The organism is Kitasatospora sp. NPDC049258 (assembly GCF_040678895.1).
In the GTDB taxonomy this organism is placed as follows: domain Bacteria; phylum Actinomycetota; class Actinomycetes; order Streptomycetales; family Streptomycetaceae; genus Kitasatospora.
On the sequence record NZ_JBFAQT010000006.1, the window covers coordinates 113,804 to 170,081 of the forward strand.

General features: G+C 74.9%; 49 protein-coding genes (1 of these 49 only partly in view). 15 read left to right on the top strand and 34 right to left on the bottom strand.

Annotation, left to right across the window (positions count from 1 at the left end; all coding sequences use genetic code 11):
* On the top strand, window positions 1–128 hold the 3' end of the coding sequence (locus AB0K43_RS07825; RefSeq protein ID WP_363636922.1) for a PadR family transcriptional regulator. It extends 382 nt beyond the left edge of the window; 128 of the gene's 510 nt are visible here — the last part of the coding sequence; its start codon lies off the left edge, out of view; it ends in the stop codon at window positions 126–128.
* Window positions 129–291: 163 nt separating this feature from the next.
* On the opposite strand, the gene AB0K43_RS07830 is transcribed toward AB0K43_RS07825, so the two are convergent.
* Entirely contained in the window at window positions 292–975 is a 684-nt protein-coding gene (locus AB0K43_RS07830) for a Tat pathway signal sequence domain protein (protein WP_363636924.1), read from the bottom strand.
* Between the two features lie 355 nt (window positions 976–1,330).
* Between AB0K43_RS07830 and AB0K43_RS07835 the strand changes: the two genes are divergently transcribed.
* The gene (locus AB0K43_RS07835; RefSeq protein ID WP_363636925.1) at window positions 1,331–1,819 is read left to right on the top strand and encodes a glutathione peroxidase; all 489 of its coding nucleotides are present in this window, start codon (window positions 1,331–1,333) and stop codon (window positions 1,817–1,819) included.
* A 68-nt stretch (window positions 1,820–1,887) separates the two neighbouring features.
* Here the strand turns inward: AB0K43_RS07835 and AB0K43_RS07840 are convergent, their stop codons facing one another.
* On the bottom strand, window positions 1,888–2,532 hold the full coding sequence (locus tag AB0K43_RS07840; RefSeq protein ID WP_363636927.1) for an HNH endonuclease family protein: 645 nt from the start codon (window positions 2,530–2,532) through the stop codon (window positions 1,888–1,890).
* 309 nt (window positions 2,533–2,841) lie between these two features.
* On the opposite strand from AB0K43_RS07840, the gene AB0K43_RS07845 reads away from it, so the two are divergent.
* Window positions 2,842–4,884 (top strand): amino acid adenylation domain-containing protein, encoded by a 2,043-nt coding sequence (locus tag AB0K43_RS07845; RefSeq protein WP_363636929.1) that lies wholly within the window; start codon window positions 2,842–2,844, stop codon window positions 4,882–4,884.
* 75 nt (window positions 4,885–4,959) lie between these two features.
* On the opposite strand, the gene AB0K43_RS07850 is transcribed toward AB0K43_RS07845, so the two are convergent.
* The 3 genes from AB0K43_RS07850 to AB0K43_RS07860 all read right to left on the bottom strand — a co-directional run bounded on the left by AB0K43_RS07850 (window position 4,960) and on the right by AB0K43_RS07860 (window position 8,702).
* A complete protein-coding gene (locus AB0K43_RS07850; protein WP_363636931.1) occupies window positions 4,960–6,417 on the bottom strand; it encodes a cytochrome P450 in 1,458 nt (485 codons plus the stop codon).
* Between the two features lie 554 nt (window positions 6,418–6,971).
* Window positions 6,972–8,351 carry a hypothetical protein gene (locus tag AB0K43_RS07855; RefSeq protein ID WP_363636933.1) on the bottom strand — a complete coding sequence of 460 codons (1,380 nt, stop codon included), beginning with the start codon at window positions 8,349–8,351 and terminating at the stop codon, window positions 6,972–6,974.
* A 120-nt stretch (window positions 8,352–8,471) separates the two neighbouring features.
* The gene (locus AB0K43_RS07860) at window positions 8,472–8,702 is read right to left on the bottom strand and encodes a hypothetical protein (RefSeq protein ID WP_363636935.1); all 231 of its coding nucleotides are present in this window, start codon (window positions 8,700–8,702) and stop codon (window positions 8,472–8,474) included.
* A gap of 192 nt (window positions 8,703–8,894) precedes the next feature.
* Here AB0K43_RS07860 and AB0K43_RS07865 point away from each other — a divergent pair, with 192 nt between their 5' ends.
* Window positions 8,895–9,485 (top strand): hypothetical protein, encoded by a 591-nt coding sequence (locus tag AB0K43_RS07865; RefSeq protein WP_363636937.1) that lies wholly within the window; start codon window positions 8,895–8,897, stop codon window positions 9,483–9,485.
* Between the two features lie 139 nt (window positions 9,486–9,624).
* On the top strand, window positions 9,625–10,014 hold the full coding sequence (locus AB0K43_RS07870) for a YkvA family protein (protein WP_363636939.1): 390 nt from the start codon (window positions 9,625–9,627) through the stop codon (window positions 10,012–10,014).
* A 34-nt stretch (window positions 10,015–10,048) separates the two neighbouring features.
* Here the strand turns inward: AB0K43_RS07870 and AB0K43_RS07875 are convergent, their stop codons facing one another.
* Window positions 10,049–10,576, bottom strand: coding sequence for a GNAT family N-acetyltransferase (locus AB0K43_RS07875; RefSeq protein ID WP_363636941.1), 528 nt, complete (start codon window positions 10,574–10,576; stop codon window positions 10,049–10,051).
* A gap of 269 nt (window positions 10,577–10,845) precedes the next feature.
* Between AB0K43_RS07875 and AB0K43_RS07880 the strand changes: the two genes are divergently transcribed.
* Window positions 10,846–11,934 carry a hypothetical protein gene (locus AB0K43_RS07880; protein ID WP_363636942.1) on the top strand — a complete coding sequence of 363 codons (1,089 nt, stop codon included), beginning with the start codon at window positions 10,846–10,848 and terminating at the stop codon, window positions 11,932–11,934.
* Between the two features lie 85 nt (window positions 11,935–12,019).
* The gene (locus AB0K43_RS07885) at window positions 12,020–13,195 is read left to right on the top strand and encodes an alpha-hydroxy-acid oxidizing protein (RefSeq protein ID WP_363636944.1); all 1,176 of its coding nucleotides are present in this window, start codon (window positions 12,020–12,022) and stop codon (window positions 13,193–13,195) included.
* Window positions 13,196–13,226: 31 nt separating this feature from the next.
* Here the strand turns inward: AB0K43_RS07885 and AB0K43_RS07890 are convergent, their stop codons facing one another.
* The 4 genes from AB0K43_RS07890 to AB0K43_RS07905 all read right to left on the bottom strand — a co-directional run bounded on the left by AB0K43_RS07890 (window position 13,227) and on the right by AB0K43_RS07905 (window position 16,537).
* The gene (locus tag AB0K43_RS07890; protein WP_363636946.1) at window positions 13,227–14,129 is read right to left on the bottom strand and encodes a Gfo/Idh/MocA family oxidoreductase; all 903 of its coding nucleotides are present in this window, start codon (window positions 14,127–14,129) and stop codon (window positions 13,227–13,229) included.
* Window positions 14,130–14,169: 40 nt separating this feature from the next.
* Window positions 14,170–14,838, bottom strand: coding sequence for an O-methyltransferase (locus AB0K43_RS07895; RefSeq protein WP_363636948.1), 669 nt, complete (start codon window positions 14,836–14,838; stop codon window positions 14,170–14,172).
* A 74-nt stretch (window positions 14,839–14,912) separates the two neighbouring features.
* Entirely contained in the window at window positions 14,913–15,575 is a 663-nt protein-coding gene (locus tag AB0K43_RS07900) for a DedA family protein (RefSeq protein ID WP_363636950.1), read from the bottom strand.
* Between the two features lie 161 nt (window positions 15,576–15,736).
* Window positions 15,737–16,537 carry an SMP-30/gluconolactonase/LRE family protein gene (locus tag AB0K43_RS07905; RefSeq protein WP_363636952.1) on the bottom strand — a complete coding sequence of 267 codons (801 nt, stop codon included), beginning with the start codon at window positions 16,535–16,537 and terminating at the stop codon, window positions 15,737–15,739.
* Window positions 16,538–16,990: 453 nt separating this feature from the next.
* Between AB0K43_RS07905 and AB0K43_RS07910 the strand changes: the two genes are divergently transcribed.
* On the top strand, window positions 16,991–18,364 hold the full coding sequence (locus AB0K43_RS07910; protein ID WP_363636954.1) for an MFS transporter: 1,374 nt from the start codon (window positions 16,991–16,993) through the stop codon (window positions 18,362–18,364).
* 74 nt (window positions 18,365–18,438) lie between these two features.
* Here the strand turns inward: AB0K43_RS07910 and AB0K43_RS07915 are convergent, their stop codons facing one another.
* The 10 genes from AB0K43_RS07915 to AB0K43_RS07960 form a co-directional block, all read right to left on the bottom strand.
* Entirely contained in the window at window positions 18,439–19,278 is an 840-nt protein-coding gene (locus tag AB0K43_RS07915; RefSeq protein WP_363636956.1) for a class I SAM-dependent methyltransferase, read from the bottom strand.
* Between the two features lie 70 nt (window positions 19,279–19,348).
* Window positions 19,349–20,134 carry a fused MFS/spermidine synthase gene (locus AB0K43_RS07920; RefSeq protein ID WP_363637152.1) on the bottom strand — a complete coding sequence of 262 codons (786 nt, stop codon included), beginning with the start codon at window positions 20,132–20,134 and terminating at the stop codon, window positions 19,349–19,351.
* Between the two features lie 62 nt (window positions 20,135–20,196).
* Window positions 20,197–21,153, bottom strand: a complete 957-nt coding sequence (locus tag AB0K43_RS07925; RefSeq protein ID WP_363636958.1) for an alpha/beta hydrolase — start codon at window positions 21,151–21,153, stop codon at window positions 20,197–20,199.
* 71 nt (window positions 21,154–21,224) lie between these two features.
* Window positions 21,225–21,785: a flavoprotein gene (locus tag AB0K43_RS07930; RefSeq protein WP_363636960.1), complete on the bottom strand. Its 561-nt coding sequence runs from the start codon at window positions 21,783–21,785 to the stop codon at window positions 21,225–21,227.
* Window positions 21,786–21,790: 5 nt separating this feature from the next.
* Window positions 21,791–22,327: a GNAT family protein gene (locus AB0K43_RS07935; protein WP_363636962.1), complete on the bottom strand. Its 537-nt coding sequence runs from the start codon at window positions 22,325–22,327 to the stop codon at window positions 21,791–21,793.
* A 56-nt stretch (window positions 22,328–22,383) separates the two neighbouring features.
* Window positions 22,384–23,502: an AI-2E family transporter gene (locus tag AB0K43_RS07940; protein ID WP_363636964.1), complete on the bottom strand. Its 1,119-nt coding sequence runs from the start codon at window positions 23,500–23,502 to the stop codon at window positions 22,384–22,386.
* Window positions 23,503–23,611: 109 nt separating this feature from the next.
* Complete coding sequence (locus AB0K43_RS07945) at window positions 23,612–24,703, bottom strand: winged helix DNA-binding domain-containing protein (RefSeq protein ID WP_363636966.1); 1,092 nt, start codon at window positions 24,701–24,703, stop codon at window positions 23,612–23,614.
* Window positions 24,700–25,404 carry a glycerophosphodiester phosphodiesterase gene (locus AB0K43_RS07950; RefSeq protein WP_363636968.1) on the bottom strand — a complete coding sequence of 235 codons (705 nt, stop codon included), beginning with the start codon at window positions 25,402–25,404 and terminating at the stop codon, window positions 24,700–24,702. The genes AB0K43_RS07945 and AB0K43_RS07950 overlap by 4 nt, the downstream gene beginning before the upstream one ends.
* A gap of 28 nt (window positions 25,405–25,432) precedes the next feature.
* The gene (locus AB0K43_RS07955; RefSeq protein WP_363636970.1) at window positions 25,433–25,849 is read right to left on the bottom strand and encodes a helix-turn-helix transcriptional regulator; all 417 of its coding nucleotides are present in this window, start codon (window positions 25,847–25,849) and stop codon (window positions 25,433–25,435) included.
* A 158-nt stretch (window positions 25,850–26,007) separates the two neighbouring features.
* On the bottom strand, window positions 26,008–27,204 hold the full coding sequence (locus tag AB0K43_RS07960) for an ROK family transcriptional regulator (RefSeq protein WP_363636972.1): 1,197 nt from the start codon (window positions 27,202–27,204) through the stop codon (window positions 26,008–26,010).
* Between the two features lie 88 nt (window positions 27,205–27,292).
* Here AB0K43_RS07960 and AB0K43_RS07965 point away from each other — a divergent pair, with 88 nt between their 5' ends.
* From AB0K43_RS07965 to AB0K43_RS07975, 3 genes are all read left to right on the top strand, one after another.
* On the top strand, window positions 27,293–28,501 hold the full coding sequence (locus AB0K43_RS07965; RefSeq protein WP_363636974.1) for an MFS transporter: 1,209 nt from the start codon (window positions 27,293–27,295) through the stop codon (window positions 28,499–28,501).
* 847 nt (window positions 28,502–29,348) lie between these two features.
* Window positions 29,349–30,293, top strand: a complete 945-nt coding sequence (locus tag AB0K43_RS07970; protein ID WP_363637154.1) for a deoxyribonuclease IV — start codon at window positions 29,349–29,351, stop codon at window positions 30,291–30,293.
* A gap of 9 nt (window positions 30,294–30,302) precedes the next feature.
* Window positions 30,303–31,013, top strand: a complete 711-nt coding sequence (locus AB0K43_RS07975) for a VTT domain-containing protein (RefSeq protein ID WP_363636976.1) — start codon at window positions 30,303–30,305, stop codon at window positions 31,011–31,013.
* Here the strand turns inward: AB0K43_RS07975 and AB0K43_RS07980 are convergent.
* Entirely contained in the window at window positions 31,003–31,362 is a 360-nt protein-coding gene (locus AB0K43_RS07980; RefSeq protein WP_363636978.1) for a YrdB family protein, read from the bottom strand. The genes AB0K43_RS07975 and AB0K43_RS07980 overlap by 11 nt on opposite strands.
* A 137-nt stretch (window positions 31,363–31,499) precedes the next feature.
* On the opposite strand from AB0K43_RS07980, the gene AB0K43_RS07985 reads away from it, so the two are divergent.
* The 4 genes from AB0K43_RS07985 to AB0K43_RS08000 all read left to right on the top strand — a co-directional run bounded on the left by AB0K43_RS07985 (window position 31,500) and on the right by AB0K43_RS08000 (window position 34,939).
* The gene (locus AB0K43_RS07985) at window positions 31,500–32,015 is read left to right on the top strand and encodes a DinB family protein (protein ID WP_363636980.1); all 516 of its coding nucleotides are present in this window, start codon (window positions 31,500–31,502) and stop codon (window positions 32,013–32,015) included.
* Between the two features lie 269 nt (window positions 32,016–32,284).
* Entirely contained in the window at window positions 32,285–32,680 is a 396-nt protein-coding gene (gene sepF, locus AB0K43_RS07990) for a cell division protein SepF (protein WP_363636982.1), read from the top strand.
* Window positions 32,681–32,816: 136 nt separating this feature from the next.
* Window positions 32,817–33,371: a helix-turn-helix domain-containing protein gene (locus AB0K43_RS07995; RefSeq protein WP_363636984.1), complete on the top strand. Its 555-nt coding sequence runs from the start codon at window positions 32,817–32,819 to the stop codon at window positions 33,369–33,371.
* On the top strand, window positions 33,368–34,939 hold the full coding sequence (locus AB0K43_RS08000) for an MFS transporter (protein ID WP_363636986.1): 1,572 nt from the start codon (window positions 33,368–33,370) through the stop codon (window positions 34,937–34,939). The genes AB0K43_RS07995 and AB0K43_RS08000 overlap by 4 nt, the downstream gene beginning before the upstream one ends.
* Window positions 34,940–34,989: 50 nt before the next feature.
* Here AB0K43_RS08000 and AB0K43_RS08005 read toward each other — a convergent pair whose 3' ends face one another.
* From AB0K43_RS08005 to AB0K43_RS08065, 13 genes are all read right to left on the bottom strand, one after another.
* Complete coding sequence (locus AB0K43_RS08005) at window positions 34,990–36,426, bottom strand: leucyl aminopeptidase (RefSeq protein ID WP_363636988.1); 1,437 nt, start codon at window positions 36,424–36,426, stop codon at window positions 34,990–34,992.
* A complete protein-coding gene (locus tag AB0K43_RS08010; RefSeq protein WP_363636990.1) occupies window positions 36,423–38,918 on the bottom strand; it encodes a hypothetical protein in 2,496 nt (831 codons plus the stop codon). Before AB0K43_RS08010 ends, AB0K43_RS08005 begins: the two co-directional genes overlap by 4 nt.
* A gap of 305 nt (window positions 38,919–39,223) precedes the next feature.
* Window positions 39,224–40,339 (bottom strand): aminotransferase class V-fold PLP-dependent enzyme, encoded by a 1,116-nt coding sequence (locus tag AB0K43_RS08015; protein WP_363636992.1) that lies wholly within the window; start codon window positions 40,337–40,339, stop codon window positions 39,224–39,226.
* Complete coding sequence (locus AB0K43_RS08020; RefSeq protein WP_363636994.1) at window positions 40,336–41,538, bottom strand: MFS transporter; 1,203 nt, start codon at window positions 41,536–41,538, stop codon at window positions 40,336–40,338. The genes AB0K43_RS08015 and AB0K43_RS08020 overlap by 4 nt, the downstream gene beginning before the upstream one ends.
* Window positions 41,539–41,694: 156 nt before the next feature.
* Window positions 41,695–43,227 carry an oxidoreductase gene (locus AB0K43_RS08025; protein WP_363636996.1) on the bottom strand — a complete coding sequence of 511 codons (1,533 nt, stop codon included), beginning with the start codon at window positions 43,225–43,227 and terminating at the stop codon, window positions 41,695–41,697.
* A 97-nt stretch (window positions 43,228–43,324) separates the two neighbouring features.
* Window positions 43,325–45,802, bottom strand: a complete 2,478-nt coding sequence (locus AB0K43_RS08030; RefSeq protein ID WP_363636998.1) for a SpoIIE family protein phosphatase — start codon at window positions 45,800–45,802, stop codon at window positions 43,325–43,327.
* Between the two features lie 275 nt (window positions 45,803–46,077).
* Window positions 46,078–46,695: a TetR/AcrR family transcriptional regulator gene (locus AB0K43_RS08035; RefSeq protein ID WP_363637000.1), complete on the bottom strand. Its 618-nt coding sequence runs from the start codon at window positions 46,693–46,695 to the stop codon at window positions 46,078–46,080.
* Between the two features lie 55 nt (window positions 46,696–46,750).
* Entirely contained in the window at window positions 46,751–48,337 is a 1,587-nt protein-coding gene (locus AB0K43_RS08040; protein WP_363637001.1) for a 4-coumarate--CoA ligase family protein, read from the bottom strand.
* A gap of 253 nt (window positions 48,338–48,590) precedes the next feature.
* Window positions 48,591–49,775: an acyl-CoA dehydrogenase gene (locus AB0K43_RS08045; protein ID WP_363637003.1), complete on the bottom strand. Its 1,185-nt coding sequence runs from the start codon at window positions 49,773–49,775 to the stop codon at window positions 48,591–48,593.
* Between the two features lie 23 nt (window positions 49,776–49,798).
* Window positions 49,799–51,796, bottom strand: a complete 1,998-nt coding sequence (locus tag AB0K43_RS08050; RefSeq protein ID WP_363637005.1) for a biotin carboxylase N-terminal domain-containing protein — start codon at window positions 51,794–51,796, stop codon at window positions 49,799–49,801.
* Between the two features lie 11 nt (window positions 51,797–51,807).
* Window positions 51,808–53,406, bottom strand: a complete 1,599-nt coding sequence (locus tag AB0K43_RS08055) for a carboxyl transferase domain-containing protein (protein ID WP_363637007.1) — start codon at window positions 53,404–53,406, stop codon at window positions 51,808–51,810.
* Window positions 53,403–55,085 (bottom strand): acyclic terpene utilization AtuA family protein, encoded by a 1,683-nt coding sequence (locus tag AB0K43_RS08060; protein WP_363637010.1) that lies wholly within the window; start codon window positions 55,083–55,085, stop codon window positions 53,403–53,405. The genes AB0K43_RS08055 and AB0K43_RS08060 overlap by 4 nt, the downstream gene beginning before the upstream one ends.
* 539 nt (window positions 55,086–55,624) lie before the next feature.
* Entirely contained in the window at window positions 55,625–55,921 is a 297-nt protein-coding gene (locus AB0K43_RS08065) for a hypothetical protein (protein WP_363637012.1), read from the bottom strand.
* Between the last annotated feature and the right edge of the window lie 357 nt (window positions 55,922–56,278).

Genomic DNA, 56,278 nt, shown 5'->3' on the forward strand with positions numbered 1-56,278 from the left:
CCGTCAAGGAGTCGGTCGCCTGGGACGAGGACGACCTGTCGGCGCACGGCAGGATCGCCCTGGAGTACGGGCTGCGCTTCAACGCCATGCGCCGCGAGTGGGCCGAGTGGGCGGCGGACCAGCTCTGAGCCCGCGTCCGAACTCTCGGCGGGGACGACGGCGCCGGCACGCCGCCGACCGAACCACCGGAGGAGCTGGCGAGCCTCACCCGGAAGGAGTCGAAGTGGCCGCTTCCGCCCGTCGGGACGCTGGCCGGTCCGGTCGAGCGACGGGCTCGGGGGCCGATACGGCTCAGTTCACGTACACCGCGGGGCCGCCGGGCTGGCTGGTGTCGGCGACCGGGCCGTAGGTGGCGGAGAAGTAGCCGTCGGCGGGGCAGAGCGCCGAGCCGGCGCTCTTGGCGAAGTGCTCGTTGCGGAAGGCCAGGCTGTGGGCGGCGTTGTCGGCGTTGCCGGTGAACGCGCCGCTGAGCTGGTACGTGCAGGTGATGGTGCCGAACCAGGTGTTGAGCACGGCGGTGGCCTGGATCGGCCCGGCGGCGCCGCCGGTGAGGGTGACCGGGAGCCCGGGGCCGTCGTCGACGGCGACGCCGTAGGGGAGGTTGCCGACCGTCAGGCTGCGGACCGAGGTGACCCCGGTGACGTTGCTGGTGCAGGAGCCGAAGTTCAGCCCGGTCAGGGACTCGGTCGCCGTGCCCGGCGCCGCCGGGTTGGCCAGCACCTTGGCCGAGAGCTGGGAGACCGCGCAGGTGACACCGGTCGCGCTGGTCGCGGTGGAGTAGAAGGTGGCCCGGGTGCTCGCGGCCAGCGGAGCGGCGAGCACATCGCCCGCCGCGACGGCGGGCCCGCCCGCGCCGCCGGTGGTCAGCACCGGGCCGGCAGCGAGGGGGCCCGGCAGCGCGGACGCGGCGGCCGCGCCCAGCACGAGTGCGGCGACGGTGGTGGCGGAGACGGCAAGGTGGCGGTGAAGGCGCATGGGAAAGCCTCTTCCTCGGCGAGGGGGATGGAGAGGACGACCTTTCGCGGGCTCCCGGGCGGTGGGGGATCGGGGAGCTGTCTTCGTTGTAGAGCCGTGTCCGTGCACCGTCAAGGCACTGCGCCGAACTTGCTGACATCCAGTCAACAAGACCCCGCTCGGCACCCGCACGATCTCACGTCGATCCGACGACCAGGATCGCGAGCCCCGTGACCTGGACGGTTCGGAGGGGCTGCTGCGGTCTCCTGCCGCGGCGCGGCCCGCGAGACCCGACAAGGCCCAGGTGGGAACACCTGCGGCCCGCCGTCGGTTGTCGGCTGGTGGAAGAGTCCCGCTCCCGACCGAAGGATCCCCGTTGAGCCTCTACGACATCCCGCTGCACACCCTCGCGGGCGCCCCCGCCTCGCTGGCCGACCACAAGGGCAAGGCCCTGCTGCTGGTGAACGTGGCCTCCAAGTGCGGCCTCACCCCGCAGTACGCCGGCCTGGAGCGGCTGCAGCAGCGCTACGCCGACCGCGGCTTCACCGTGCTCGGCTTCCCGTGCAACCAGTTCGCCGGCCAGGAGCCCGGCTCGGAGGAGGAGATCCAGACCTTCTGCTCCACCACCTACGGGGTCTCCTTCCCGCTGTTCGAGAAGCTGGACGTGAACGGCGACGACCGGCACCCGCTCTACGCCGAGCTGACCGAGGCGGCCGACGCCGAGGGCACCGCCGGCGACGTCCAGTGGAACTTCGAGAAGTTCCTCATCGCCCCGGACGGCACGGTGGCCGGTCGCTTCCGCCCCCGCACCGAGCCGGAGGCCGATGAGCTGATCACCGCGATCGAGGCACAGCTCCCCTCCTGATCCGTCGCACCACCCGCCCGGGTGGCGGGCCCGTACTCGCTATGGGCCCGCCACCCGGGCGGAACGTTTCAGCAGCCGTTGAGCAGCGAGGTGAGGGTGGACTTCTCGGCACTGTCCACGCTCAGGCCGTAGTAGTACTTCACCTGTACCCAGGCACGGGTGTAGGTGCAGCGGTAGGACGCCTGCGGCAGCCAGGTGGTCGGGTCCTGGTCGCCCTTGGAGCGGTTGGAGCTGGCCGAGACGGCGAGCAGCTGGGGCCGGGTGAGGTCGTTGGCGAAGGCCTGCCGCTGGGCGGTGCTCCAGGCCCAGGCACCGGAGCGCCAGGCCTCGGCGAGCGGCACCAGGTGGTCGATGTCGAAGCTGGAGGCGTTGGTGGTGGTCGCGCCGTCGTACACCGAGGACCAGCTGCCGCTGACGGCGGCGCACGCGGAGTCGACCGACACCCCACTGCCGTCCCGCTTGAGCACCGTCTCGCGGGTGTTGCAGGTGCCGGAGATGGTGATCCAGTGCGGGAAGAGCGCCCGGTCGTAGGTCGAGGCGTGGGACTCGGCGGCGACCGGCAGCGCGGCCAGGTAGGTCTTGGCGGTCGCGGTGGAGACCGGGGTGGGCAGCGCGGCCTCGGCCGGGCCGGTGCCGGCCAGCAGCGCGGTGGCGGTGAGCAGGGCGGTGGCGACGGCGGCGGCTGCGCGGCGCAGCGGGCGGTTCGCGGGCATGCGGGGCTCCTGGGGGCGCGGAGAGGGTGAGTCCGGACGATGGCCCGTACGGACGGTCAACCAGCTTGCCGCGCACCAGGTTTACGCGGGTAGACCCGGTAGGTTAACTCTTCCCCCCGGCGCTGCGGAGGCGGTGTGTGCCCCGCTCGGGAGGGGCTCGGCCACCGGCCGGCGCGAGGTCCCGAAGCGGTGACAGGTCTGCAACTACCGGACGACCTGCGGGCGTCACATAGAAGTACCGGCTGCACACTGTCGGTGGGGGCGGGCAGGATCGGCGTGGTCCTGTCGACGCAGGGAGGGGAATGTGCGATGACGACGACACAGGCGCGGACCGTGCACGGGCTGTTCGAGGAACAGGTGCGCCGGTCACCGGAGGCGGTGGCCGTGGTGTGCGGCCGCGAGCAGCTCTCGTACGGTGAACTCGACGCGCGGGCCAACCGGTTGGCGCACCGGCTGGTGGCGCTGGGGCTGGGCCCGGGCCGGCCGGCCGCGGTGGCGCTGGGGCGGGGGCCCGGGCTGCTGACGGCGGTGCTGGCGGTCCTCAAGGCGGGCGGGGCGTACGTGCCGCTGGAGCCGACCGGGCCGGACCGGACGATCCGCCACGTGCTGTCCGACGCGGACCCGGCGCTGGTGATCACCGAGGAGGTGCACCGGGTGCGGCTGGCCGACGCCGGCGCGTGCCCGGTGCTCTGTCCGGACACGATGGAGCCGGAGCTCGCCGAACTGCCCGCCACGGCACCGGAGGTCGAGGTCGCCGGGGCCGACCTGGCCTGCGTGTTCTACACCTCGGGCTCCACCGGCCTGCCCAAGGGGGCGCAGGTCGAGCACCGCAACCTGCTGCACGCGCAGCGGGGTTGGCAGGAGGTCTACCGGCTCACCGCGGCCGACCGGATCCTGCAGACCGCCACGCTGGAGTTCGACGTCTTCACCGCGGACTGGCTGCGCGCCCTGGGCACCGGCGCCACCCTGGTGATGGCCCGGCGCAACTTCACCCTGGACCGCACCGCCGAACTCGGCGAACTGCACGCGCTGGTGGTGCGCGAGCGGATCACCGTGATGGAGACCAACGTCCACCTGCTGCGCCGTCTCTTCGACCACATCCAGCCGCTCGGGCTGGAGTTGGGAGAGGTGCGGGTGCTGTCGGTGGGCGCCGAGAAGTGGCACCTGGACGAGCAGCTGCGGATCCAGCGCTACCTCGGCCCGGGCGTCCGGCACATCAACGTCTACGGGGTCGCCGAGGCCGCCGTGGACAGCACCTACTTCGACCCGGCCACCCTGCCCGACCCGCCCGAGCACGCCGAGCGGATCTCCCTGATCGGCGTGCCCTTCCCCGGCAACCGGGTGCACCTGCTGGACGCCTCGGGCGAGCCGGTGCCGCCCGGCGAGGTCGGCGAGATCTGCCTGTCCGGGCCCGGGGTCGGCCGGGGCTACCTCAACCAGCCGAAGCCGACCGCGGACCGCTTCTTCACCGACCCCCGGCGCCCGGACGTCCGGGTCTACCGCACGGGCGACCTCGGACGGCTGCGGCCGGACGGCATCCTGGAGTTCGTCGGCCGCGACCTCGGCCCCGCGGCGGTCACCGCCGCCGAGGTCGAGGGGGTGCTGCGCGGTCATCCGCAGGTCCGCGAGTGCGCGGTCGCGCTGGTCGACCGGGAGCCGGCGCAGCGGCCCGCCCTGGTGGCGTACGTGGTCCCGGTGGCGGGCGAGACCCTGGACGTCTGGGCGCTGCGCTCGCACCTCGCCGAGCGGCTGCCGGCCGGATCGGTGCCGGCGGCCGTGGTGCCGCTGCCCGAGCTGCCGCGCACCCGCGCGGGCAAGCTGGACCGGGCCGCGCTGCCCGCCCCCGCGCGGGCCGAGCCCGCCCGGTCCGGCAAGTCCGGGTGGGCGCACGGCGGGAAGGGCGCGGGCGTCTGGCCCGGGTCCGCTCCCGGCCCGGCCGCCTGGATCGTCACCACCGCGGTGGTCGCCCTGCTGTCCCGGATGTTCACCGATGTGTTCTGGCCCGGCTCGACGGACGTGACCCTGGTGCCCTCACCCTGGGCGCTGCTGTTCCAACTGCTGTACGTGTGCGAGTCGGTGGGCTTCGGCCTGGGGGTCGCCGTGCTGTTCCTGGGCCGGCGGGTGCTGGAGCGGCACGGCCGGCCGGCCGGGCTGACCACCCTCACCCAGCTGGCCCTGGTCTGGCTGCTGGCCTCCTGGTGGCCGCAGGACAACCTCTACCGCACCACCGGCCGGCACGACTGGCCGACCCAGGCGGCGTTGGGGTACGCCTTCAACGTGGCGCTGATCGTGGCGGCGGTGGTGGTGCTCCGCTTCCTCGCCTGGCAGGCCCGGAAGCCGGTCCGGGCCTGAGGCGAGGGGATCGGCCGGAGCCCCCGGCAGCGCAGGAGCCCCGTCAGCGCAGGAGCCCCGTCAGCGCACGGCCCGTCAGCGCCGGAACCTCCCGGTCAGCAGGCTCCACCAGCTGCGGCGCTGCCGGGGGATGGTGGCGGTGGCGGCCGGGTCGGCGGACGGCCGGGCGGCCCGGTGGCGGGGGGCCGCGGGCTGCGCGGCCGGGCGCGGTGCGGACGCGGGGCCCCCGGTGACGACCCCCTCCTCGGGCCCGGGCGTCGCCGGCCGCGTCGTCGCCCTCGGCGCGAAGCGCACCGGCAGCTCGACCAGGTGCCGGGAGATCCAGGCCGAGGTCCAGGTCAACTCATCCTCGGTCACGGCGAGTTGGAGGTCCGGAAGCCGGGTCAGCAGGATGTCGATACTGGTCTCCGCGATGGCCCGCCCGATGTCCTGGCCCGGGCATTCGTGCGGACCGCCGCCGAAGGCCAGGTGGGACCGGTTGCCGTAGAGCGGCTTGCTCAGGTCGGGGCGGACGGCCGGGTCGACGTTGCCGGCCGCGAGGCCGAGCAGCAGCATGTCGCCGGTCCTGATCTGCTGGCCGCCGAGTTCGGTGTCGCCGGTGGCCCAGCGGCCGGCGACCAGGGACATCGGCACCGAGTCCCAGAGGACCTGGTCCAGCGCGTCCGGCAGGGTCATGTGCCCGCCGGACAGGTCGGCGCGGAACCTCCGGTCGGTGAGCAGCAGCTTCAGGGTGTCCGCGATCAGGTTGACGGTGGTCTCGTTCGCGGCGAGCACCACCACCCGCAGGTGCTCCAGCACCTCGTCGTCGCTGAGCCCCGCGTGGTGCTGCATCAGCCAGGACACCAGGTCCGCGCCGGGCGCCACCCGCTTGCGGTCCATCATCCGGCGCAGCGTCGCCACCACGTAGTCGTTGCTGGCGATGGCCGTCTCGGTGCCCTTCATCAAGTCCCGGGCCGCCTCGACCAGTCGGGGCCCGTACTCCTCCGGCATCCCGACCAGCTGGGTCATCACCAGCATCGGCAGGTGCTCGGCGAACTGGGAGACCAGCTCGGCCTGCCCGGTCGGCCCGAAGTCCTCGATCAGCTGGTCGGCGAAGCGGGTGACGTAGCGGCGGATCCCGCGCCGGTCGAAGCGGTTCAGGCTGTCGGTGACCGCGCCGCGCAGGCGCTTGTGCTCCTCGCCGTCCGCGAACACGCACAGCGGCTGCCAGGCGATCACCGGCATCAGCGGGGAGTCCGGGGTGACCAGATTCTGCTGGAAGGCCGTCCAGCGGCGTGAGTCCCGGGAGAACCGGGAGGGCGTGCGCATGGCCGTGAGGTTCGCGGAGTGGCCGAGGACCAGCCAGGCCGGCAGGTCGCCGTGCACCAGCACGGGCGCCACCTCGCCGTGCTCGGCGCGCAGCTTCTCGTACAGGCCCGCCGGGTCGGCCTCGGCCTCCGGTCCGTAGATCCGCCGCAGGCCGGCGGTGCCGGGGTGGTGCGCGGGGCAGCCGGGCGGCGGGGTGGGGTGGGCGTCAGGGTGCGGGGTGGTCAAGGTGTCTCCGGGTCATATGGTGAGGCGGTGGTCGCGAGCGGCGGTCGCGGACGGGCGCCGCGCGACCGGTCCGGCGCGGGCGGCCGGTACGCGGCGGTCCGCGCGGCGCGGCAGCGGCAGGGAAGCGGGGGCGGGGCGGAGGGCGTTCCGGGTGGCGCGTCAGGGCCCGCGGGGCGGCCCGGCCGACGGCTCGGATCCGCACGTCGTGGCTGCCGGCCGCCCGGTGGCGCAAGCGGTTTCCAGAATGATGCGGCACCTTCCTGCCGGCTGTCCGAGGCATCTCGCACGCCGGTGGAAGGGGGCCCGAACGCGGAGGTGCTGCCTCCAGCCTTGCCCCGTCCCGGGCTCGCGAGGGCGCTCTCCGGGCGCGGTTCGCCCATCAGTGGGGTCTCCCCGGGATTCCCCACCCGTGCCGGTGCCCCTGTGCTAACGACGGGCCGATCGGAACGCCAGGACTCCACCCGCGGAGCGCGGGCGCAGACCCGAGCCGCGCACCGTCGGCGGCGGCGCCGGTTCGGCCGCGAGCAAGCCATGCCGACGCTGTCCGGGCCTGCTCAGCAGGACCCCAGCGGGGCGAACGGGTCGCCGAGCGCCAGGTTGGCGGCCCGGACCACCGCCTCGGCCGCGTCCAGCGCGTCCGGGACGGTCGCGGCCAGCGCGACCCCGACGGTGGGCGCCGGTTCGAAGCCGGCCGTCGGGATGGTCGGCAGCAGGGCCGCCCCGAACCGGGCGCAGCGCTCGGCGAGCCGCTCCAGGTGCGCGAGCAGCGCCTGCTGTCCGAGCCGTGCCCCGAGCGGCAGTTGGTCGATGGTGCGGACCAGGTGGCCGGGGCCGCGGACGGCGTCCAGCCGGGCCTTGAGCATGAAGGCGGCGGCCGGGCCGGTGAGGCGGAGGTTGATCTCGGTCGGTGACAGTCGCCCGTCCCGGCCGGTGACGAAGTCGACGTCGTACCAGCCCCGGTGGCCCGCGGCCGCCAGCTCGCGGCCGACCGCCAGGCCGAACGCGGTGGCGGTGGAGCCGAGTTGCGCCGGCAGCAGGCCAGGGCCGACGGTGGCGCCGCGGTAGCCGGTGCCCTCGACGTCCATCAGGGCGACACCGACCGGGTGGACGCCGCCGTCCTCGTCCACCAGGCCGTCGAAGCTGGGGTGGCGCAGCCGCCCGCCGCCCGCCACGTACTCCTCGACCAGCAGCTCGGTCGCGGGCGGCAGGATCCGCTGCCCGGTCAGATCGCGCAGCAGGGCCTTGGCGCCGCCGGCCGCGGCGACCTGCGCCGGGGTCAGCACGGCGGTGCCGAAGCCGCCGACCCCGTGCCGCGCCTTGAGCACGGTGGGCAGGCCACGGGCGGCCCGCTCCGCGACCAGCGCGGCCAGCCGGCGCCCCGGTCGGGCGGGCTGCTGCGCCGGGACCAGGATCCCCGGGTGCTCCGGTGCGAGGCGGTGGAACAGGGCGTGCGAGCGGTCCTTGGCCTCGTAGTGGCGCACGGCCGCCAGGCGCGGATCCACGGGTGCGGCGCCCGCCGCACCGTCCGCCACGCCGTCCGCCCGTGCCGGAGCACCGGTGGCGTCGACGCCGCCGCTGCGGCCCCAGTGGTGGACCGGCAGCCCGAGACCGCCGATCCGGTGCCGCAGGGCAGGGCGGGCGGCCAGCGCGGGCGCCATCAGCCCGTCGTCACCCACCAGCCCGCTGTGCACCTCCACCTCCGGCCAGCCCAGCTCGCGCTCCAGCAGCCGGACCCAGCCCTCCTCCACCTGGTGCGGGAGCACCAGGACGGCCGGCTGGGGGCTGTAGAACGCGGCCAGGCAGGAGTAGTGGTGGCCCTGTCGCCTGGTCAGGTCGGTCTGGGGGATGAACTGGGCGTTGAAGTCGGCGACGTCCCCGATGTGCACGGCCCGCCGGCCGCCGGTCCAGGCCTCGACCCACCCTGCGCTTCGCATCCGCCGAGCCTACGGCTCCACCCGAACGGGCGGAGCCGGTAGCGGCACTGATCCGTCCTCAGGCCTGCTCAGGCCTGCTCAGGCCTCGCGATCGCCTGCTCAGGCCTGGCTCCGGCCCGCTCAGGCCTCGCCCGGCCGCCAGGCCGGCCACTCCCAGGGGCGGTCGGCCCAGCGCACCAGCTGCGCATCGTGCGGGTCGAGGTCCGGGAAGTGCTGCTTGAGCTCGGGCTCGAACTCCTCGGGTGCCAGCGGCTTCCAGCCGGCGCCCTTGAAGTGGACCAGCCGGTAGCGGCTGTCGGTCCGGAAATCGGCGATCTCGACCAGCGGTTCCACCGCCTTGTTCGCGTCCATCGTGCTCTCCCTGTTCCCGCGGGTCTGCGTGAGGTTCTCCATCCCGCCAGGATCGGGCCGGGCCCGGCGCGCCGCATCCGTGCCTCGGCCGGGTGGACGCACCGTGTCAGCCGTTCCGCAACCGCCGGTGCGTCGTTGGGTACGAGGAGGCCCGGCCGGGGCAGCGACCGGCCGGACGGCGGAAGGACACGCGTGGACGAGCAGTGGCAGCCACCCTGGCGGTACTCCTGGGAGCAGCAGGCGGCCGGGCCGCCGCCCCCGCCCACGCCGTGGGAGCCCGCACTCACTCCCCCGCCCCGGCGCACACGCCGGGTGGTGCGGATCGTCGCCGTGCTCGGCGGCGCGCTGGTGCTCGGCGGGCTGCTGGCCACCTGCGGGCCGCTGGCCGCCGAGGACACCGGCACCCTGGTGGGCGGCGCCACCGGCGACGCCGACCCATCCCCGCTCGCGCCGCCGCCGCTCCCCTCCCCCGCGCCCGTCCCGGCCGGCTCGCCCGAGGACCGGCTCGGCTTCGCCACCGGGAGCGCCGCCCCCGTCCTCTCCGCCGGGCAGCCGGCCGCGCCGTCGGCCTCGGCCTCGGCCGCGCCGGCCGCCCCCCGGACCGCCGGGGCCAGGCCTGCCCCCTCCGCACACCGGTCGCCGTCCGCCGCCGCCCGTCCGAAGGTCGACCCCTCCCCGGCGCTGCTCGCCGAGCTGAAGGTCTGCGCCGAGGCGGAGCGGCTCGGCCGGTGGGCGCCGGGCTCCGAGCAGGCCCGGGTCTGCCGGAGCCTGTACGGCGGCTGAGCCCGGGCGGCGCGCACGCCCGTACGGGATCGGTGACGGAACAGGTACCGAACGGGCACCCGGCACGGCACCCGCGTCGCGTACCGTGCGTACGGGCCGGCCGCGCGGGTAAGCGGCCCGTACGCGGGAGGAGACCGTCATGGGCAGAGGGGTACCGTCGAAGGGTTCGACCGGCCGGGGCCTGCGCGGGCTGAACGGCGCGGCCGTCTCGCGCTCGGCCTGGGGACTGTACCGGGAGACCCGCCGCCCCGGCGCGCCCGGGCTGGGGTCGCGGGTGGCCGCACTCCCCCGGCTGGTGGGGGACGTGCTGCGCGGCCGCTACCCGGGCGTCGGGGCCGGCAAGCTGGTCGGCCTCGGCCTGCTGGTGGCGCTGTACCTGGTGAGCCCGCTCGACGTGCTGCCGGACGTCATCCCGGTGGTCGGCTGGACCGACGACACCGCGGTGCTGCTGTGGTTCCTGACCGGGCTGACCAGGGAGTCCGGCCGCTACGTGGAGTGGCGGCGCGGCGAGCGGCCCGACCCCGTCTGACCGGGCCGGGCGGCGCGGCGGGCCCCGGAGCGCCTCAGAGCGACTTGGCCAGCCGCTCGAACCGCAGGTCGGGGCGGAGCGGCACTCCGAAGCGCTCGTCGCCGTAGGGGAACGGCGAGAACTCGCCGGTCCGGCTGAAGCCGCGCCGCTCGTACCAGGCGATCAGGTCGGTGCGCTGCTCGATCACCGTCATCTCCAGCTCGGCCGCGCCCCACTCCTCCCGGGCGAGCTGCTCGGCCCGGGCCAGCACCGCCCGGCCCAGGCCGCTGCCCTGCTGCTCGGGGCGGACCGAGAACAGCCCGAAGTACGCGACCTCGCCGCGGTGCTCCAGCTGGCAGCAGGCCACCAGCTCCCCGGCCTGCTCGGCGAGCAGCACCAGGGAGTTCTCCCGGGCGAGTACGGCGGTCAGCGCGTCGGAGTCCGTGCGCCGGCCCTCCAGCAGGTCGGCCTCGGTGGTCCAGCCGACCCGGCTGGCCTCACCGCGGTAGGCGGACTCCACCAGCGCCAGCAAGGCGGGGATGTCGGTCGGTCCGGCGGTCCGGAAAGTCAGGTCGCTCGCCACGTTCGCCACTCCCGTTCTCCGATCGGCAGGCCCCCCACGGGCGCCGAGCCGCCATCGTGCCACAGCCCGGTCCGGTCGCCGGGGCACGAGTGGCGCAATCCCACCCTGTGGTGGGCCCGGAGGAGGCCCACCACACCCCCACCCCCACCCCGACCCCGAACCCCGGACCGCCGGACCGCCGTCCACAGGCGCGCGCCACGGGCCGACCCGCGCGGCGCGGTGCGACCACCCGGGCGGGAGCACCGGGGCGGCCGGGACACAATGGGCCCATGAGGTTGATCATCGCCCTGGCCGGGCTGGCCCTGCTCTGGGTCACCGCCGCGAGCATCCTGCGCACCCTGGTGGTGCCGCGTGGGCTCTACTCGATCCTGGTGAACCGGCTCTGGGCGGTGCTGCGCAGACTGCTCCTGCTGCTCAGCGCGCCGTTCGGGAGCTACCGGACCATCGACCGGGTGCAGACCTGGCTCGCGCCGCTGATAGTGGTCTGCACCCTCGCCACCTGGCTGCTCGGCACGCTGGCCGCGTACACCCTGATGCTGTTCGGCACCTCGGGGCTCGACTGGGCGGTCTGCTTCCGGGAGGCCGGCTCCAGCCTGTTCACGCTGGGATTCGCCAGCGGCGACCGACTGCGGCTGTCCGCCCTGGACTTCATCGCCGCCGCCACCGGCCCGCTGATCATCGCCCTGCTGATCGGCTACCTGCCGACCCTGTACGGCGCCTACAACCGGCGGGAGGTGGAGGTCACCCTGCTGCAGTCCCGGGCCGGCGAACCCGCCTGGGGGCCCGAGCTGCTGGCCCGTCAGGCGCTGGTGGGCACCGAGACCGCGCTGCCCGACCTCTACCGGGCCTGGGAGCGGCTGGCGGCGGACATCGGCGAGGGCCACTCCAACTACCCGGTGCTGCTGTCCTTCCGCTCCCCGCAGCCCTACCGCAACTGGGTGGTCGGACTGATGGCCGTACTGGACGCCGCCGCCATGCAGCTCGCGCTCTGCCCGCGCGGCGCGCCGCCGGAGGCCCGGCTGGTGCTGCGCGCGGGTTTCAGCGCCATGCGCGACATCGCCGAGGCCCTGCGGATCCGCTACGACCCCGACCCCGAGCCGGACAGCCCGATCCGGCTCAGCTACGCGGAGTTCGACGCCGCCGTCGCCATGGTGACCGCCACCGGCTTCCCGGCCGAGCGCGATGTCGCCGAAGCCTGGCCGCAGTTCCGCGGCTGGCGCGTGAACTACGAGAGCATCGGCTACGAACTCGCCCGCCGCAGCGACGCCGTCCCCTCCCTGTGGACCGGCCCGCGCGACTTCCCGTCCGTGCCGATCCCGCCGCGCCGACCGGTCGACCGCCGCCCCACGGCCGGCTGAGCGTCACCGGGCCGGCGGCCACGCGCCCTTCCCCGCCCGCCGCCGGCACGGCACGGTGGAGTCCCGCGACGGAGAGGCGAGTGCGATGGGCCAGCAGCAGTTCGGTGACTACCAGTACGAGATCTACGGCGACGGGCTCCGGGGTGTGCTGCCCCGGTTCCCGATGACCTTCGCCGGGCTGGCGGCGGGCGCCGAGGCCGCCCTCCCGCCGTCGGTGTGGTCCTACGTCGCCGGCGGGGCCGGGGACGAGCGGACCCAGCGGGCCAATGTGAGCGCCTTCGAACGCTGGGGCCTGGTCCCCCGGATGCTGGTCGGTGCGACGGCCCGCGACCTGTCGGTGGAGCTGTTCGGCCTGCGGCTGCCCGCACCGCTGTTCCTGGCCCCGGTCGGGGTGGCCGGCCTGTGCGCGCAGGACAGCCACGGCGACCTCGCCACCGCCCGCGCCGCGGCCCGTACCGGGGTCCCGATGGTCGCCTCCACGCTCGGCAACGACCCGCTGGAGGCGGTCGCCGCGGAGTTCGGCGCGACCCCGGGCTTCTTCCAGCTCTACACCCCCACCGACCGCGAGCTGGCCGCCAGTCTGGTGCACCGGGCCGAGGCGGCCGGCTACCGGGGCATCGTGGTGACCCTCGACACCTGGACCACCGGCTGGCGCCCGCGCGACCTCGGCACCGGCAACTTTCCCCAGCTGCGCGGCCACTGCCTGGCCAACTACACCGCCGACCCGGTGTTCCGGGCCCGGCTCGCCAAGGCCCCGGAGGAGGATCCACGGGGTGCGGTCGAACTCTTCATGCAGCTCTTCGGCAACCCGCTGACCTGGGACGACCTGCCCTGGCTGCGCTCGCTCACCACCCTGCCCGTGCTGCTCAAGGGCATCTGCCACCCGGAGGACGTCCGCCGGGCCAAGGACGCGGGCATCGACGGCATCCACTGCTCCAACCACGGCGGCCGCCAGGCCGACGGCGGTGTGCCCGCACTCGACCTGCTGCCCGAGGTGGTGGCGGCGGCGGACGGCCTGCCGGTGCTGTTCGACTCCGGGGTGCGCACCGGCGCCGACGTGCTCAAGGCGCTCGCACTGGGCGCCACGGCGGTCGGCGTCGGCCGCCCGTTCGTCTACGGCCTGGCGCTCGGGGGCACCGACGGGGTCGTCCACGTGCTGCGCTCGCTGCTCGCCGAGGCCGACCTGATCATGGCCGTCAACGGCTACCCCGCGCTCGGCGACCTGCCCGCCGCGCTCCGCCGGGTGCCGTCCGGGAGCTGAGCGCTCGGAGCGCTCGGAGCGCTCGGGCGGTTCAGAGGGTGAGCCCGGTGCCGGTGGCCAGGGAGCGTTCGGCGGCGGCGAGGATCTCCACCACCCGGGCGCCGAAGGCGGCGTCGCAGGCGTGTGCCGGGCCACCCGCCGCGGCCGTGAGCAGGGCGTCCAGGGCGCGGGCGTAGGCCTCGGCCGGGCCCTCGTTGCGGCCCGGCATCCTGGTCAGGCCGGCGTCCCCGCGCAGCTCCAGACCGACCCCGTCGACGGCCGCCGCCGGCGGGGTGGTCAGGCTCAGGGTGAGGGTGGAGCTGGCACCGGAGTCGTGCCGCAGCACCAGGTGCACGGTGTCGCCCGGGCCGGCGGCCGCGGTCACCTGCCGGACCTCGCCGAGCGCGGGCAGCAGCATGGACAGCGCGTGCGGGCCGACGTCCCACAGGGCGCCCTTCTGCTGCCGCCACGGCGAGGCCGCGTACGGGCTGTCCGGGGAGGTGAAGACGGCGCCGAGCCACTCGCAGCGGGCCGTGAACCAGCCCTGGCGGGCGGCCTGTTCGGCGAGCCAGTCGGCCTGGTCCGCGTTGAAGCGCAGGGTGAAGAAGACCACCGAGGCGAGGCGGTGCCGGCGGACCGCCTCGGCCACCCGGTGGGCCACGGCCGGCTCCAGCGCGACCGGCTTGTCCAGCAGCAGGTGCTTGCCGGCCTCGGCGGCCCGGATCGCCAGCTCGCCCTGGACGGACGGCGGCAGCGCGACCGCGACCGCGTCGACCCGGTCGAGCAGCGCGTCCAGGTCCTCGTACACCGGCACGCCGTACGGCTCGGCCAGCTCGGCCGCCGCCTCGGGCCGCCGGCCCCAGACCCCGGCGAACTGTGCCCGCGGGTGCGCGGCCAGCGCCGGGGCGTGCACCCGCCGGGCCCACGGGCCCGTCCCGAGCAGTCCGATCCTCATCGTGATGGCCCTCAGTTCTCCGTACTCGGCCCGGTCGAGCTCAGCGCTCGACCCGGATCAGGGTGAAGCCGTCGTACCCCTTGGTGCCCACGGTCTGCACAGAGGTGGCCGAGACCCGCGGCTCGGCGGCGATCAGCTCGTGCATCCGGCGCACCCCCAGCACCGCGGCGTCCGTGGAGCCGGCGTCGGCGACGGCGCCGCCGCGCACCACGTTGTCCACCACGATCAGCGCCCCGGGGCGGGTGAGCCTGAGCGCCCACTCGAAGTAGTCCGGGTTGCTCGGCTTGTCGGCGTCCACGAAGACGAAGTCGAACGGCTCGACGCCCTGCTCGGCGAGCCGGGCCAGGCTGTCGGCGGCCTTGCCGACCAGCACCTCGGTGCGCCCGCCGAGCCCGGCCCGCTCCAGGTTGGCCTCGGCCACCCGGGCGTGTGCCGGGTCCAGCTCCAGGGTGACCAGGCTGCCGTCGGCGGGCAGCGCCCGCCCCAGCCAGATGGTGCTGTAGCCGCCCAGGGTGCCGATCTCCAGGATCCGCCGGGCGCCACGGGTGACGGCCAGCAGCTGAAGCAGCTTGCCCTGGTTGGGCGCCACGTTGATCTGCGGCAGGCCCGCGGCGTCGGCGGCGGCGAGCGCGCCGTCCAGTGCCTCGTCCGGGCCGATCAGCACCTGGCTGAAGTAGTCGTCGACCGCTGTCCACTGCTGCTGGCTCACTGGCCGCCTCCATGTCACTGGTCGGGATCAGGGATGGATCGTCCGCAACCCTAGCCGACCCGGGTGACGGCGGATCAGTCGGAGACGGCCTCCACCGGCGTGCCGCTCTTGCCGCCCACCACCTCGGGGTGGCCGACCCTGGCCTTGGCCGCCCGGCGCTTCATCAGCCAGGCCGAGCCGCCGCCGACCAGCACGGCCGCCACCAGCCCGATCCAGGAGAAGCTCTTCAGCCACTTCTCGGCGACCTTGCCGACCTGGTACACCAGCAGCGTGGTGCCACCGGCCCAGGCCACCCCGCCCAGCACGTTGGCGGTCAGGAACTTCCAGTACGGCATCCGCAGCGCACCGGCCAGCGGCCCCGCGAAGATCCGCAGCAGCGCGACGAAGCGGCCGAAGAAGACCGCCCACATCCCCCACTTCTGGAAGGAGCGCTCGGCGCTCTCCAGGTGCTCCGGGCCGAAGTGCCGGGGGAACTTCCGCCCCAGCCGTTCGAACAGCGGCTTGCCGCCCTTGCGACCGATCGAGTAGCCGATCGAGTCCCCGACGATCGCCCCGAGGATCGCGCAGGCCGCCACCCACCAGGGGCTGACGTGGCCCTGCGCGGCCAGCAGCGCCGCCGACACCAGGGCGATCTCGCCGGGCAGCGGGATCCCCAGGCTCTCCAGCCCGATGATCAGGCCGACGATGGCGTACACCGCCGCGGGCGAGACACCCTCGATCCACTGGTCGATGTGCAAGGCGGACTACCTCCGTGGGCGTGCTGCGACGACTTCCGTACTGCCGGATCGGGCCCACGCGCGCGGGTACGGCGAGGCTCCCCCTGTCAGGGCAGCCTAACTTGCCGACGGCCCCCACCTGCAACGGACCACCGGCCGCACCGGTTCCCGCAGCGCGGCGGTCAGGGGCGGGCGGCGGCCGGGGCCGGAGCGGCGGCGGCCAGCAGCACACCGGTCCGGCTGCCGTCCGCCGCACCGGGCCAGCGGGCCGCGGTGATGAACAGGGTGTGGCCGTCCGGGCCACCGAGCGCGCAGGAGAAGCCGCCCCGGTCGAGCTCGATCCGCTCCAGCACCCGGCCGCCCTCGCGCACCCGCACGCAGCACCGGCCGGGCACGTCCGCGTACCAGACGGCGCCCTCGGCATCGAGGCAGATCCCGTCCGGGGCCGCGCCGTCGAGGGCCGCCCAGACCCGCCGGTTCGCCAGGGTGCCGTCGGGCCGCAGATCGAAGGCGGTGAGCCGGCTCGCGTACGACTCGGCGACGATCAGCGTCGAGCCGTCGGGCGTGACGGCCATGCCGTTCGGGAACTCCAGCCCGTCCGCCACCGGGCGCGCCGCGCCGTCCGGGGTGACCAGCGCGAGCAGGCCGGGGGCCGGGGCCTCCCCGCCCATCAGGTCGAAGCCGATGCCGTTGACGTACGCGTTGCCGCGGCCGTCCGCCACCACCTCGTTCCACGGACGGTCGCTCAGCGGGCGCAGGTCGGCGAGGGGGGCCGGCGGCGCACCGTCGGCCTCCTGGCGCAGCAGCAGCCGGTCACCGCCGTGCACGACCAGCAGCCGGCCGTCCGGCAGCCGGTCGATGCAGAACGGCAGCGTCGCCACCCGCAGCACCACCTCGCGGCCGCCGTCCGGGTCGACGGCCAGCAGCTCCTGCGCCCCAGTCGCAGAGCCACAGCCGCCCGTCGTGCCAGCGGGGCGACTCACCGAGCGCGAGACCGGTCAGCAGGGTGCGGGGTACGGACACGGCGGGGCTCCTCGATCGGCGGCGCCCGGCGGGCGGTGCGGCGGGCAGCGGGCGGGCGGGCGGTGCGGATCTCGACCGTAGACCGGCCGAACCGGCGCGGCCCGGCGGCCCGGCCGGGGTGAGAAGGCTCACCCGCGGTGCGCGACCGGCCCCGGAGGCCGGGCCCGGGCCCGGCCGGGCTGGGCGAACGCCCTTCCGGCAGGGCCACAAGGCCCGTCCGGTTCGGGACCAAGGTCACCGATTTCCCGGACCTTCGGCCGCCCTTGGACGCTGCGGACCGGGGCAACCGTGGACGGTCGTCGCCCGGTGGATCCGGGCGCCGGGGCCGCCCGCCGGGCGGCCCCGCCTTCTGCCGTCTACCCGGCGCCTGCGGTGCGGGAGCATCGCCGTGCGCTCCGGAGGACCCGATTTCCATGTCTCGAACGATCGACAACGCCCCGTATACCGCCTTCCACCGGAAGCTGGCCCTGGCCTGCTCCGGTGGGCCGCTGCTCGACGGCTACATCCTGAGCATCGTCGGCGTGGCCCTGATCGGGATGCGTCCCGAGCTCGGCCTCTCCACCGCCGAGGTCAGCCTGATCGGTGCCGCCGCACTGCTCGGCATGTTCGTCGGCGGCGCGCTCTTCGGCGTGCTGACCGACCGGATCGGCCGGGAGGTGATGTACACCGCCGACCTGCTGGTGATGGTCGTCTGCTCGGTGCTCTCGTTCTGGGTCGACACGGTCTGGGCGATCGCCCTGCTGCGCTTCGTGCTCGGCCTGGCGGTGGCCGCCGACTACCCGATCGCGACCTCGCTGCTCGCCGAGTGGCTGCCGGCCCGCCACCGCGGCCGCCTGCTCGGCCAGCAGATCGTCGCCTGGTACGCCGGCTCCGTCCTCGCCTACCTGACGGGCTACCTCTTCCTGCGGTTCGGCGGCGCGGGCAGCTGGCGCTGGATGCTGGCCAGCTCCACCGTCCTGTGCGTGGTGTTCCTGGTCATCCGGCGCGGCTCGCCGGAGTCGCCGCGCTGGCTCGCCGCCCACGGGCGGGTCGGTGACGCCGTGCGCGTGGTCGAGAAGCACCTGGGCGTCCGGGTGGACGGCCGCGAGCTGATGCCCGATCCGGCCGAGGCCCACCGCCGCCGCGGTCTGCGGCTGCTGATGACCCCGCCCTACCGCCGCCGCACGCTGTTCTGCGGTCTGTTCTTCCTCTGCCAGGTCGGCCCGCTCTTCGCGATGCTGACCTTCGGTCCGCAGATCCTCTCGTCCTTCGGGATGCCCGGCGGCACCGTGCTCGACACGCTGGGCACGGGGCTGGTGAGCCTGGTGTTCCTGCTGGGCTGCTTCCCGGCCCTGCGGCTGATCGACACCCGGGGCCGGCGTCCGGTGATCATCTGGTCGTTCGCCCTGATGATCGTCCCGCTCGCGCTGCTGGGCGTGTGGCCCACGGCGCCGGCCGCCGTCGCCGTCATCGCGCTGTGCGCGTACGCGTTCCTGTGCGGCGGGCCCAACGTGCTCGACTGGACCTACCCGAACGAGCTCTTCCCGACCGAGATCCGGGCCACCGCGGTCGGTGTCGCGACCTCGGTGAGCCGGATCGGCGCGGCCGTCGGCACCTACCTGCTGCCCCTGTCGCTGACCGGGCTCGGTACCGGCCCCACCATGCTGATCGCGGCCGGCACCACGGCCGTCGGCCTGCTGGTGTGCGTGCTGTGGGCCGAGGAGACGCGCGGCACGGCGCTGGGCGCCGCGTCGACCGGCACCCTGCCGGCCGTCCCGGAGCAGCGCGCGCCGCAGCCGGTGCGCTGACACCCGGCAGGCCGACCGGGCCCGGGGTGGGCGGCGCGGCCGCCCACCCCGGCAGCGGGCTTCCGGACCGGCCACTACGGCCGGCCGGCGAACTCCAGGACGGTGACCGAGGGCCGGCGGGCCGCCAGCGGCGGTACGGTCAGCGCGAACGGCAGCAGGGCGCCGACGAGCCCGCGCCCGCCGACCGGGCGGACGTCGCGCACCGCGGCGATCGCCGGGCTCGCGGTGCGCAGCTTGGCCCGCTCGTCCGCATCCATCGCCCACGGCATCGGGGGCGCCTGGTACCCGCTGGTCCGCATCCTGCCGCTCACCGTGAGCCGGCCGAACCAGCGCGGCACGGCGTCCAGCACCAGCGAACCACCCGGGAACCGATCCGCACAGCCCGCGATCAGGGCCTTCACCTGGGGCGGCCGCAGGTACATCAGCAGGCCCTGCGCGGTGATCAACACCTCCCGGCTGCGGTCCACCTCCTCGGCCCAGCCCAGGTCGGTGGCGTCGGCGGCCAGGTACCGCTGGCGCGGGCCGGGCGGCAGCAGCCGCTCGCGCAGCGCCACCGACTCGGGCAGGTCCACGGTGAGCCACCGGGCCCGCCCGTTGTCGATCCGCCAGTACTGGGTCTCCAGACCCTCCCCCAGGCAGACCACGGTGCCGCGCGGCTCGCGGGCCAGGAAGTCCGCCACCTCACGGTCGAAGCAGGCCGTCCGCAGCGCCTGCAGCTGGGCCTGGAGGGCGCTGGTGCCGAACCGGTCGGCGAACGGGTGGTCGATCCGGTCGACCAGCTCGACGGCCGTCGGATCCTGCAGCACCGCGTCCGGCCGCCGGGCCTCGACGGCGCGCTGGTACAGCGTCCAGAGTGCGGTCTCCGGGACGGCCGCCAGCTCGGCCGCGACCCCTGTCGGCTGATCGCCCGTCATGTCCTGCTCCTCCACCCGTCCGGTACTCCGGCATTCTGACACCCGTCCACCCGCTCGGCAGCGCGGGCGGTCAGCCCACGCTGAACGCGCCCTCCGGGGGCGGCGGGGAATCCTCGGCGCGGGCGTCGGTGACCGGGCGGACGCCGCGGACCAGGGCGGCGAGCTCCGCGTGGTCGGCGAGCCGGGCGGGGAAGGGGTCGGCGGCCAGCCGGCGGCTCAGCTCCTCGACCGGGAGCTCGGCGCCGGAGCCGACCAGCAGGACGTTGCCGTACCGGCGGCCGCGCAGCACCGAGGGCTCGGCGATCAGGCAGGTGTGCGGGAAGACCTGGCGCAGGGTGGCGGCCTGCGCCCTGGCGAAGGCGAGCGGCGGGCCGTCCGCGAGGTTCGCCGCGTAGCAGCCGCCCGGGCGCAGCGCGGCGGCGGCGAGTTCGAGGAACTCGACGGTGGTCAGGTGGGCCGGGGTGCGCGAGCCCCGGAAGACGTCGGCGACCAGCAGGTCGGCGCCGGCCGCCGGGGTGTCGGCGAGCGCCGCGCGGGCGTCGCCGACGGTGACCTCGATGCCGGCCGGCCAGGGCAGCCGCTCGGCGACGAACCGGACCAGCGGGCCGTCCAGCTCGACCGCGCGCTGCCGGGAGCCGGGGCGGGTGGCGGCCAGGTAGCGGGGCAGGGTGAGTGCGCCGCCGCCCAGGTGCAGGGCGGTCAGCGGCTGCCCGGCGGGGGCCAGGGTGTCGGCCAGGTGGGCGAGCCGCTGGACGTACTCGAACTCCAGGTGGGTCGGGTCGGCCAGGTCGACGTAGGACTGCGGGGTGCCGTCCAGGGTGAGCAGCCAGCCGCCGTCCCGGTCGAGGTCGGGCATCAGCTTGGCGGTGCCGAGGTCGACCGGCCGCTCGACCGGGCGTGGCTCCTCGGCGGGAGTGCTCACGCGGGGGTGGGCAGGTAGGCGGTGAGCCAGCGGTCGAGCTCGGTGAAGACCTGCGCCCTGGCCTGCTCGCCGGAGAGCACCAGGTCGTGCATGCCGCCCTCGATCCGCACCACGGTGACGTTGCGGCCGAGCCGGGGGCCGAGGGCGGCGATGTCGTCGGCGCGCAGGACGGCGTCGGTGCGGTGCAGGGCCGGGTCCCAGCGGTTGGTGCTGGTGCTGGCGGTGGAGGCCATCAGCAGGATCGGGCAGTCGATGGTCAGGCCGCGCCGGACCTGGCGGTGGCCGCGCTGGATCGCCGCCAGCCAGCCCGCGTAGAGCGGGAAGCCCTCGGCGGGCTTGAGGGTGAGGTCGAAGTCCCAGCTGCCGCGGTGGTCGCGGTGCAGGCTGTGGACGTAGTGCGGGTTGAGCGAGGAGGGCAGCTTGCGGGTGCCGGCCAGGCGGCCGAGCGCGTCGACCGCGGGGGCGCCGAGGGTGCGCACGGCGGGGGCGGCGGGCATGGCCAGGAACGGGCTGTTCAGGAACAGCCCGTCGATCAGGCCGCGGTCGGTGCGCCGGCCGGCCCACAGGGCGGTGATCAGGCCGCCGGTGGAGTGGCCGTTGACCAGCAGCCGGGTGTGACCGTCGACCTCGCGGATGATCCGGACGGCCTCGTCCAGCTCCTCGTCGTAGGAGGCCAGGTCGCGGACGAAGTTCGGCGACTGGTGGGCCTTCAGCGAGCGGCCGTACTTGCGCAGGTCGAGGGCGTAGAAGGAGTAGCCCGCGGCGGTGAAGTGGTCGGCCAGGTGGGTCTGGAAGAAGTAGTCCACGTAGCCGTGGACGTAGAGCACGGCCTGCTCGGCGCCGGGCACCAGGCGGCGGACCAGGGTGGCGCTGACCGCGCCCTCCTCGTCGGGCCGCAGGGGGAGCTCGGCGGCCTGGTAGGGCTCGCCGAGGATGTCCGTCCGAAACTCCATGCTCTGGTCCGCACCCATCTGGTTCCTTGCCGCACCGGTTCCCGGCCGCACTGCCGTGACTGGGTCCGACCCTACCGCCCTGGTCGGCCCGGGTGCGTGCCGAGGGTGGGCCGGAGCAGGGCGAGCGGGCCGGTCCAGTCGAAGGTGTCGCGGCCGCCGATCTCCTTGCCGCCCATCGGCGGCTGACTTCCGATCAGCACCCCCATCGAGCGCAGCACCGCCAGGCTGGCGCGGTAGGCCGGGTGGGCGGCCTGGGCGGCGTTCAGACAGGGCTGGACGGCGGTGGGGGTGCCCAGGCCGGGGGCCTCGCAGAGGATGCCGAGGGCGAGCGTGTCGCTGATCCCGGCGGCCCACTTGTTGACGGTGTTGAAGGTGGCGGGCGCGGCCAGCACGGCGTCCGCCGGGGGCAGCGGCTTCGGCTCGCCCGGGCGGCGCAGCGCCGACCGGACGGGGTGGCCGGTCCGCTGCTCCACGGCGGGGCGGTCGAAGAAACCGAGTGCGGTGGGGGTGGCCACCACGCCGACCTGCCAGCCCTCCCCCTGCGCGGCGTCGATCAGCTCGCCGACGCCGCCGGCCACCCCGGCGGCGCAGACCACCACGTACAGGAACGGGCCCCGGCCGTCGCTCGCCATCGCGCTCAGCCCTGCCCGGCCCGCCACTCCTCGGCCAGCAGGCCGAAGAGCACCTCGTCGAGGAAGGAGCCGTAGACCCAGGCGGAGCGCCGCAGGGTGCCCTCGTGGGTGAAGCCGGCGCGCAGCGCGGCGCCACGCATGGCCGCGTTGTCGGCCAGCGTCTCGATGCCCAGGCGCTGGAGGCCGCGGACGGCGAAGCCGTACTCGCAGAGCACCCGGACCACGTCCGCGCCCAGGCCGCGGCCGCGGAAGGACGGGCGCAGGGCGAGCCCGAGGTGGCCGGTGCGGTTGTGCACGTCGATGCCCCACAGGCTGGCCTCGCCGGCCAGCTCGCCGGTGGCCCGCTCGACCACGGAGAAGATCGCGGCGGAGTCGTCGGGCTCGCCCGGGGTGAACGGCGACCGCGGGCCGGCGGCGACCGGCCGCCAGGGGCGGGAGTCGCCCCGGGAGCGGCCGAGGACGTCCTCGTACAGCTCGGTGTGCAGGACGGGGACGTCCGCTTCGGTGCGGGCCCGTAGTTCGATCTTATCGCCTTGAATCATGCGGCCAGTGGTACTCCTCTGCGGCCTTGCGCCGCAAGGCAATTAGGTCGGGTGGCTCAGGGCTCGGGGCTGCCGACGCGGCGGGGTGCGCCGGCGCTGCCGCGCAGCACGCCGACCACACCGAGGGCGGCCGCGCAGATCGGGACGGCCAGCAGGGCGCCGATGATGCCGGCGATCCCGGCCCCGGCGACCACGGCGAACATGATGGTGGCCGGGTGCAGCTCGACCGTCCGGCTCTGGATCACCGGCTGGAGCACGTTGCCCTCGATCATCTGGACGGCCAGCACGACGCCGAGCGTCCACAGCGCGATGCTCAGCCCGCCGTCGGCGAGCGCGACCAGCACGGCGACGGTGCCGGAGAGGAAGGCCCCGATGAACGGGACGAAGGCGCCGAGGAACACCAGCGCGCCCAGGCCCGCCGCGCCGGGGACGCCGAGGACGAGCAGGCCGATGGTGATGAAGACGGCGTCGATCAGCGCGATCAGGGTGGTGCCGCGCATGAAGCCGGCCATCGCGGTGAACCCCTGCTGCCCGCAGGCGATCACCAGCTCCGCGCGTTCGCCCCGGAGCACGGAGCGGACCAGGTCGGGGGTGCGGTGCCCGTCGCGGAGGAAGAAGAAGACCAGGGCGAGCGCCAGAACGCCGCCGGTGATCAGCTGCACCGCCACGCCGAGCCCGGAGAGCACGCCCCCGGCCAGCGAGCCGACCAGGGACCCGCCCGCCGAGCTGCCGGAGCCGGCCGAGTCGGTGACGGCGCGCTGGAGCTTGGCCCCGGCCGGACCGAGCCAGTCGGCCAGCTGCCGGCCGGCCAGCTCCAGCGAGTCACCGATCTGCCCGGCGCTGTGCACCAGCGAGTTGGTGAGCAGCGCCAGCACCGCGCAGACCGCGGCCACCAGGACGGCGCAGGTCAGCGCGGCGGCCAGGCCGCGCCCGAGGCCGCGGCGGACCAGCCAGGGCATCACCGGCTGGAGCAGGGCGGTGCCGAGCAGGGCCACGATCATCGGGATGGTGGCGGCGCGCAGCGCGACGAAGGCATAGACCACGAGTGCCGCGACGGTGATGAAGAGGATCACGGCGGTGGACCAGGCGGCGGCCGTGCGCACCGCGGGCGGCAGCGACTGGTAGGGCCGGCGGCGGTCGTCGTCCGTCCCGGGGGGCGTGGGCTCCACCGACATTCCCGCCTCCGCCTCGCCGGCCGCTGCTGACCGACCCATCCCAGCAGATGATCTGACGGAATGCCTGAATGGTCGGCCTCGGGCGCGTCCGGCGCGCGGCGGCCTGCCGTCAGCCTTCCTGCTCGACCGCCACCCGGGCGCCGGTGTCGCCGGTGAAGTCGAGCACCCGGGCACCCTCCCGCTCGACCTCCGCCAGGTCCGCCCGGCCCAGCCGGCCGAAGGCGCGGACCCGCAGCACCCCGTCCTCGATCCGCCAGAGCCCGGCGACCAGGCCGTCCACCAGGACGGACCCCAGCACGATGCCGTTCGGGGTCATGATCCGGGGCCGGTACTCCTCCGGGAGCACCCGGGTACGGTCGGCGTGCGAGAGCAGCAGGTTGTCGAAGGGCGCGAGCAGCCGCACCGGCGCGGGCACCGACGGGTCCGGGCGCGGCGCCCCGGGCAGGTCGTAGAGGGTGCGGCCGCGGGCGTCCCGGAACAGCAGCAGGTCGGGCGCCAGCCGCTCGAGCACCGGCCCGAGGCCGGTCAGGCCGCACCACTTCTGGGCGTCCGCCGCGGTGGCCGGGCCGAAGGCCGCCAGGTAGCGCAGCACCATGGCGTCCGGCGAAGGGTCCTGGTCGAGCGGCCGGCCGAGCCAGTGCTCGGCGGTGGTGTGCGCGGCCGGGCCGCCGCGCCCCCACAGCCCGCGCGGCGGGACCTGGACCAGCGGCAGCCGGCAGCGGGCGGCCTGGGCCAGGGCGCCCGGTTCGCCGTCCGGGAACGGCTCGGCCAGCAGCGGGCCGAGGTGCTGGAAGGTCAGCGGCTGCGCCTCGACCAGGGCGCGGGCCCGCTCGGCGAGCCGGTCCAGGTCGACGCCGGGCAGGCGCTTGCCCCAGTTGGCGGCCAGAGCGCGGTCCAGGACCGGCTGCAGCAGCGGGCGCAGCAGCAGGCAGTCCTCGGCGGTGACCAGGTGGATGGTGGCGCGCTGGAGGGCGATCCGGACCACCTCGCGGCCCTCGATCAGCCGGCTCAGCTGCTCGGGCCGGAACCCCTCGATCCGGGAGAGCAGGCCGAGGTAGGGCGGCTCGGGGGCGGCCTGCGCCTGGAGGCCGACCAGGTGGCGCACCATCGCGGCCGGGGCCAGGGCCGAGCGCTCCAGCAGGTGCTGGCGGGCCAGCACGGCGCGGCCGAGGGCGCGGGTGCTCAGCGCCTCGGCCGTCATCGGGCGGGCGCGCGGCGGTCGAGCTCGGAGCGCAGCAGGCCGATCCGGTTGGAGGTGATCGAGTCGACGCCCGCCCGCAGCATCCGGCGCACGGTGCGGCGCAGGTCCACCGTCCAGGTGGAGACGGCCAGCCCGGCCTGGTGGGCGGCGGCGGTGAACTCCGGGTCCACCAGGCCGAACGGCGGGTTGATCCAGTGCGGGCGCAGGTCCTCCAGCAGCGGCCGCCCGGGCAGCCGGGGCTGCTTCCAGGTGAGCGCCAGCTCGGCCTCGGGGGCGAGCGCGCGGACGGCCAGCATCGCGGTGGCCGGGCCGCAGAAGGCCACCCGGCGCTCGGCGCCGAGCGCGGTGACGGCCTGCCAGGTGGCCGCCACCGGGCCGGGGTCGTCCAGGTCGATCAGCAACCGGCCGGCCGGGGTCTCGGCGGTCGCCTTGAGCGCCTCGGTGAGGGTGGGCACCCGCAGGCCCGGGCTGCCGAGGTCGGCGAGCTGGTCGAGGGTGACCCGGTCGACCTGGCGCGGGTCGCCCCAGTGCCGCTCCAGGGTGCGGTCGTGCAGCAGCACGGGGACGCCGTCCCGGGTGAGCTGGACGTCCACCTCGACGGCGTCCGCGCCGGCGGCGAAGGCGGAGACCACGGAGGCGAGGGTGTTCTCGCGGTGGCGGAAGGGGTCGCCGCGGTGGGCGACGGCGAGCACGCGGCTCATCGGCGGGGCCTCTCTCGGTCGCGGGGGTTCAGGCGCGTTCGATCACGACGTTGGTCGACTTGATCACCGCGGTCGCGGGGGCGCCGGGCACCAGGCCGAGCTCCTCGGCGGAGTCCCGGCTGATCAGCGAGACCACCCGGAACGGGCCGGCCTGGATCTCCACCTGGGCGGCGACGTCACCGAGCACCACGTCCGTGACGATCCCGGGGAAGCGGTTGCGGGCCGAGGACGGTCGCCCCTCGACGGCGGCGTTCTCCGGCCTGGCCAGCTCGCGGGCGAAGGCGGCGAGCTGCGCGCCGGGGATGATCCGGTGGCCGTGCTCGTCGCGCTCCGCGGCGACGCGGCCGGCGTCCACCCAGCGGCGCATGGTGTCGGCACTGACGCCGAGCATCGCGGCGGCCTCGCCGATGCGGTACGGGTGGACCGGCCGGTGGGGCTGGGCCATGGGTGTGCTCCTGGCGTGCTCGGCGGACTGTCGCCGCCATCCTGCCCTACCCGGGCCCGGTGGGGCGACGCGCCGTCACCCCTGCCGTCACCCCTGCCGCCGCGCCGCCGCCCGGGCCGTGCGCCGCGGTGGTGGCGCGCCCGCGTGCCGGTCGGGCCTCACTCGCCGCCGAACAGGTCCCGGCGCGCCGCGTCGCCCGCCGTGAGCACCGCGCCGGCGAGCACCGCGCCGCCGCCCGCCGTACCGGCCCGGACCTCGGTGCGCAGCGGTGAGAGCGCGGCCAGCCGCCGCTCCACCCGGGCGGCCAGCTCGGCGCCGCCGGCCAGGCCGAGCTCGCCGCCGAGCACCACGCAGCCCGGGTCGAGCACCACGCAGATCGCGGACGCGCCGATCGCGATCCGCTCGGCCAGCTCGTCCAGGAAGGCGTCCGCGCCGGCCGCCACGGCCGCGCGCAGCACCAGCTCGGCCCGCATCACCGGGCCGGCCGTGCGGTCGACCGCCAGCCTGTGCCGCCGGGCCAGCTCGCACACGGCGGCGCTGCCGACCAGCGAGTGGTAGCCGCCCTCGCAGCCGGTGGCGCTGGGCAGCACCGTCGTCCCGGGCACCGGCAGGAAGCCGATCTCGCCGGTGCCGCCGGAGGCTCCGCGGCGCAGCCGCCCGTCGAGCACCACGGCCGCGCCGACGCCGTGACCGAGCCAGAGCAGGGCGAAGGTGTCGCGGTCGGCGGCGGCGCCGACCCGGTGCTCCGCGATGCCGGCCAGGTTGACCTCGTTGTCCAGGATCACCTCGGCGTTCTCCAGCGTCCCGACGCCGGAGCTGGGGCGCAGCGCGGCCAGCAGCTCGGTGTGCCAGCGCGGCAGGCCGCCGGAGTTGCCGAGCTCGCCGGTGGCGGGGTCGACCAGGCCGGGGGCGCCGACCGCGACCGTGTGCAGCCGCTCGGCCCCGGCCTCGGCGGCGGCCCCGAGCAGGGCGTCGACGGTCCGCTCGGCCAGGTCCTGGTCGTCCGGGCCGGCGGGGATCTCCGCGGTGGCCAGGGTCCGGCCGGTCAGGTCGGCGACCACCAGGGTGACCCCGGTGGCGCGGATGTCGATGGCCGCCAGGTGGGCCCGGTCGGCGACCAGGGCGTACAGCCGGGCGTTGGGCCCGCGGCGCAGCTGGGCGCTCTCGCCCGCCGGGGCGACCAGCCCGGCCCGCTGGAGGCGTTCCAGCAGGTCGGCGACGGTGGGGCGGGAGAGCCCGGTGAGACTGCGCAGCTCGGACGCGGTCAGCGGCCCCCGCTCCAGGAGGAGGTCGAGGGCGAGCCGGTCGTTGATGGCGCGGGCGGTGCTCGGGGTGGCCGTACGCGCGATGGTCATGAGGCTGCATCCTTCCAGAGGTTTCTATCAGGATCCCTTCCTGATAATTTATCGGACATCGGCAGTCGACAACGGGGAGGGCCCGGCCATGGGGCAGAGGTCGCCGGAAGGACCGCACGTGCGGGACGTACAGCGGGCCAGGGTGAGCATCGCTCTGGTGTTCGCCGTGCACGGTGCCGTCACCGGCACCTTCGTCACCCGCATCCCCTGGATCCAGGACCACCTCGGACTCAGCCCCGGCCGGCTCGGCCTGGCGCTGGTGCTGCCCGCCGTCGGCGCCTCGCTGGCGATGCCGCTGGCCGGGCGGATCGTGCACCGGTACGGGGAGAAGGCCGCGGTGCGCGGGCTGCTGACGCTCTGGTGCCTCTCGCTCGCCGTGCCGGCGCTCTCGTTCAACCTCCCGACGCTCTGCCTGGCGCTCTTCCTGTACGGGGCCACCGCCGGGATGGCCGACGTGGCGATGAACGCCCAGGGCGTGGAGGTGGAGGAGCGGCTCGGCCGGTCCGTCATGTCCGGCCTGCACGGCATGTGGAGCGTGGGCGGCCTGGTCGCCTCCGGCTTCGGCGTGCTCGCCGCCCACCAGCAGACCGACGCCCGGCTCCAGTTCGCCGTCACCGCGGCCCTCCTGGCGCTGCTGGCCCAGCCGGTCTGCGCGGGACTGCTGGACGTCCGGCCGGCCGCCGAGGAGGAGGCGCCGCCCAGGTTCGCGCTGCCGCCCCGGGCCGCCCTGGCGATCGGGCTGGTCGGCTTCTGCGCGGTCTTCGCCGAGGGCGCCTCGATGGACTGGAGCGGCGTCTACCTGCGGGACGTCACCGGCTCCTCGGCCGGGACGGCGGCCGCCTGCTACTCCGCCTTCGCGGCCACCATGGCCGCCGCCCGGCTGGCCGGCGACGCGGTGGTGCGCCGGCTGGGGCCGGTGCGCACCGTGCGGTTCGGCGGCGCCACCGCCGCGGCCGGCGGCCTGCTGGTGGTGCTCGCCCGCACCCCGTACCTGGCCATCCCCGGCTTCGCCCTGATCGGCATCGGCATCGCCGTGGTGGTCCCGCTCGCCTTCGCGGCCGCCGGCCGGGCCGGCAGCAACCCGAGCCGGTCCATCGCCGGCGTCGCCACCATCACCTACACCTCGGGCCTGGTCGCCCCCGCGATCGTCGGCGGCATCGCCCAGGCCAGCTCGCTCACCGTCTCCTTCGCCGTGGTCACCCTGCTGGCGGCGGCCCTGGTGCCGGGCGCGGGCGCCCTGCGGCACCGCAGCGCGGCCCGGCGCGAGCAGGTGCCGGGGCTGGAACCGGCATCCTGAGCGGGCTCCGCCGAAGGTCTGACCCCACGTCAATCCCGTTCCACCGAGGTGTGCTTGATCTCCAGCGCCGGCGACGGCGAGCTGGCATCCTGGAGCCACACCGGGGAGGGGCGGGAGATGGCGGACGGGCAGGGCACGGCCGCGGAGCAGGCCGGCGGAGTGCGAAGACCGCGTCGTGCTGCGGCAGCGGCGCCGCCGGAGACGGCGAGCGGGCCGGGCAGGGCGCAGCCGACCGAGCAGCCCGTGCCGGCCGAACAGCCTGTGCCGGCCGAGCGGCACGGCGGGCGTCCGCCCCGGCCCCGACCGGCCCGCACCGGCCGGCTACCCCCGGGTCGAGGCCCGGATCGCGCTCGCCGCCGACGCGCTGGAGACGCTCGGCCTGGCGGCGGAGGCGGTCCGGCGCCGGTGGCGGTCCGAGTTCGCCGACCACCCCGGCCTTCCGCCGACCGGCCGGTTCACCGAGTCCGTGCTCTGCGGACCGCTCGCCCGCCTGGGCGGGCGGCCCGTGCGGGCGCTCTTCCGCCCGGCCGACACCGCCCTGGCCGGGCAGCGGGTGGCCCGCGCCCTGCTGGCCGGGGACGCGATCCCGCAGCAGCGGCCGGTGGTCCTGGCCGCCGCCTGCGCCCTGGCGTTCGCCGACGACTTCGCGCGCTACCGCGACCGGCACGGTCCGACGGTCACCCGCCGGGTGCTGGACCAGCACGCGGCCCACCGCCGCTGCGGCCCGAGCGCGCAGCACTGGACGCGCTGCGCGACGAGCTCCTCTGGCAGCGCCTCGGCGGCCCTGCCGCGGCCGGCTGACGGCGGCGATTCCCGCTCGGCCGGGGCCGCGTGCGATGCTCGCCCGATGACTGCCGCAGCCACGCTCCGCAACCCGATCGGCGCCCATGTCCCCGTCGCCGGGCGGGGGCTGGCCGGGACGGGGCTGGCGTACGCCGAGCAGGTCGGGGCCGAGGCGGTGCAGGTGTTCGTGGCCAACCCGCGGGGGTGGGCCACACCGGCCGGGAATCCGGCCCAGGACGAGGCGTTCCGGGAGGCCTGCGCGCAGCGGGGCATCCCGGCGTACGTGCACGCGCCGTACCTGATCAACTTCGGCTCGGGCTCGGCGGTCACCCGGGATCGGTCGGCGGAGTCGCTGCGGCACTCGCTGCTGCGGGCGCACGCGATCGGCGCGCTGGGCGTGGTGGTGCACACCGGCTCGGCGCTCTGCGACGGCGGCCGCACCGGGGCGCTGGCCCAGGTCGGGGCGGACGTGCTGCCGCTGCTGGCGGAGCTGGACGAACTCGGGCCCACCGCGCCCTGGCTGCTGCTGGAGCCGACCGCCGGGCAGGGCAGCTCGCTCTGCGCGCGGATGGCGGACCTGGCGGCGTACGGCGAGGCGCTGGAGCACCACCCGAAGGTCGGGGTCTGCCTCGACACCTGCCACGCCTTCGCGGCCGGGCACGACCTGGCCGAGCCGGGCGGGGTGGCCGCGATGCTGGACGAGCTGGTGGCGGCCGTCGGCCCGGGGCGGCTGCGGCTGATCCACGCCAACGACTCCAAGGACGTGGCCGGGGCCCGCAAGGACCGGCACGAGAACATCGGCGCCGGGCACATCGGCAGCGGCCCGTTCGGGGAGCTGCTGGCCCACCCGGCGACGGCCGGGGTGCCGCTGATCATCGAGACCCCGGACGGGCGGCACGATCCGGCCCGGGTGGAGGGCGCCCGGCACGCCGCGGACATCGCCCGGCTGAAGGGCCTCCGGGCGCCGGCGGCGGACCTCCGTGCCGGGGCCCGCCCGGCCGCTGGTTAGGCTCGCCCCGTGCCCAAGCTCCCCGCACTGCCCGCCCTGCCCGCGCTCGACCGCTCGGCCCGGCGGCGCCTCGTCCTGCTGCTGGTGATCCTCGCCGCGCTGGCCGGCTCGCTGCTGCTCTGGGACCCGGCGGCGGTGCTGTCCCACGCGGCCGGCCCCTGGCGGCTGCCGATCGCCGTCCTGGTGTACGCCGTCGGCACCCTGGCCTTCGTGCCCAAGCCCGCGCTGAACGCCGCCGCCGGCCTGCTGCTGGGCATCGGCGAGGGCCTGACCATGGCCGTGGCCGCCACCACGCTGGGCGCCGCGCTCGCCTTCTGGCTCGGCCGGGCGCTCGGCCGCGACGCGCTGCGGCCGCTGCTGCGGGCCAGGCCGCTCACCGCGCTGGACCGCCGGCTCACCGAGCGGGGCTTCAGCAGCGTGCTGCTGCTGCGGATCGTCCCCGGGGTGCCGTTCCAGGCCGCGAACCTCGGCTGCGCCGTCTCGGGGGTGCGGTTCTGGCCGTACACCTGGGCCACCCTGATCGGGGTGGCCCCGGGCACCGCCGCGTACGTGGTGGCGGGAGCGAGCGCGGGCTCGCCGGGCTCGCCCGCGTTCCTGATCTCCACCGCCGTGATCGTGCTGATGTGCCTGTTCAGCCTGGTCACGCTGTGGCGGGCGAGGGTGGCCGCCCGGGCCGCCCGCACCGCGGGTGCCGCTGCCGCCGCGGGTGCTACCGCCTGACCGACGGGTGCCACTCGCCGAGCCGCCACAGGACCGCCGTGTTGGCGGCCATCAGCGCACCCAGCGCGATCGCCCACCCCCCGTACCCGCAGAGCGCCAGCGCGGCCACCGCCCCGCCGAAGACCAGCAGCTGGGTCAGGTACCAGGCCGGCGCGGATCGGACCGTGGCCCGCGGCGAGGCGTACCGGCCCCAGAGCAGCGCGGCCGCCAGGGGCAGCGCCAGCGCCAGCGCGATCCGCGCCGCGAGCGGGGCGTCGAGGTGGTAGCCGCCGATCCCGAGCGCGACCAGCGCGAGGAGCTCCAGCAGGAAGCGGAGCGTCAGATTCGTTCCGGTCAGCGCGCCTCGCACAGCCCCACCCCCGCCTGGTCCGGCCCCGCCCGGCCGATCGGCCGCCGGGGTCGTGCGGCAGTCAGCGTAGGGCAGCAGGCGCGTCCCCGGCGCTAAATTGCTGGCCTGCCCGGGAGCGGGCGAGCATCATGGCGGCCATGACGACGACTTCCCGCATCGACCCCCCGTTCGCCGCCGACGAGAGCACCATGCTGCACTCCTGGCTCGACTACCACCGCGCCACCCTCGCCGTGAAGTGCGAGGGCCTGACCGACGATCAGCTGCGCGAGCGCTCGGTCGAGCCGTCGAGCCTGTCGCTGCTCGGCCTGGTCCGGCACATGGCCGAGGTCGAGCGGCACTGGTTCCAGGCCGTCCTCGACGGTGTCGAGCTCGGCGAGCAGGGCCTGTACTGGACCAAGGAGGACCCGGACGGCGACTTCGACAACGTCGCCGGCGCGGACGTGGCCGCCGACTTCGCCGCTTGGCGCGAACAGGTCGAGCTGGCCCGGGCCTCGGCCGCCGGGCTGCCGCTGGAGACGGTCGGCAAGGCGCTGCGCCGGGGCGAGGAGGTCACCCTCCGCTGGATCCTGGTCCACATGATCGAGGAGTACGCGCGGCACAACGGGCACGCCGATCTGCTCCGCGAGCGGATCGACGGCGCCACCGGGGAGTGAACCCGTTACACGATTGTTGACAGACAGTCAACCAAGGCCTGACGCACACCGATATGGTCTACGCGCGCAACCACCGAAGGACCTGCGGCGTCGAATGGATCATCCGGACATTCACGGATTTCCTGCTCGCCACAACCCGTCCGGCGGTCGCGAGCGGGCACCAGACCGGTGATCAATGCGATACTCGGACAGTTCCAACAAGTGGATGACGTGTCAGGAAGGCACGCTCACCCGGGGGACACGTACGGGACGGGACAGGGAGGCGCGGCATGGGAGCACTTCGCGACGAGCACCACAACGGGTGGCTGATGCCCTCCGGAAACTACCCCGCCGCGGTGTACGAGGAATCGTGGGACAGCGAGGAGACCCTCCAGAACGTCTCGCCCGCCCCCGCGAAGATCGTCTCGCTGCGGCCGACCGGCTTCGAGTCCGCCCGCACCGTCGGCGAGCACATCCGGGCCTCCGTCCCGGTGGTGATGGACCTCACCGAGATGAGCGAGGCCGAGGCCAAGCGCATGGTCGACTTCGCCTCCGGCCTGATCTTCGGCACCCGCGGCGGCATCGAGCGGATCGCCCGCCGGGTCTTCCTGCTCACCCCGGCCGACGTCGAGGTCACCGTGATCGACCGGCCGGTCGACGAGACCGGCTTCTACAACCAGAGCTGACCCACCTCCCCCGGCACCGGGGACGGCACTCGCCGTCCCCGGTTTTTCGTTGCCCGCGATCCGACCGAAGGGTCTCAGCTGAGGCGTTCGTCAATCTCATGAGACACCGATGTCTCAGATGCTCTAGACTCGATCCATGGCCACCGACCGTGACTCCGTCCTCGAAGCCGCCGTCGGCGTGCTCTCCCGCCGCCCGACCGCGCACCTGGACGAGATCGCCAGGGCCGCCGGGATCAGCCGCGCCACCCTGCACCGGGTCTTCCCGGGCCGGGAGGCCCTGATCCGTGAGGTCGGCGCGCTCGGCCTGCGGCGCTTCGCCGCCGCGCTGGACACCGCCCGGGTCGAGGAGGGCGACGCCCACGCCGCCCTCAGACGCCTGATCGACGCGCTGGTGCCGGACGCCGCGCTCTGCGCCTTCCTGGCCGGGGAGAACCAGCTCTACGACGACCCGGAGATCAACGAGCTCTGGGAGATCCAGGACGCCCGGGTCCGCGCCCTCTTCCTGCGCGGACAGCAGCAGGGGGTGTTCCGGATCGAACTCTCGGCCGGCTGGCTGAGCGAAGCCTTCTTCGACCTCGTCGCGGGCGTCGGCTGGGCCGTCCAGGACGGACGCCTGGCCCCCCGCGACAGTGCCCACTCGCTCGCCGAGCTCTTCCTCGGCGGCGCTCTCAGGAGACCTGATCATTCATGACCGGCAAGCCCCTCCTCCCTGCGGGCGCCCAGCGGCGCTGGGCCGGTCTCGGCGTGCTCGTGCTCGCCGTCACCCTGGTCGCGGTCGACGCCACCGTGCTGTCGCTGGCCATCCCCTCCATCAGCGAGACCCTCGACCCCACCGGCACCCAGCTGCTCTGGATCGGTGACATCTACTCCTTCGTGCTGGCCGGCCTGCTGGTCAGCATGGGCGCGCTGAGCGACCGGATCGGCCGCAAGAAGCTGCTGCTGATCGGCTCCACCGCGTTCGGCGCCGCCTCGCTGCTGGCCGCCTACGCGCCCACCCCCGGCTGGCTGATCCTCGCCCGCGCCCTGCTCGGCGTGGCCGGCGCGACCATCATGCCGTCCACCCTCTCGCTGATCCGCACCCTGTTCCCGGACGCCCGGGAGCGGGCCACCGCGATCGGCATCTGGGGCGCCGGCGCCACCGCCGGGGCCGCACTCGGCCCGCTGGTGGGCGGCGTGCTGCTGGAGCACTTCTGGTGGGGCTCGGTCTTCCTGCTCAACCTGCCGGTGCTGGCCCTCCTGCTGGTGCTGGGCGGCTGGCTGCTGCCCGAATCCCGGGACCCGAAGCCGGGCCGCTGGGACGTGCTCAGCGTGCTGCTCTCGATGGTCGGCGTGATCACCGCGGTGTACGCGGTCAAGGAGGCCGCGGCGCACGGGCTCGGCGACTGGACGGTACCGGTCGCCTTCGCCGTCGGCATCACCGCGCTGACCGTCTTCGTCCGCCGCCAGCTGCGACTGGAGAGCCCGCTGCTGGACGTCCGGCTGTTCGCCGAGCCGCGGTTCACCGCGGCCGTGGTGGCCTCGCTCACCGCGCTGATCGGTCTCTCCGGTGTGATCTTCTTCATGTCGCAGTACCTCCAGCTGGTACGCGGTTACGCCCCGCTGGCCGCCGGCATCGCCGAGATGCCCGCGTTCGTCGGTGCCGTGGTCGGCGGGCTGCTGACGGCCAAGCTGGTCCGCCGGACCGGCAACCGGGTCGCCCTGACCGCGGGCCTGCTCGCCATGGGCGTCGGCATCGGACTGCTCGGCTGGGTCCATCAGGACACCACCTACCTGCTGCTCGGCGCCTCCTTCCTGGTGGTCGGCACCGCCGAGGGCGTGGTCTACACGCTCGCCGCCGACCTGGTGCTGGGCGCCGCCCCGGCCGACAAGTCCGGCGCCGCCTCCGCCGTCTCGGAGACCGCCTACGAGCTCGGCACCGCGCTCGGCATCGCGCTGGTCGGCTCGGTGCTCACCGCGATCTACCGCGGCGCGCTGGTCGCTCCGGCCGGCACGGACCCGGCCACGGCCGCGCGGGCCGGCGAGTCGCTCGGCGGCGCGGTCGACGCCGCCCGCTCGCTGCCCGACCCGGTCGGCGGCCGGCTGCTGGAGGGCGCCGAGGAGGCCTTCGTCCAGGGCATGAACACCTCCGCCTGGCTGGCGGCCGGGCTGCTGCTGCTCTCCGCCGCCCTCTCCTGGTACCTGCTGCGCTCCCGGCGCCCGCAGGCCGGCTCCGGCGCCGAGCCGCAGCCGGAGGCGCTGGCCGGCCGGCCGGGCGCCTGACCGCGCGCTCAGCCGGTGGCCGGCCGGGCGCCTGACCGCGGATGGCCCCGCTACCCGCCCGAGGTCAGCAGCTCCACCAAGGTCCGGACCCCGAAGCCGGTGGCGCCGGCCGTCCACTCGCCGTCGTCGGTGTCGGACAGCGCGGTGCCCTGGATGTCGAGGTGCGCCCACGGGAGCCCGGCCGGTACGAACTCGCGCAGGAACAGCCCGGCCAGCAGTGCGGTGCCGTGCCGGGTGCCGATGGTGTAGTTGACCAGGTCGGCCACGCCCGAGTTCAGCCGGCCGCGGTAGACGTCGGGCAGCGGCAGCGGCCAGTTCGGCTCGCCCGCCCGGGTGCCGGCCGCCTGGAGCCGCCCGGTCAGGGCCGGGTCGGTGCCCATCAGGGCGGCGATCCGGCGGCCCAGCGCGACCGCCGCCGCGTCGGTGAGGGTGGCGATGTCGATGATCGCGTCGGGGCGGCTCTCCCCCGCCAGCACCAGCGCGTCGGCCAGGATCAGCCGGCCCTCGGCGTCCGCGTTGCGGATCTCGACCGTCCGTCCGTCGCGCATCCGCAGCACGTCGCCGATCCGGGCCGGATCGGCGTTCGGCATGTTCTCGGTCAGCGGCAGCCAGCCGTCCACCGCCACCGGGCAGCCCAGGTCGGCCAGCACCGACATCGCCCCGAGCACGGCCGCGGCGCCGGCCATGTCGGCCTTCATGTCGACCAGTTGGGCGTTGGGCTTGAGCGAGAGGCCACCCGCGTCGAAGGTCACGCCCTTGCCGACCAGCGCGATCCGGCGGGCCGACCGGGCCGCCTGGCCGGGCCGCGCGGCGCGTGGCGGCCGGTACCCCAGCCGGACCAGCCGGGGCGGCTGCAGCGAGCCGCGGCCGACCCCGAGCAGGCCGCCCAGGCGCTCGGCGGCGATCCGGTCGGCATCCCAGACCTCGCACTCCAGCCCCGACCCGGCGGCCACCTCCACCGCCCGCTCGGCGAAGCGGCGCGGGGTGAGCTCCCCGCCCGGCTCGTTCACCAGATCGCGGGCCAGCAGCACCGCCTCACCGAGGCGCCGGCCGGCGAACAGCCCCGACCTGGCCTCCGGCCGGTCGGCCGCCAGCACGTCGATCCGCTGGTCGGGCGGCTCGGCAGCGGCGGTCCGGTACCCGGCGAAGCGGTACCCGCCGAGCAGGTATCCCTCGACCAGCGGCCCGAGGTCGGCGCTCGGGGGCCGCAGCGCGAGCCGCCGGTAACCGCGGACCGCGCGGGCCAGCCCGGCCGCCGCCCCCCGCACCGCCGCCCGGTCCAGCTCGCCGCGCGGGCCGCACCCGAGCAGCACGGTGACCGGATCCCCCGGCAGCTGCAGGCTCTGGCCGACCGCGCCGGTGAACCCGCTGCCGGCCAGGAAGACCGGCGACAGCGAGGGCGGCAACTCCCCGGCGTGCACCGGCAGCACCACCGCCTCGACCCCCGCCGCCGGCTCCGGCCGCAACCGCCACTCCACCACGCTCATGCGCCCGACCCCCGCCCGCGGGCGGCCGCCCGGGCCGCGCCCCAGGACTCCAGACCGGCCAGGTACTCCCCCGCCGCCCCGGCCATCGCACCCGCCGGGCCGGCGGCCGCCCAGCCGCGGGCGGCCGAGATCGCGTACGGGTCCAGCCGCAGCGCCTGCAGGTAGCAGTCCTCGGCCAGCACCGGCTCACCGGCCCGGGCGAAGCAGTCGGCCGCCGCCGCGTACCCGAGCGCCGTGGACACCGGGCCGAGCCGGGCCGTGCGCAGGTAGCTGTCCCCGGCCTCCCGGTACCGGCCGCGCTGCACCAGGCTCTCGGCCAGCTCGATGTGGGTCTTGGGCTCGTACGGGTCCAGCGCCAGCGCCTCGGCCACCAGCCGGTGCGCCGCCTCGTCCTCGCCGAAGGCGTAGCGCTCCTTGGAGCGGCTCTCCAGGCAGGCGCGGAGGTTCTCCCGCTTCAGGAACTCCTGGTACTCGCCGTCGGCGGGCACGGCCCGGGCGAGCTCCTCGGCCCGGTCCATGTCCCGGCCCAGCAGCGCCCTGTCCCGCTCCAGGAACGGCACGTAGCTGACGCTGCGGTAGAACCGGCTCTCCATCATCATCTTCTCGAACGGGGACCGGCCGTCCTGCGCGAGCAGCTCGGTCAGGCACTCCGCGCCGATCCGCCGCCAGCGCCGCGCTTCCTCGACCGACCTGGTCTGTCTGGCGTGGAAGACCACCGCGAAGACCGCGATCACGAACCGCAGGTGGGTCGGACAGTCCGGGCGCTCCGCGATCTCGAAGGAATGCACCGGCGCCACCACCTGCCGGCCCACCGAGCCGACATAGCGGACGGTGTCCAGCCAGTGGTGCAGGCGGAGTTCCTCGGGGGTGCGAAGATCCGCCACCGGCACCTTCGGCACCAGGTCGAGCACGAGTTTCCCGAAGCCGAGCCGGTAGAGCACCACGGCGATCCGGTGACGGCCCTCGGTGTCGAATGCGTCGAAATCCGCCAGCCATCGGCAGAGCTTGTCCCAGGCGGGAGTCCGGAGCCGTTCGGGCAGGTCGGCAGGGCGCGCCACGGCGAATTCGCTCAACCCGGATTCACGGATCAGATTGCCGCGGAAAGCCGGCGGCATCAGCCGCTGCCAGTTGACCTCGGGCCGGGCACCGCGCTCGGCGAACTCGAAAGCCAGACCGGGCAGCCGGGCATAGAGTCCGGGCGAATGCGATTCACCGAGATTGAAGTACGACGCGTACATCCGGTAATGCCAGTTGTTCTCCCACGGACGGCCGGGCTCGCGGTGGGCGGCCCGGCGGGTCACCTCGGCGAGCGGCTCGTCGCCCGCGGCCAGGCAGGCCTCGACCAGCCGGTCGCGGGTGAGCACGGCGCGCGGCGCGGCGCGGAAGGCGCGCTCGGTGAGCACCCGGGCGAACTCGCCGTGCCCGAGCCGCCGGGCCGAGCCGGCCGCCTGGAGCAGGGCGAAGGCGGTGCCGAACGGGCCGAGCCGGGCGGCGTGCAGGTAGCCCGCCAGCGCCCGCTCGTGGTCACCGGAGCGCTCGTCGGCCTGCGCGGCCTGCATCCGGATCTTGACGCACCAGGGGTCGAGGGCGATGCCCTCCTCGATCGCCCGGCGCTCCGCGTCGGTGTCACCGAGCCGGACGGCGATCTCCACCCGGCGGTCGACCAGCCGCCGCCGGGACTCCAGCAGGACCGCCTCGTCCTCGGGCCCCGCGGCGCGCAGCCCGCTCACGGTGCCCCGCGCCGTGTCCAGCAGGGCCCGGGCGCCGGCGAAGTCGCGCTGCCGCTCGGCGTACATCACCTCGCGCAGCGCCAGGCGAGCGGTCAGGATGCCGTGCTCGAAGTCGGTGAGCTCCGCCGAGACGTCCTTCAGCAGCCGGTGCGCGCGGGCCAGTTGGGCCGCGATCGCGGTGTCGTCACCGGAGTGCCGGGCGAGCAGGTAGCCCCAGCCGGCCACCGACTGGACGTGCGTCACGGTCGGCACCGGGTGCTCCACCAGCGGGCGGTAGGCGGCCTCCGTGCGGGCGGACAGACCCTCGGAGCCGAACAGCGCGACCGCCCGGGCGGCCTGCAGGCCGGCCGCGACCGGCTCCCGGCAGTCGGCCTCGGAGAGGTCCTCGGGGACGAGCTCCAGGACGGCCGGCAGCAGGCAGGCGGCGACCAGCCAGTGCGCCAGCCCGGCCCGGTCCACCAGGTCCAGGTCGGCGCGGTGCCGGTGGGCCTCGGCCATCCGCAGCCAGGCCGGTGAGGCCAGCCGCGCCGGCAGGTCGGTCGGGGCGGCGGCGCGGTAGGCGGTCAGCCGCGACTCCTCGACCAGCAGCTGCCGGTAGCTGGCGGGCATCGTCATGCCGAACCGCAGGGCGGTGGGGGTGCGCTGCTCGAAGCGGCGGGCGGCCAGCACGGCGGCCCGGGCCTGAACGGTCGTGAAGGGCGATTGCGCGCCGTCGAAATACGGCCGGTGCACCTCGAAGGTCAACCAGCTCGGTGCATTCACACCGACGATTCCGCGACTGAACTCCCAGCGGTCCACGCGGCCGTTCCCCCCCTCGTCGTCCGCCACCCGGAGGCACGCCCCACGGCCTGGGCCGAAGGGCGTGCCCGAAGTGGATCAGTTCAGGATGCGTCGTCGATCAGACAGGTCCAGCAGTCCGCTGCGCCGGTGCTGATCTCGACCTCGTCCGCGAGGGACTCCCAGGTCTCGTAAGCCATTTCGCAACTCCTTTCACTGAATTTTCGGCATCCGGAGATTCGGACACCGGTTCGGGCGATTCGAAAGCTATGACACCCCGTCAGGCAGCGTCAAGGCTTGAGCGTTGCCAATCGCTCCAGCAGGAGATCGACCTCGCGGTCCGCGGTCCAATAGTGCGGTGAGATCCGCACCAGCCCGTCGGGCGTCGATACCTGGATACCGGCGGCGATCAGTTTTTCCGCCATTCGCACACCCCCGGCATTCGGCACGGAAAGGCTGACGATGCCGGAGTCGGCCGCCGGGCCGGGCGGCACGGCCAGGGTGTGGCCCAGGCCGGCCGCGGCGGCCCTGATCCGGTCCGCCAGCAGCAGCACCCGGGCCGCCACCGCGTCGATCCCGATCTCCGCCAGCTCGGCCAGCGCGGCGGCGAATCCCGCCATGCCCAGCAGGTCGTACATGCCGCCCTCGACCTTGGCCGCGGCGGCCCGCTCGGGCAGGTCGTAGCGCAGCTGCCCCGGCCCTTTGGAGACCTCGGCCGCGCCCTGGAAGCCGAACCAGCCGGTGGGTGTCCGGCGCAGCAGCTCCAGGCGGTCGGCCCGGCAGTAGAAGACCCCGGTGCCCGGCGGCCCGCCGAGCCACTTGTGCGCCCCGGCGGCGAGGAAGTCCACCGGGGTGTCCGCCACCGACAGCGGCAGCGCGCCGAGGCTCTGCACCGCGTCCACGCAGACCAGCGCCCCGGCCTCGGCGGCCAGCGCGCAGACGGCGGCCAGGTCGCAGCGGAAGCCGGTGGCGAAGTTGACGGAGCTGACCGCCACCAGCCGGGTGGCCGGGCCGATCGCGGCCGCGACGTCCGCCGGCCGGTAGCCGCCCTCGCGCATCGGCACCCGGTCCAGCACCACGCCGTGCCGCTCCAGGCGCTGCCAGGGGCGGACGTTGGCCGGGAAGTCCCGGTCGAACACCACGACCCGGTCGCCGGGGCGCCAGTCCAGGCCGTCGGCGACCAGATGGACGCCGGTGGAGGTGTTGGGGACGAAGGCGACCTCGTCCGGGGTGCAGCACAGCAGCGCGGCGACCGCCCGGCGGGCGGCCGCCCGGGCACCGAAGAGCCGGCCGACCTCGGCGCTGCCGTGCGGCAGCACCTCCTCCAGCGCCGTCCGCATGGCCGCGACGGCCCGCGGGCGCAGCCGTCCGAGGCCGGCGTGGTCCAGGTAGGCGCCCGTGCTCACCCGACCGGCTCCGCCGTCCGGCCGGCCCGGGCCGGCCGGACGGCCGCCAGCGCGGTCCAGCCGGCGAGCAGGAACGGCGCCCCGTGCAGCAGCATCACCCACTCGGGCAGCCGGTCCGGGCGCAGCACGGCGCTGGTGGCGAGCAGGCCCGCCATGAAGCCGCCGTTGACCACGATCTGGGAGAAGCCGAAGGCGCGGCCCCGGCGGTGGTCCGGCAGGCGCTGCACGGCCTGTTTGAAGGTGATCTCGCTCAGCGCGTCGCCCAGCCCCGCCAGCACGCCGCAAGCCAGCCGGGGCCACCAGCCGGACAGCCAGAACACGCCGATGAAGCCCACCGACATCACCATCATCGCCAGGCAGAACACCACCCGGGGATTGCGGTCGATGATCCGCCTGGCCAGCGGCCGCAGCACGAATCCGGCGACCAGCAGCCCGGCCGCCCAGCAGCCCCACACCGCGCCGGAGACCGCGGTGGGCGAGTCCGGGCGCAACTCGGTGCCCAGCATGGGCAGTCCGACGTGCTGGGAGGAGCTGCCGAAGGCGTCCAGCCCGCGCAGCAGCACCAGCGGGGCGAGCCCGGCGGCGAGCAGCAGCGGCCAGGACGGGGCCGGCTCGGCGGCGCCGGCGCCCGGCCCGCCGTCCTCGCGCAGGCGCGGCCGCAGGGCGAGCAGCACCAGGGCGGAGAGCGCGTAACTGCCCGCGTCCAGGGCGAAGACCCCGCGGTAGCCGATCAGCGGGACGGCGACGGTGGCCAGCCCCATGCCGGTCATGAAGGCGACCCCGCGCAGGCCGGCCAGCACGCTGTTGACGCTCTGGGTGCGCTCGCCGGCCAGCACCGGGGTGGCGGCGGAGAGCGTGGCCTCGAAGACCGAGCGGCCGGTGCCGACCAGGAGGACGGCCGGGTACAGCCACCAGTTCTGCTGGCGGTCCGGCAGCAGGGTCAGCGTCAGCAGGGCGAGCATCCGGACCAGGTCGGCGCCGACCATCACCCGCAGCCGGTCCCAGCGGTCGCCGAAGCGGTGCCCGAGCCGTCCGCCGGTGATCGCGCCCGCGTAGAGCGCCACGCTGACCAGTCCGGTGGCCGCGGCGGAGCGGGTGCGCTCCCAGACGAAGACCGACAGGCAGATGAAGTCGAGCGCGTAGCCGATGTCGGAGATGGCCTTCGCCGTGAGGAAGACCGCCAGGTCACGGCGGGTCACGGAAGCCGATCGGGTCACGCCGCCACCATCGGCATCATCCGCCGCACCTCTCGTCCTGGTGATCGACATGCTCCCGCACCCACCGGGCCAGGACAAGGGGAGCTGACGGGCAATCTACTTTCATTCATCTCAGCATGGTTGGGGTGCGCCCGCCGGTCACTGGCGGTTGAGCGAACGGCTCACCCCGGCGAGCAGCGCCGTGGTGAGCAGCCAGCCGGCCGCGATCAGCCCGTAGCCGAACCACTGCTGCGCCCCGGTCCAGTACCAGGCGGTGCGCTGGCCGAAGCCGCCGATCGGCAGCAGCAGGTCGAGCGTGTAGATCACCGCGCTGAACGGGGCGCCCGGCTCCGCCTGGGCCGGTGCCGGAGTGCCGGTGCTGAACACGGCGGTGCCCAGGGCGGTCAGCGCGATCAGCCACAGACCGGCCTGCCAGGGCCGGTAGCCGTAGCCGACGGTGGCGTCCAGCACCCGGCCCCAGGCCCGGCCGAGCGGGTGCAGGGTCCGCCGGCGGCGGCGCTGCTTGGCGAGCAGCACCCGCCGGGCCGCGTCGTCCTCGCCGGACTTGCGGTACCAGGCGGCCAGTTGCTCGTACGGCTGCGGCGCGTACTCGGGCAGCCCGGCCAGCCAGTCGAGGCGGCGGGCCAACGGCGCCGGGGCGGTGCTCTGCAGCGAGGTGTAGGTCAGGCCGTCCAGCCTGGTGCCGGGCGGCCAGCTGAGCCGGTGGTCGCACAGCACGGCGAGCTGCGCCTCCTGCAGGTCGACGCTGCCGCGCGGGGCTCCGGCCGGGGTGAACCGCAGTTCGCCGGCCCGCAGTCGGGGCGCGGCCAGGGCGGCGCCGGTGCCGGCGAGGACGGCTCCGTCCAGCGAGAGCAGGCTGCGCACGCCCGCCCCGGGCAGCCGGATCGCGCCGTCGGTGCTGAAGCCGTCGGCCAGCACCATGGTGGAGGCGCTCAGGTCGTCCCCGCCGAGGGCGTCGCCGCCCGGGTTGTCGATCCGGGCGCCCTCCATGAACAGCCCGCCGTTGAACTGGGCGCCCACCAGCCGCAGTCCGCCGCGGGAGCGGAAGCCCTTGCGGGCGAAGCAGCCGCCGTCCAGCACCATCCCGCCGGCCCACAGCGCCCAGACGCCGTCGGCGCAGGCGGCGTCCGGGGACCGATCGGTTTCCGGGCCTGGGTCGGGCGTGTTCAGCAGCTCGGTGGCGGTCAACCGGACCCCGCTGAGCCGTAGTTCACCAGTGATGTGGGCGCGGGTCAGGGTGAGCCGGCCGTCGATGACCGAGTCCTCGAAGAACAGGTTGCCGTCCAGGTTCAGCAGCCAGCCGTCCAGCCCGGGTAGCCGGCAGGAGTGCATCGAGGTGGAGCGCAACGCGGCGCCGCGCAGGCTCACCTGCTCCTCGAACCGGCAGGCGGTGAGGGCGAGTTCGTGCTCCAACCGGGCACCGGCCAGATCGAGCCGCCCGGTGATCCGGGCCCCGGTCAGCCGCAGCGCGGCGATCGCCCCGGGCACCGGGCTCCGCCCGCCCAGCAGCAGCCCCGCGAGCAGCTCGGCCCGCACCGTGCGCTCCGGGCCCCAGCCCGCACCCTCGGTCACGGAGACCGGGGAGGACGCCGCCAGGTCCACCACCGCCCCGGTCGGGAAGGCGTCCCACACCCGCCGCTCGGCCACCGTCAGTTCGTCGTACCCCAGCACCGCTTCTCCCCTGCTCCGCCTCGACCGGATGCACCCTAGACGAGGCGGGCGGGCCGATCTCCGGCCAGGTGGCCCGGTGGTCGGCCGCCCCGGCGGTTCAGAGCTGCTGGTCGCCGCGGTGACCGAGGTCGATCTCGGCCCAGACCACCTTGCCGTTCCTGGTCTGCCGGGTGCCCCAGCGGTGGGCGAGTTCGCTGACCAGGTGCATGCCCCGGCCGCCCTCGTCCTCCTCCGCGGAGCTGCGCAGCCGGGGCGCCTGCCGGCCGGCGTCGGAGACCTCCAGGGTCAGGTAGCGGTCGCGGAACAGCCGCAGCCGGCGCGGGGCGTCCGCGTGCAGCATGGCGTTGGTGACCAGCTCGCTGACCATCAGCTCGGCGTAGTCGCTGACCGCGGACAGCCCCCAGGCGGAGAGCGTGGCGCGGGTGAAGCGGCGGGCCCGGCTGGGCAGCGGGCCGTCACCGGTGAGCGGCAGGGTGGCGATCCGGTCGGCGGGCACCGGCAGCACCCGCGCCATGATCATGGCGATGTCGTCGTCGGTGCCGTCCGCGACCAGGGCCTCCAGCGCGGCGTCGCAGCTCTCCTCCAGGGTGCGCCCGCGCACCGCCAGGGTGCGGGAGAGCAGGCCGATGCCCTCGTCCAGGTCGCGGCCGCGCTTCTCCACCAGGCCGTCGGTGTAGAGGGCGATCAGGCCGCCCGGCGGCAGGGTGAACTCGACCGCCGTGAAGGCCACCCCGCCGACGCCGAGCGGCACCCCCGGCGGTACGTCCAGGGTGCGGGCCGAACCGTCGGGGGCGACCGCGACCGGTGGCAGGTGGCCGGCCGAGGCGATGGTGCAGGTCCGCTCGACCGGGTCGTACACGGCGCAGACGCAGGTGGCGAACTGGCCCTCGCCGATGCCCATGGCGGTCTCGTCCAACCGGGTCAGGACATGCTCGGGCGGTAGGTCAAGAGTCGCCAAAGTCCTTGCCACGGTGCGGAGTTGGCCCATCGTGGCGGCCGCCCGGATACCGTGGCCCATCACGTCGCCGACCACCAGGGCGACCCGCCCGCTGGAGAGCGGCACCACGTCGAACCAGTCGCCGCCGACCTCGCTGACCAGGCTGCTCGGCAGGTAGCGGTGGGCGATCTCCAGGCCGAGGGTGCGGTGGATCTCCTGCGGCAGCAGGCTGCGCTGCAGGGTGAGGGCGGTCTCGCGCTCGCGCCGGTACAGCCGGGCGTTGTCGATCGCCAGCGCCGTCCGGGCGACCAGCTCCTCGGCCAGCGCCACATCGGCGGCGGTGAACGCCTCGGGGTTGCGGGTACGGGCGAACTCCGCACCGCCGAGCACCATCCCGCGGGCGATCACGGGCACCAGCAGGTACGAATGGATGCCGGCCGCCATCCCGTGCTCCACCCGGTCGGGCGAGGGCACCAGGCTGCTCAGCGTCTCCTCGTCGACGTGCGGTTTCAGCAGCGGCCGGCCGCTGACCAGGGTGCGCGCGTACATCCGCTTGGGGTCGTACCGGGAGACCAGGCCGACCGCGTCGGCGGCCTGGGTGAGGCCCGAGCCGAAGGCCTCGCCGACCGCGACGGCCCGGACCTGGACGGAGGCGTCCGGCCGCAGCGGGCCCGGCTCCTCGCCGCCGAGCACCGACTCCAGCAGGTCGACCGTGGCGAAGTCGGCGAACCGCGGCACCACCGCCTCGACCAGTTCCTCCGCGGTGCGCTGGAGGTCGAGGGTGGTGCCGATCCGGGCGGTGGCGGCCGCCAGCATGGCCAGGCGCTCCTGGGCCCGGGCGGCGCGGGCCTCGGCCCGGAAGCGCTCGGAGACGTCGATGATCGAGGAGCTGACGCCCAGGACCCGGCCGGTGGAGTCCTCCAGCCGGAAGTAGGAGGCCGACCAGGCCCGGTCGCGCCGGGGGTCGCCCGGGGTCTGGCCGTGCGAGCGGGCGTCCACCACCGGGCGGCCGGTGAGCAGCACCTGCCGCATCACGGCCTCGATCTCGGAGCTGTTGATGCCCGGCAGCACGGCGCTGATCCGGCGCCCGAGGTGCTGCTCGATCGGCAGGCCGTTGATCCGGGCGAGGGCGCTGTTCAGCCGGAGGTAGCGCAGGTCGGTGTCGTAGACGGCCATCCCGATCGGCGACTGGGTGAAGAAGCCGTCCAGTACCGCGAGGTCCTCCTCCACCTCGCGCAGGGCGCTCAGGTCGGAGGCGGTGGCCAGCAGCAGCGGGCGCCCGCCGGGCCCGGCGACCGGGTAGGTGTGGAACTCCAGCTCGACCGGGTGCCCGTCCCGGTGCCGCACCGCGTACGTGCCGGACCAGCCGCGGCCGGCCATGATCCGCCGGAACAGCGCCAGCACCCGGGGGCGCTCAGCATCGGTGACCAGCAGCTGGGCGGCGTAGGAGCCGACCACGTGGCGGGCCTGGTAGCCGAGCAGGGCCTCGGCCTCCTCGCTCCAGTGCAGGATCCGGCCGTCCTCCTGGAGCAGGGCGGTGGCCAGCGGCACCAGCCGGTGCCCGGCCAGGCGCGCCGAAGCGGCGCCCGCCGCATCCCGGCCGGCGCCGTCCGGCGCGGTCTGCTCGAATCCGTGCATGATCAGGTGACCACCTGCCCGGTACCTTCCCGCTCGGAGCCCGGCCAACCCGGCTCCCACCAGACTGCACGGCGGCCGCCCGGACGGCGAGTCAGCTCGGTGGGGCGTCGCCCGGCGGGGTGTCGCCCGGCGGCGGGGCGGGGGCGGGGCGGCGTTGTGGCGGGGGCTTTCTGGCGTCCCGGCCGGGTGTCTCATTCGTCCGTGCCAGACGGGTGTGCCAGACCTGCGTTCCAGGCCGGCGCTCCGGGCCGGGTGGGTCGGGCCGGGTGGGCCGGTCAGCCGGCGGCCAGCACCGCGTCGAGCATCCGGGCCCACTGCCGGACGATCCCGGCCCGGCGCGGGCCGTCGTCGGTGAGCAGGTTGGCCAGGCCCAGGCCACGGGCCAGGTCCAGGGTGGCCTGGACGGTCTCGCGCACCCCGGGCGCGCTCTCGTCCACACCCAGGAACTCCACCGCGGCCCGGTGCGCCTCCCGGCCCACCTGGTTCTCCAGGGCCACGATCCGCTCCCGCAGCGGCTCCTCGGTGGCCGCCGCCACCCACAGGTGGAGCGCCGCCCGGAACAGCGGACCGGTGTACAGCCGGACGATCATCTCCGCCACCGCCTCGGTCCTGGCCGGACCGGGCGCCGGCAGCCGGTCGCTGTGCGCGCGCACCGCCGCCAGCCGCTCGCTGGCGACATGCTCGACGGCGGCCGTGAACAGGTCCTCCCGGGTCGGGAAGTGGTGCTGCGCGGCGCCCCTGGTCACCCCGGCCCGCTCGGCCACCACCGCGACGGTGCTGCCGTTCCAGCCGAGCTCGGCCAGACACTCCACGGCCGCCTCCAGCAGCCGCCGCCGGGTGGCGCGGCTGCGGTCCTGCTGGGGGGTGCGGGAGGCGGCGTGGGTGCTGGTCATGGCTGCTTTCCGGTGCTGGGGCCCCGATCGTGGGGCCGGTGTCCGCCCGATCCTGTCAGACCTGCCGGGACAGGGCGCGCAGCTCCTTGCGGAGGATCTTGCCGGCGACGGACTTGGGCACCGCCCCGATGAACTCCACCGCCCGCACCTTCTTGTACGGCGCGACCTGCCCGGCCACGAAGTCCTGCACCTGCTGCGCGGTGAGTTCGCTGCCCGGGGCCCGGACCACGTACGCCTTGGGCCGCTCCTCCCCGTCCTCGCCGAACACCCCGATCACCGCGGCGTCGGCGATCTCCGGGTGGGTCAGCAGCAGCGCCTCCAGCTCGGCGGGGGCGACCTGGTAGCCCTTGTACTTGATCAGCTCCTTCACCCGGTCGACCACGAAGAGGTACCCGGCCTCGTCGACGTGGCCGATGTCGCCGGTGTGCAGCCAGCCGTCCTGGTCGATCACGGCGTCGGTCTCGGACTGGCGGCCGAAGTAGCCCTTCATCACCTGCGGTCCGCGGAAGGCCAGTTCACCGTCCTCGCCCGGGCCGAGGTCGGCGCCGGAGCCGTCCAGCGCGAGCACCCGCAGCTCGGTGCTGGCGACCAGCTTGCCGACCGTCCCGGGCGGGGCCGCGCCGTCCTCCAGCGGCACCACGTTGGTGACCGGGGAGAGCTCGGTCATGCCGTAGCCCTGCCGGATCGCCTGCAGGCCGAGCCGGCGGGCGCAGAGCTCGGCCAGCTCGGCGTCCAGCGGGGCGGCCGCGCTCAGCACGTAGCGCAGCGAGGACAGGTCGAAGCTGTCCACCAGCGGGTGCTTGGCCAGCGCCAGGGCGATCGGCGGGGCGACGAAGACACCCTCGATCCGCTGGTCCTGGATGGTGCGCAGGAACTGCTCCAGGTCGAAGCGGGGCAGCACCACCACCGTGGAGCCGCAGCGCAGCGGGTGGTTGAGCAGCGCCGCCAGGCCGTAGATGTGGAAGAACGGGAGCACCGCCAGGATCCGCTCGCCGGGGCTGGTGGAGTGCACCGCGTCGACCTGGGCGAGGTTGGAGGCGATCGACCGGTGGGTGAGCATCACGCCCTTGGGCAGCCCGGTGGTGCCGCTGGAGTACGGCAGCACCGCGACGTCCTCGGCCGGGTCGATGGTCACCTGCGGCTCGGGGGCGGTGGTGGCGGCCAGCTCGGTCAGCGAGCGGTGGCCCGGCGCCTGGTCGCAGACCAGGATCTCGGCGATCGGGGTGCCCTCGGCCGCGAGCGCGGCGGCGGCCTCGGTCGCCACCGGGAGGAACGGCGAGACCGTCACGATCCAGCGCGCCCGGCTGTCGCGCAGCTGCCCGGCCAGCTCCTGGGCGGTGCTCATCGAGCTGACGGTGGTGACGGTGGCGCCGGCCCGGGTGGCACCGAAGAAGGCGACCGGGTACGCGATGGTGTTGGGGCTGTACAGGGCCAGCACGTCGCCCTTGCGCACCCCGGCCTCGGCGAGGCCGGCGGCGGTGCGGCGGGTGGCGGTGTCGAGCTCGGCGTAGCTGAGCGAGCGCCCGGTGACGCCGTCGACCAGGGCCGGTATCCCGGCGAAGGCGGCGGCGCCGCCCAGCACCGCCTCGTGGATGGGCACTTCGAGCGGGGCGATGTCCGGGTAGTCGCTGTGAAACGCCATACGGGCCTCCTGACCGGTGGGGTGGAGTCTCAAGAGTGGCGGCTGGCGGCCGCCCCGGACAGAGGGCCTGCCGGGCTCGGCCCCCGCGGCCACCGAAGGCTGCCCGCGGGCGGCCGCGCGACGGCGTATCGGCTTGGCGGCGTGACGGCGTGACGGATCCGTCGGCGGCCCGGTCGCTCGGACCGGGCGCCGCCGGACGGGTGCCGCGGCAGGCGGATGCTGCGCCGGCCGGATGCTGCGGCGGGCGGCCCGGTCAGTAGGACCGCGGCAGGCCCAGGGTGTGCTGCGCGACGAAGTTGAGGATCATCTCCCGGCTGACCGGGGCGACCCGGCCGACCCGGGTCGCGGTCAGCAGTGCGCCCAGCCCGTACTCCTGGGTGAGGCCGTTGCCGCCGAGGGTCTGCACCGCCTGGTCGACGGCCCGGCAGGAGGCCTCTCCTGCGGCGTACTTGGCCATGTTGGCGGCCTCGCCCGCCGCCAGGTCGTCGCCCGCGTCGTACAGGTGGGCGGCCTTCATCATCATCAGCCGGGCGAGCTCGACCTCGATGGTGCACTGCGCGAGCGGGTGCGCGATGCCCTGGTGGGCGCCGATCGGGGTGTCCCAGACGGTACGGGACTTGGCGTACTCGACGGCCGTGGCGAGCGCCTGGCGGGCCACCCCGAGCGAGAACGCGGCGGTCATGATCCGCTCGGGGTTGAGGCCGGCGAACAGCTGGAGCAGGCCCGCGTCCTCATCACCGACCAGGGCGTCGGCGGGCAGCCGGACCTCGTCCAGGAAGACCTGGAACTGCTTCTCGGGGGTGACCAGTTCCATCGGGATCGCCCGGTACTCGAAGCCCGGGGTCTCGCGCGGCACGACGAACAGGGCGGGCTTCAGCCGGCCGGTCCTGGCGTCCTCGGTGCGGCCGACGAAGAGCACGGCGTCGGCCCGGTCGACCCCCGAGATGAACACCTTGCGGCCGCTGAGCACCCACTGATCGCCCTCGCGGCGGGCCACGGTGGAGATCCGGTGGGAGTTGGAGCCCGCGTCGGGCTCGGTGATGCCGAAGGCCATCCGGCGGGTGCCGTCGGCGAGCCCGGGCAGCCAGCGCTGCTTCTGCTCCTCGGTGCCGAACCGGGCGATCACGGTGCCGCAGATCGCCGGGGAGACGATCATCATCAGCAGCGGGCAGCCGGCGGTGCCCATCTCCTCCAGGACGATGGCGAGTTCGGCGATGCCGGCGCCCCCGCCGCCGTACTCGACGGGCAGGTTGACGCCGAGGTAGCCGAGCTTGCCGGCCTCCGCCCAGACCTCCTCGGCGGGTTCGCCGGCGCGCGCCTTGGCCTGGAAGTAGCTGGGCCCGAATCGGCGGGCCAGGTCACCGACGGCCTGGCGCAGGGCGCGCCGCTCCTCGGTCTCGATCAGGGGGCTCTCGGTGGTGGTGCGCGGTGCGGACATGGCGGTCCTCCGGGCGGTGGTGGTCAGGTGGTCTCGGCGGCCTGTTCGGCGAGCTGTTCGGTGAGCTGTTCGGCGGCGACGGACTCGGCGACGACGGACTCGGCGACGACGGCGAGCACGGTGCCCGGCTCGACCTGGTGCCCCGGGCCGACGAACAGTTCGGTGAGGGTGCCGTCGGTGGGGGCGGTGATCCGGTGCTCCATCTTCATCGCCTCCAGCCACAGCAGCGGCTGGCCCGCGGTGACGCGCTCGCCGACGGCGGCGGCGACCCGCACCACGGTGCCCGGCATCGGGGCCAGCAGGGCGCCGGGTTCGGTGTGCTCCACCGGGTCCGGGAAGCGGTCGAGGGCGGTGAGCACGGTGGCGCCGGACGGCGAGTCCAGGTGGACGGCGCTGCCGTACCGGGCGAGCAGGTAGCCGCGGCGCAGCCCGCCGACCTCCAGCACCACCCTGTCGGGCCCGGCCTCGACCAGCCGGGTGTCGGGGTGTCCCTCGGCCCGCAGGCCGTCCCTGGTGAGCCGGTAGCGGACCTCGAACTCGCTGCCGTCGGCCGCCCGGTACCGCTTGAGCTGCGGCTGGGAGGGCAGGTTGCGCCAGCCCGAGGGCAGGCCGGTGCGGCGGGCGGCCGCGTCCGCGAGGGCGGCGGCGAGGGCCGCGAGCGGGGCGTCCTTGTCCGCGGGCGCGGTCAGCTCGGCGGCGTGCTCGGCGAGGAAGCCGGTGTGCAGCCGGGCCGCCAGGAAGGCCGGGTGGCGCAGCGCCCGGGTGAGCAACTCCCGGTTGGTGAGCGGGCCGTGCAGCCGGGCCCGGGTGAGTGCGTCGGCCAGCAACCGGGCGGCGGCCGGTCGGGTCGGCGCCCAGGCGATCACCTTGGCGAGCATCGCGTCGTAGTGCACGGTGACGGCGCTGCCATCGCTCACCCCGGAGTCCAGGCGAAGTCCGGCCGGTCCGGCGCCGGTGCCGAACTCCACCACCGTGCCCGGCAGTTCGATGTGGTGCAGGGTGCCGGTCTGCGGCTGCCAGTCCTGGTCCGGATCCTCGGCGTAGAGCCGGGCCTCGATCGCGCAGCCGGTGCTCGGCGGCGCCTGCTCGGGGAGCTCGCCGCCCTCGGCGACGGCGAGTTGGAGCGCGACCAGGTCCAGCCCGGTGACGCACTCGGTGACCGGGTGCTCGACCTGGAGGCGGGTGTTCATCTCCAGGAAGTAGAACCGGCCGTCCGGGGCGAGCAGGAACTCGGCGGTGCCGGCGCCGGTGTAGCCGATCGCCCGGGCGGCGGCCACGGCGGCGGCGTGCAGGTCGCGGCGGACGGCCTCGGGCAGGCCGGGGGCCGGGGCCTCCTCGATCACCTTCTGGTGCCGGCGCTGGAGCGAGCAGTCCCGGTCGCCGAGGGCCAGTACCCGCCCGTGGGTGTCGGCCATCAGCTGGACCTCGATGTGCCGGCCGGTGGGCAGGTAGGGCTCGCAGAACACCTCGTCGGAGCCGAACGCCTTGGCCGCCTCGGCCCGCGCGGAGGCCAGTGCCTGCGGCAGCTCGGCCAGGGTGCGCACCACCCGCATGCCCCGGCCGCCGCCGCCGGCCGCCGCCTTGACCAGCAGCGGCAGGTCGGCCTCGGTCGGCCGTTCGCCGATGGTGAGCACCGGCACCCCGGCAGCCGCCATCAGCCGCTTGGCCTCGGTCTTGGAGCCCATCGCGGCGATCGCCGCGGGCGGCGGGCCGATCCAGGTCAGCCCCGCCGCGAGCACGGCGGTCGCGAACTCGGCGTTCTCGGACAGGAATCCGTAGCCCGGGTGGACCGCGTCGGCGCCCGCGGCCCGGGCCGCCGCGATGATCAGGTCGGCCCGCAGATAGGTGTCGGCGGGCGCGGCGCCCGGCAGCCGGACGGCGGTGTCGGCCTCCCGGACGTGCGGCGCGTCGGCGTCCGGGTCCGCGTACACGGCGACGGTGGCGATGCCCAGGTCGCGGCAGGTCCGGAAGACCCGCCGGGCGATCTCGCCCCGGTTGGCGACCAGCAGAGAAGTGATCATGTCGGAGACCCTCACATCCGGAAGACGCCGTAGCCGCGCGCACCCTCGACCGGGCCGCTGTGGATGGCGGAGAGGCAGATGCCCAGCACGGTGCGGGTGTCGCGGGGATCGATGACCCCGTCGTCGTAGAGCCGCCCGGACAGGAAGGCCGGCAGCGATTCGGCCTCGATCTGCTGCTCGACCATGGCGCGGATGGCGGCGTCCGCGTCCTCGTCGTACGGCTGCCCCTTGGCCGCCGCCGACTGCCGGGCCACGATCGAGAGCACCCCGGCGAGCTGCTGCGGGCCCATCACGGCGGACTTGGCACTCGGCCAGGCGAACAGGAAGCGCGGGTCGTAGGCCCGCCCGCACATCCCGTAGTGCCCGGCCCCGTACGAGGCGCCCATCAGCACCGACAGGTGCGGGACCTTGCTGTTGGCCACCGCGTTGATCATCATCGCGCCGTGCTTGATGATGCCGCCCTGCTCGTAGGCCTGGCCGACCATGTAGCCGGTGGTGTTGTGCAGGAAGAGCAGCGGGATGTCGCGCTGGTTGGCCAGCTGGATGAACTGCGCGGCCTTCTGCGACTCGGGGCTGAACAGCACGCCCTGGGCGTTGGCCAGGATGCCGACCGGGTAGCCGTGCAGGTTCGCCCAGCCGGTGGCCAGGCTCGGTCCGTAGAGCGGCTTGAACTCGTCGAAGTCGGAGCCGTCGACGATCCGGGCGATCACCTCGCGCGGATCGAAGGGGACCTTGAGGTCACCGGGCACGATGCCGAGCAGCTCCTCCTCGTCGTACTTCGGCGGCTCGACCGAACGCGCGGGCGCCGGGCCCGCCTTGGTCCAGTTCAGCCGGCGGACCACCCGGCGGGCGAGCCGGCAGGCGTCCGGCTCGTCCAGGGCGAAGTGGTCGGCCAGGCCGGAGGTACGGGCGTGCATCTCGGCGCCGCCGAGCGACTCGTCGTCGGACTCCTCACCGGTAGCCATCTTCACCAGCGGCGGACCGCCGAGGAAGACCTTGGCACGTTCCTTGACCAGGATGGTGTGGTCGGACATCCCGGGCACGTACGCGCCGCCGGCGGTGGAGTTGCCGAAGACCACTGCCACGGTGGGGATGCCGGCGGCCGACAGCCGGGTGAGGTCGCGGAACAGCGCCCCGCCCGGGATGAAGATCTCCTTCTGGCTGGGCAGGTCGGCGCCGCCGGACTCGACCAGGTTGACCAGCGGGAGGCGGTTGCGCAGGGCGATCTCGTTGGCCCGCAGCGCCTTGCGCAGTGTCCAGGGGTTGCTGGCGCCGCCGCGCACGGTCGGGTCGTTGGCGGTGATCACGCACTCGGTGCCCTCGATCACGCCGATCCCCGCGACCATCCCGGCGCCGACCGGGTACTCGCTGCCCCAGGCGGCGAGCGGGGAGAGTTCGAGGAAGGCCGAGTCCGGGTCGATCAGCAGCTCGATCCGCTCGCGGGCCAGCAGCTTGCCCCGGCCTCGGTGCCGCTCCACGTACTTGGGGCCGCCGCCGGCCAGGGCCTTGGCGTGCTCGGTGTCCAGGTCGGCCAGTTTGGCGAGCATCGCCGCGCGGTTGGCGGTGTGCTCGGGGGCCGCCGGGTCGAGGCGGCTGGGCAGCACGGTCACAGCAGTGCCTCCGGGATGTCGAGATGGCGGGAGCGCAGCCACTCCCCCAGCGCCTTGGCCTGCGGGTCGAACCGGGCCTGGGCGGCGACTCCCTCGCCGAGCAGGCCCTCGATGGTGAAGTTCACCGCGCGAAGATTGGGCAGCAGATGCCGGATCACGGTCAACTCGACTGTTTCGGGGAGCAGTTCGCGCAGCCGGTCGACGGTGAGGGTGTGCGCCAGCCAGCGCCAGCCGTCCTCGCTGCGGGCCCACACCCCGAGGTTGGCGTCGCCGCCCTTGTCCCCGCTGCGGGCGCCGGCCACCAGGCCGAGCGGGGCCCGGCGGGTGGGGCCGGCGGCGAGCGGCGCCGGCAGCGGCGGCGCGGGCACCGGGAGCAACTCCCGCACCGCGGGCGGTGGCGGGACGGCGATCCGCAGGCCGTCGGGCAGCACGGCGGTGTGCTCGACGCCCTTGGCGTCCAGGTGGGCGGCCTCGAAGACGCCGTACGGGCTGCCGGGCCCGGGCAGCGCGGTGAGGTGGAACCCCGGATAGCTGGCCAGGCCCAGCTCCACGGCGGCGGCGCTCACGGCCCGGCCGACCCGGCCGGCGTCCGGGTCGCGGACGGTGAGGTGCAGCAGCGCGCTGGCGGTCTGCTCGGTGTCGGCGTCCGGGTGGTCGGTGCGGGCCAAGGTCCAGCGCAGCTCGGCGGGCGGATCGGTGAGGGCCGCGGCCAACTGCCGCTGGACCAGCGCGGATTTGGCTTCGATGTCCAGTCCGGTGAGGACGAACACCGCCTCGTTGCGCCAGCCGCCGAGCCGGTTGAGGCCGACCTTGAGGGTGGGGGGCGGCGCCTCGCCCCGCACCCCGTCGATCCGCACCCGGTCCGGGCCGTCGGCGGTGAGCCGGACGGAGTCCAGCCGGGCGGTGACGTCGGGGCCGGCGTAGCGGGCACCGCCGGTCTCGTACAGGAGCTGGGCGGTGACCGTCTCGGTGGTGACGGCGCCGCCGGTGCCGGGGTGCTTGGTGATCACGCAGCTGCCGTCCGCGTGCAGCTCGGCGATCGGGAAGCCGGGGCGGGTGGCGTCGAGTTCGGTGAAGAAGGCGAAGTTGCCCCCGGTCGCCTGCGCCCCGCACTCCAGCACATGGCCGGCCACCACGGCGCCGGCCAGCTCGTCCAGGTCCTGCGGCCCCCAGCCGTAGTGCGCGATCGCCGGGCCGACCACCAGCGCCGCGTCGGTGACCCGGCCGGTGACCACGATGTCGGCACCGCCGCGCAGGCACTCCGCGATGCCCTGGGCACCCAGGTAGGCGTTGGCCGCGAGCAGCCCCGGGCGCCCGAACTCCGCCGCCCTGGGCATCAGATCGTCACCGACCACCTGACCGACCCTGACCGGTATGCCCAGGTCACCCGACAACTCGGCGATCGCCTCCGCCAGTTGCGGCGGATTCAGACCGCCGGCGTTGACCACGATCTTCACCTCGCGCTCGCGAGCCAGCGCCAGGCAGTCGGCCAGCTGCCGCAAGAAGGTCCTGGCGTACCCGAGTTCGGGGTCCTTCAGCCTGTCCCTGGCGAGGATGAGCATGGTCAGCTCGGCCAGGTAGTCACCGGTCAGGACGTCCAGCGGCCCCCCGGTGAGCATCTCCCGGAACGCACCGAACCTGTCCCCGTAGAACCCCGACGCATTGCCGATCCTCAGCACCGCAAGCCTCCTTGCCGCCGTCGGGAGCAGCCTGGCAGCGGGCCGGAGATAAATCAAGCATGCATGCTTGTTTTCCCTCGGCATGGCAGCGTCGGCCGATGACCGAGCGCACTCTCCTACCGCCCCAGGATCAGCTGCGCTGCGTCGGCCGAAGAACCTGGCACCTTGCCTGGTGACGGGCTCCGCGTGACCGCGCGGTTGCCGACGTCTCCTCCTGGTGCGAGGTCGACCACAGCACCCACCTCAGCGACCCCGTGAGCCTGACGGTCGCGGACGGGCCATCACTGGCAGCATCCTGGACCGGCCGCAGATGCCTACCGGCCTACATCCTTGGCTGTGGTGACAGCCATGGAGACCTTCGAGGCTCCGCGAGGATCTCCTACCGGCGGACCCGGAAGGCGACGTTCTCCCGGCAGCACGCTCGATCCCGCGCGAGCTTCGCCCGCCGACGCGGGTAGGAGTAGCGAGCAGAATGAGCATCGTCTTCGGCTCGTGGGCGGCCCGGACCGCGAGGGTATGCGGAACCGCCCCCTTGAGAATCAGGTGCCGGAGTTGTCGACGAACCCCACGATATCGAGGTATTCGATGGTGGGCGGGACGCCGTAAATCCCCGCCACCTTGTCGACGAGCTCCTCCGTGAAGAAGGAACGGGCTTTGTCCACGTCATCCCACACGTAGAAATTCCTGGCCCGAACGCCGTCCTCGTCGAGCATGAAGCTCTTGAAGCGAAGGCCGGCCATGCCTTCGAACGGCCCTCGGAGTTCGCCGGCAATCTTTGCGAGAGTCGAGCGATCGAACCTCTCGGTCTGCGTGAAAGTCACGAGCACGCCGATCATCGGGCCTCCTATCGATTGGGTGAGCAACGGTCGATCGAGTGATCCTCGATGCGGATCCTAGTGCACTCGGCCGGCAATTCTGGCCGTTGAGCGGCGAGTCGGACGTGCGGCTCGCGGTCGGCGATTGCGGATCAGGAGCTCGAACGGATGGGTTATTTGGCGCACTATTCCGACCACTGCTGGCGACAGCGCCTGCCAGGCACGTATTGAGTCGTGATCAATCTGTGGGGTTCTCAACCTGCAGACGAAGAACGGTGTTCATCGGCCCGTACCTGCCGATTGGCGAGTACGGCCCGTACCCCGAGCGTCTGCGTCAGCAGTTCGAGGCCGTGATCCGACGACAGGGAGCCAACGCAG

Coding starts and splice junctions, on each gene's coding strand:
- AB0K43_RS07955 (WP_363636970.1), bottom strand. CDS start 25,849: ATGGCCCAGCCCCACCGGCCGGTCCACCCGTACCGCATCGGCGAGGCC.
- AB0K43_RS07860 (WP_363636935.1), bottom strand. CDS start 8,702: ATGGACGCGAACAAGGCGGTGGAACCGCTGGTCGAGATCGCCGATTTC.
- AB0K43_RS07880 (WP_363636942.1), top strand. CDS start 10,846: ATGAGGTTGATCATCGCCCTGGCCGGGCTGGCCCTGCTCTGGGTCACC.
- AB0K43_RS07995 (WP_363636984.1), top strand. CDS start 32,817: ATGGCCACCGACCGTGACTCCGTCCTCGAAGCCGCCGTCGGCGTGCTC.
- AB0K43_RS08065 (WP_363637012.1), bottom strand. CDS start 55,921: ATGATCGGCGTGCTCGTGACTTTCACGCAGACCGAGAGGTTCGATCGC.
- AB0K43_RS08040 (WP_363637001.1), bottom strand. CDS start 48,337: ATGGCGTTTCACAGCGACTACCCGGACATCGCCCCGCTCGAAGTGCCC.
- AB0K43_RS07940 (WP_363636964.1), bottom strand. CDS start 23,502: ATGTCGGTGGAGCCCACGCCCCCCGGGACGGACGACGACCGCCGCCGG.
- AB0K43_RS07885 (WP_363636944.1), top strand. CDS start 12,020: ATGGGCCAGCAGCAGTTCGGTGACTACCAGTACGAGATCTACGGCGAC.
- AB0K43_RS07830 (WP_363636924.1), bottom strand. CDS start 975: ATGCGCCTTCACCGCCACCTTGCCGTCTCCGCCACCACCGTCGCCGCA.
- AB0K43_RS08035 (WP_363637000.1), bottom strand. CDS start 46,695: ATGACCAGCACCCACGCCGCCTCCCGCACCCCCCAGCAGGACCGCAGC.
- AB0K43_RS07930 (WP_363636960.1), bottom strand. CDS start 21,785: ATGGCGAGCGACGGCCGGGGCCCGTTCCTGTACGTGGTGGTCTGCGCC.
- AB0K43_RS07910 (WP_363636954.1), top strand. CDS start 16,991: ATGTCTCGAACGATCGACAACGCCCCGTATACCGCCTTCCACCGGAAG.
- AB0K43_RS07970 (WP_363637154.1), top strand. CDS start 29,349: ATGACTGCCGCAGCCACGCTCCGCAACCCGATCGGCGCCCATGTCCCC.
- AB0K43_RS08000 (WP_363636986.1), top strand. CDS start 33,368: ATGACCGGCAAGCCCCTCCTCCCTGCGGGCGCCCAGCGGCGCTGGGCC.
- sepF (WP_363636982.1), top strand. CDS start 32,285: ATGGGAGCACTTCGCGACGAGCACCACAACGGGTGGCTGATGCCCTCC.
- AB0K43_RS07915 (WP_363636956.1), bottom strand. CDS start 19,278: ATGACGGGCGATCAGCCGACAGGGGTCGCGGCCGAGCTGGCGGCCGTC.
- AB0K43_RS07840 (WP_363636927.1), bottom strand. CDS start 2,532: ATGCCCGCGAACCGCCCGCTGCGCCGCGCAGCCGCCGCCGTCGCCACC.
- AB0K43_RS08045 (WP_363637003.1), bottom strand. CDS start 49,775: ATGTCCGCACCGCGCACCACCACCGAGAGCCCCCTGATCGAGACCGAG.
- AB0K43_RS07950 (WP_363636968.1), bottom strand. CDS start 25,404: ATGAGCCGCGTGCTCGCCGTCGCCCACCGCGGCGACCCCTTCCGCCAC.
- AB0K43_RS07965 (WP_363636974.1), top strand. CDS start 27,293: ATGGGGCAGAGGTCGCCGGAAGGACCGCACGTGCGGGACGTACAGCGG.
- AB0K43_RS07945 (WP_363636966.1), bottom strand. CDS start 24,703: ATGACGGCCGAGGCGCTGAGCACCCGCGCCCTCGGCCGCGCCGTGCTG.
- AB0K43_RS07845 (WP_363636929.1), top strand. CDS start 2,842: ATGACGACGACACAGGCGCGGACCGTGCACGGGCTGTTCGAGGAACAG.
- AB0K43_RS07890 (WP_363636946.1), bottom strand. CDS start 14,129: ATGAGGATCGGACTGCTCGGGACGGGCCCGTGGGCCCGGCGGGTGCAC.
- AB0K43_RS08005 (WP_363636988.1), bottom strand. CDS start 36,426: ATGAGCGTGGTGGAGTGGCGGTTGCGGCCGGAGCCGGCGGCGGGGGTC.
- AB0K43_RS07870 (WP_363636939.1), top strand. CDS start 9,625: ATGGGCAGAGGGGTACCGTCGAAGGGTTCGACCGGCCGGGGCCTGCGC.
- AB0K43_RS07935 (WP_363636962.1), bottom strand. CDS start 22,327: ATGATTCAAGGCGATAAGATCGAACTACGGGCCCGCACCGAAGCGGAC.
- AB0K43_RS07925 (WP_363636958.1), bottom strand. CDS start 21,153: ATGGAGTTTCGGACGGACATCCTCGGCGAGCCCTACCAGGCCGCCGAG.
- AB0K43_RS07960 (WP_363636972.1), bottom strand. CDS start 27,204: ATGACCATCGCGCGTACGGCCACCCCGAGCACCGCCCGCGCCATCAAC.
- AB0K43_RS08050 (WP_363637005.1), bottom strand. CDS start 51,796: ATGATCACTTCTCTGCTGGTCGCCAACCGGGGCGAGATCGCCCGGCGG.
- AB0K43_RS07920 (WP_363637152.1), bottom strand. CDS start 20,134: ATGCCCGACCTCGACCGGGACGGCGGCTGGCTGCTCACCCTGGACGGC.
- AB0K43_RS07855 (WP_363636933.1), bottom strand. CDS start 8,351: ATGCGAAGCGCAGGGTGGGTCGAGGCCTGGACCGGCGGCCGGCGGGCC.
- AB0K43_RS08030 (WP_363636998.1), bottom strand. CDS start 45,802: ATGCACGGATTCGAGCAGACCGCGCCGGACGGCGCCGGCCGGGATGCG.
- AB0K43_RS07985 (WP_363636980.1), top strand. CDS start 31,500: ATGACGACGACTTCCCGCATCGACCCCCCGTTCGCCGCCGACGAGAGC.